General features: G+C 72.6%; 58 protein-coding genes (2 of these 58 cut by a window edge). 19 read left to right on the top strand and 39 right to left on the bottom strand.

Annotation, left to right across the window (positions count from 1 at the left end):
• Positions 1-131, bottom strand: partial view of a GGDEF domain-containing protein gene (locus ACZ7RU_RS30480; RefSeq protein ID WP_470344182.1) — the start only. The gene continues 1,663 nt to the left of window position 1, outside the view; 131 of the gene's 1,794 nt are visible here — the first part of the coding sequence; it begins with the start codon at positions 129-131; its stop codon lies beyond the left edge, outside the window.
• Positions 132-502: 371 nt separating this feature from the next.
• Here ACZ7RU_RS30480 and ACZ7RU_RS30485 point away from each other — a divergent pair, with 371 nt between their 5' ends.
• The gene (locus tag ACZ7RU_RS30485) at positions 503-1,030 is read left to right on the top strand and encodes a flavin reductase family protein (protein ID WP_470344183.1); all 528 of its coding nucleotides are present in this window, start codon (positions 503-505) and stop codon (positions 1,028-1,030) included.
• A gap of 18 nt (positions 1,031-1,048) precedes the next feature.
• Here ACZ7RU_RS30485 and arfB read toward each other — a convergent pair whose 3' ends face one another.
• On the bottom strand, positions 1,049-1,483 hold the full coding sequence (arfB, locus tag ACZ7RU_RS30490) for an alternative ribosome rescue aminoacyl-tRNA hydrolase ArfB (RefSeq protein WP_387760506.1): 435 nt from the start codon (positions 1,481-1,483) through the stop codon (positions 1,049-1,051).
• Between the two features lie 88 nt (positions 1,484-1,571).
• Here arfB and ACZ7RU_RS30495 point away from each other — a divergent pair, with 88 nt between their 5' ends.
• On the top strand, positions 1,572-2,069 hold the full coding sequence (locus ACZ7RU_RS30495) for a hypothetical protein (RefSeq protein WP_470344184.1): 498 nt from the start codon (positions 1,572-1,574) through the stop codon (positions 2,067-2,069).
• A 136-nt stretch (positions 2,070-2,205) separates the two neighbouring features.
• Positions 2,206-2,781 carry a TerD family protein gene (locus ACZ7RU_RS30500; protein WP_470344185.1) on the top strand — a complete coding sequence of 192 codons (576 nt, stop codon included), beginning with the start codon at positions 2,206-2,208 and terminating at the stop codon, positions 2,779-2,781.
• Between the two features lie 105 nt (positions 2,782-2,886).
• Here ACZ7RU_RS30500 and ACZ7RU_RS30505 read toward each other — a convergent pair whose 3' ends face one another.
• The 7 genes from ACZ7RU_RS30505 to ACZ7RU_RS30535 all read right to left on the bottom strand — a co-directional run bounded on the left by ACZ7RU_RS30505 (position 2,887) and on the right by ACZ7RU_RS30535 (position 9,425).
• Positions 2,887-3,987: a hypothetical protein gene (locus tag ACZ7RU_RS30505; protein WP_470344186.1), complete on the bottom strand. Its 1,101-nt coding sequence runs from the start codon at positions 3,985-3,987 to the stop codon at positions 2,887-2,889.
• Between the two features lie 190 nt (positions 3,988-4,177).
• Positions 4,178-4,666 (bottom strand): DUF3180 domain-containing protein, encoded by a 489-nt coding sequence (locus ACZ7RU_RS30510; protein ID WP_470344187.1) that lies wholly within the window; start codon positions 4,664-4,666, stop codon positions 4,178-4,180.
• 197 nt (positions 4,667-4,863) lie between these two features.
• The gene (gene folK, locus ACZ7RU_RS30515) at positions 4,864-5,463 is read right to left on the bottom strand and encodes a 2-amino-4-hydroxy-6-hydroxymethyldihydropteridine diphosphokinase (RefSeq protein WP_470344188.1); all 600 of its coding nucleotides are present in this window, start codon (positions 5,461-5,463) and stop codon (positions 4,864-4,866) included.
• A 43-nt stretch (positions 5,464-5,506) separates the two neighbouring features.
• Positions 5,507-5,866 carry a dihydroneopterin aldolase gene (folB, locus tag ACZ7RU_RS30520; RefSeq protein WP_360353719.1) on the bottom strand — a complete coding sequence of 120 codons (360 nt, stop codon included), beginning with the start codon at positions 5,864-5,866 and terminating at the stop codon, positions 5,507-5,509.
• Positions 5,867-6,113: 247 nt separating this feature from the next.
• Positions 6,114-6,593 (bottom strand): nuclear transport factor 2 family protein, encoded by a 480-nt coding sequence (locus tag ACZ7RU_RS30525; RefSeq protein WP_470344189.1) that lies wholly within the window; start codon positions 6,591-6,593, stop codon positions 6,114-6,116.
• Positions 6,594-6,621: 28 nt separating this feature from the next.
• Complete coding sequence (folP, locus tag ACZ7RU_RS30530) at positions 6,622-7,503, bottom strand: dihydropteroate synthase (RefSeq protein WP_470344190.1); 882 nt, start codon at positions 7,501-7,503, stop codon at positions 6,622-6,624.
• 80 nt (positions 7,504-7,583) lie between these two features.
• Positions 7,584-9,425, bottom strand: coding sequence for a phosphatidylglycerol lysyltransferase domain-containing protein (locus tag ACZ7RU_RS30535; protein WP_470344191.1), 1,842 nt, complete (start codon positions 9,423-9,425; stop codon positions 7,584-7,586).
• 377 nt (positions 9,426-9,802) lie between these two features.
• Here ACZ7RU_RS30535 and ACZ7RU_RS30540 point away from each other — a divergent pair, with 377 nt between their 5' ends.
• Complete coding sequence (locus ACZ7RU_RS30540) at positions 9,803-10,957, top strand: alpha/beta hydrolase (RefSeq protein ID WP_470344192.1); 1,155 nt, start codon at positions 9,803-9,805, stop codon at positions 10,955-10,957.
• A 115-nt stretch (positions 10,958-11,072) separates the two neighbouring features.
• Positions 11,073-11,861 (top strand): ferritin-like domain-containing protein, encoded by a 789-nt coding sequence (locus tag ACZ7RU_RS30545; protein WP_470344193.1) that lies wholly within the window; start codon positions 11,073-11,075, stop codon positions 11,859-11,861.
• 36 nt (positions 11,862-11,897) lie between these two features.
• Here ACZ7RU_RS30545 and folE read toward each other — a convergent pair whose 3' ends face one another.
• From folE to dacB, 6 genes are all read right to left on the bottom strand, one after another.
• Positions 11,898-12,503, bottom strand: coding sequence for a GTP cyclohydrolase I FolE (gene folE, locus ACZ7RU_RS30550; protein ID WP_470344194.1), 606 nt, complete (start codon positions 12,501-12,503; stop codon positions 11,898-11,900).
• Between the two features lie 107 nt (positions 12,504-12,610).
• On the bottom strand, positions 12,611-14,665 hold the full coding sequence (ftsH, locus tag ACZ7RU_RS30555) for an ATP-dependent zinc metalloprotease FtsH (protein ID WP_470344195.1): 2,055 nt from the start codon (positions 14,663-14,665) through the stop codon (positions 12,611-12,613).
• Between the two features lie 226 nt (positions 14,666-14,891).
• Positions 14,892-15,446 carry a hypoxanthine phosphoribosyltransferase gene (gene hpt / locus ACZ7RU_RS30560; protein ID WP_030059589.1) on the bottom strand — a complete coding sequence of 185 codons (555 nt, stop codon included), beginning with the start codon at positions 15,444-15,446 and terminating at the stop codon, positions 14,892-14,894.
• 72 nt (positions 15,447-15,518) lie between these two features.
• Positions 15,519-16,646, bottom strand: coding sequence for a tRNA lysidine(34) synthetase TilS (gene tilS / locus ACZ7RU_RS30565; RefSeq protein WP_470344196.1), 1,128 nt, complete (start codon positions 16,644-16,646; stop codon positions 15,519-15,521).
• Between the two features lie 281 nt (positions 16,647-16,927).
• Positions 16,928-18,100 carry a zinc-dependent metalloprotease gene (locus tag ACZ7RU_RS30570; protein WP_470344197.1) on the bottom strand — a complete coding sequence of 391 codons (1,173 nt, stop codon included), beginning with the start codon at positions 18,098-18,100 and terminating at the stop codon, positions 16,928-16,930.
• 178 nt (positions 18,101-18,278) lie between these two features.
• The gene (gene dacB / locus ACZ7RU_RS30575; protein WP_470344198.1) at positions 18,279-19,931 is read right to left on the bottom strand and encodes a D-alanyl-D-alanine carboxypeptidase/D-alanyl-D-alanine endopeptidase; all 1,653 of its coding nucleotides are present in this window, start codon (positions 19,929-19,931) and stop codon (positions 18,279-18,281) included.
• Between the two features lie 76 nt (positions 19,932-20,007).
• Here dacB and ACZ7RU_RS30580 point away from each other — a divergent pair, with 76 nt between their 5' ends.
• Complete coding sequence (locus ACZ7RU_RS30580; protein ID WP_470344242.1) at positions 20,008-20,499, top strand: inorganic diphosphatase; 492 nt, start codon at positions 20,008-20,010, stop codon at positions 20,497-20,499.
• 240 nt (positions 20,500-20,739) lie between these two features.
• On the opposite strand, the gene ACZ7RU_RS30585 is transcribed toward ACZ7RU_RS30580, so the two are convergent.
• From ACZ7RU_RS30585 to ACZ7RU_RS30595, 3 genes are all read right to left on the bottom strand, one after another.
• Positions 20,740-20,949 carry a dodecin gene (locus ACZ7RU_RS30585; RefSeq protein WP_470344199.1) on the bottom strand — a complete coding sequence of 70 codons (210 nt, stop codon included), beginning with the start codon at positions 20,947-20,949 and terminating at the stop codon, positions 20,740-20,742.
• Between the two features lie 119 nt (positions 20,950-21,068).
• Positions 21,069-22,028 (bottom strand): asparaginase, encoded by a 960-nt coding sequence (locus tag ACZ7RU_RS30590; RefSeq protein WP_470344200.1) that lies wholly within the window; start codon positions 22,026-22,028, stop codon positions 21,069-21,071.
• A gap of 75 nt (positions 22,029-22,103) precedes the next feature.
• Positions 22,104-22,742 (bottom strand): RsiG family protein, encoded by a 639-nt coding sequence (locus ACZ7RU_RS30595; RefSeq protein WP_470344201.1) that lies wholly within the window; start codon positions 22,740-22,742, stop codon positions 22,104-22,106.
• Positions 22,743-23,297: 555 nt separating this feature from the next.
• Between ACZ7RU_RS30595 and dtd the strand changes: the two genes are divergently transcribed.
• On the top strand, positions 23,298-23,738 hold the full coding sequence (dtd, locus tag ACZ7RU_RS30600; protein WP_470344202.1) for a D-aminoacyl-tRNA deacylase: 441 nt from the start codon (positions 23,298-23,300) through the stop codon (positions 23,736-23,738).
• Positions 23,739-23,760: 22 nt separating this feature from the next.
• Here the strand turns inward: dtd and ygfZ are convergent, their stop codons facing one another.
• From ygfZ to ACZ7RU_RS30615, 3 genes are all read right to left on the bottom strand, one after another.
• A complete protein-coding gene (gene ygfZ / locus ACZ7RU_RS30605) occupies positions 23,761-24,723 on the bottom strand; it encodes a CAF17-like 4Fe-4S cluster assembly/insertion protein YgfZ (RefSeq protein WP_470344243.1) in 963 nt (320 codons plus the stop codon).
• 19 nt (positions 24,724-24,742) lie between these two features.
• On the bottom strand, positions 24,743-25,207 hold the full coding sequence (locus tag ACZ7RU_RS30610) for a Fur family transcriptional regulator (RefSeq protein WP_470344203.1): 465 nt from the start codon (positions 25,205-25,207) through the stop codon (positions 24,743-24,745).
• 102 nt (positions 25,208-25,309) lie between these two features.
• On the bottom strand, positions 25,310-25,894 hold the full coding sequence (locus tag ACZ7RU_RS30615; RefSeq protein ID WP_470344204.1) for a heme-binding beta-barrel domain-containing protein: 585 nt from the start codon (positions 25,892-25,894) through the stop codon (positions 25,310-25,312).
• A gap of 349 nt (positions 25,895-26,243) precedes the next feature.
• Between ACZ7RU_RS30615 and ACZ7RU_RS30620 the strand changes: the two genes are divergently transcribed.
• Positions 26,244-26,606, top strand: coding sequence for a DsrE family protein (locus ACZ7RU_RS30620; RefSeq protein WP_470344205.1), 363 nt, complete (start codon positions 26,244-26,246; stop codon positions 26,604-26,606).
• On the opposite strand, the gene ACZ7RU_RS30625 is transcribed toward ACZ7RU_RS30620, so the two are convergent.
• From ACZ7RU_RS30625 to ACZ7RU_RS30655, 7 genes are all read right to left on the bottom strand, one after another.
• Entirely contained in the window at positions 26,603-26,881 is a 279-nt protein-coding gene (locus ACZ7RU_RS30625) for a DUF3099 domain-containing protein (RefSeq protein WP_470344206.1), read from the bottom strand. The two genes, ACZ7RU_RS30620 and ACZ7RU_RS30625, sit on opposite strands and share 4 nt — an antisense overlap.
• Before the next feature lie 73 nt (positions 26,882-26,954).
• On the bottom strand, positions 26,955-27,245 hold the full coding sequence (locus ACZ7RU_RS30630; RefSeq protein ID WP_045692289.1) for a DUF1416 domain-containing protein: 291 nt from the start codon (positions 27,243-27,245) through the stop codon (positions 26,955-26,957).
• 39 nt (positions 27,246-27,284) lie between these two features.
• Positions 27,285-28,121: a sulfurtransferase gene (locus ACZ7RU_RS30635; protein WP_470344207.1), complete on the bottom strand. Its 837-nt coding sequence runs from the start codon at positions 28,119-28,121 to the stop codon at positions 27,285-27,287.
• A 233-nt stretch (positions 28,122-28,354) separates the two neighbouring features.
• Positions 28,355-28,435, bottom strand: a complete 81-nt coding sequence (locus ACZ7RU_RS30640) for an Ms5788A family Cys-rich leader peptide (protein WP_353652343.1) — start codon at positions 28,433-28,435, stop codon at positions 28,355-28,357.
• A 258-nt stretch (positions 28,436-28,693) separates the two neighbouring features.
• Entirely contained in the window at positions 28,694-29,425 is a 732-nt protein-coding gene (locus ACZ7RU_RS30645; RefSeq protein ID WP_470344208.1) for an LmeA family phospholipid-binding protein, read from the bottom strand.
• A 213-nt stretch (positions 29,426-29,638) separates the two neighbouring features.
• Entirely contained in the window at positions 29,639-31,057 is a 1,419-nt protein-coding gene (locus tag ACZ7RU_RS30650; protein ID WP_470344244.1) for a hypothetical protein, read from the bottom strand.
• Positions 31,058-31,071: 14 nt separating this feature from the next.
• A complete protein-coding gene (locus ACZ7RU_RS30655; RefSeq protein WP_470344209.1) occupies positions 31,072-31,365 on the bottom strand; it encodes a MoaD/ThiS family protein in 294 nt (97 codons plus the stop codon).
• A 728-nt stretch (positions 31,366-32,093) separates the two neighbouring features.
• Here ACZ7RU_RS30655 and ACZ7RU_RS30660 point away from each other — a divergent pair.
• From ACZ7RU_RS30660 to ACZ7RU_RS30680, 5 genes are all read left to right on the top strand, one after another.
• The gene (locus ACZ7RU_RS30660; RefSeq protein ID WP_470344210.1) at positions 32,094-32,825 is read left to right on the top strand and encodes a response regulator transcription factor; all 732 of its coding nucleotides are present in this window, start codon (positions 32,094-32,096) and stop codon (positions 32,823-32,825) included.
• Between the two features lie 146 nt (positions 32,826-32,971).
• On the top strand, positions 32,972-34,030 hold the full coding sequence (locus ACZ7RU_RS30665; protein ID WP_470344211.1) for a LacI family DNA-binding transcriptional regulator: 1,059 nt from the start codon (positions 32,972-32,974) through the stop codon (positions 34,028-34,030).
• A 151-nt stretch (positions 34,031-34,181) separates the two neighbouring features.
• Positions 34,182-35,366, top strand: a complete 1,185-nt coding sequence (locus tag ACZ7RU_RS30670) for a S1C family serine protease (protein WP_470344212.1) — start codon at positions 34,182-34,184, stop codon at positions 35,364-35,366.
• Between the two features lie 68 nt (positions 35,367-35,434).
• Complete coding sequence (locus ACZ7RU_RS30675; protein WP_470344213.1) at positions 35,435-36,205, top strand: response regulator transcription factor; 771 nt, start codon at positions 35,435-35,437, stop codon at positions 36,203-36,205.
• Entirely contained in the window at positions 36,202-37,695 is a 1,494-nt protein-coding gene (locus ACZ7RU_RS30680; RefSeq protein WP_470344214.1) for a HAMP domain-containing sensor histidine kinase, read from the top strand. Before ACZ7RU_RS30675 ends, ACZ7RU_RS30680 begins: the two co-directional genes overlap by 4 nt.
• 64 nt (positions 37,696-37,759) lie before the next feature.
• Here the strand turns inward: ACZ7RU_RS30680 and ACZ7RU_RS30685 are convergent, their stop codons facing one another.
• From ACZ7RU_RS30685 to ACZ7RU_RS30710, 6 genes are all read right to left on the bottom strand, one after another.
• Positions 37,760-39,559, bottom strand: a complete 1,800-nt coding sequence (locus ACZ7RU_RS30685) for a bifunctional metallophosphatase/5'-nucleotidase (RefSeq protein WP_470344215.1) — start codon at positions 39,557-39,559, stop codon at positions 37,760-37,762.
• A 230-nt stretch (positions 39,560-39,789) separates the two neighbouring features.
• Entirely contained in the window at positions 39,790-41,139 is a 1,350-nt protein-coding gene (locus ACZ7RU_RS30690; RefSeq protein WP_470344216.1) for an ATP-binding protein, read from the bottom strand.
• A gap of 54 nt (positions 41,140-41,193) precedes the next feature.
• Positions 41,194-42,768, bottom strand: coding sequence for an SCO6880 family protein (locus ACZ7RU_RS30695; protein WP_470344217.1), 1,575 nt, complete (start codon positions 42,766-42,768; stop codon positions 41,194-41,196).
• 7 nt (positions 42,769-42,775) lie between these two features.
• The gene (locus ACZ7RU_RS30700) at positions 42,776-44,053 is read right to left on the bottom strand and encodes a hypothetical protein (RefSeq protein WP_470344218.1); all 1,278 of its coding nucleotides are present in this window, start codon (positions 44,051-44,053) and stop codon (positions 42,776-42,778) included.
• Positions 44,043-44,858: a hypothetical protein gene (locus ACZ7RU_RS30705; RefSeq protein WP_470344219.1), complete on the bottom strand. Its 816-nt coding sequence runs from the start codon at positions 44,856-44,858 to the stop codon at positions 44,043-44,045. Before ACZ7RU_RS30705 ends, ACZ7RU_RS30700 begins: the two co-directional genes overlap by 11 nt.
• Positions 44,859-45,023: 165 nt before the next feature.
• Complete coding sequence (locus ACZ7RU_RS30710; RefSeq protein WP_470344220.1) at positions 45,024-45,374, bottom strand: hypothetical protein; 351 nt, start codon at positions 45,372-45,374, stop codon at positions 45,024-45,026.
• Positions 45,375-45,622: 248 nt separating this feature from the next.
• Here ACZ7RU_RS30710 and ACZ7RU_RS30715 point away from each other — a divergent pair, with 248 nt between their 5' ends.
• Together ACZ7RU_RS30715 and ACZ7RU_RS30720 are read left to right on the top strand one after the other, a co-directional pair.
• Positions 45,623-46,777 (top strand): C40 family peptidase, encoded by a 1,155-nt coding sequence (locus tag ACZ7RU_RS30715; protein ID WP_470344221.1) that lies wholly within the window; start codon positions 45,623-45,625, stop codon positions 46,775-46,777.
• Between the two features lie 193 nt (positions 46,778-46,970).
• Complete coding sequence (locus tag ACZ7RU_RS30720) at positions 46,971-47,705, top strand: phosphatase PAP2 family protein (RefSeq protein WP_470344222.1); 735 nt, start codon at positions 46,971-46,973, stop codon at positions 47,703-47,705.
• 60 nt (positions 47,706-47,765) lie between these two features.
• Here ACZ7RU_RS30720 and ACZ7RU_RS30725 read toward each other — a convergent pair whose 3' ends face one another.
• Positions 47,766-47,957 (bottom strand): hypothetical protein, encoded by a 192-nt coding sequence (locus ACZ7RU_RS30725; RefSeq protein WP_470344223.1) that lies wholly within the window; start codon positions 47,955-47,957, stop codon positions 47,766-47,768.
• 162 nt (positions 47,958-48,119) lie between these two features.
• On the opposite strand from ACZ7RU_RS30725, the gene ACZ7RU_RS30730 reads away from it, so the two are divergent.
• Both ACZ7RU_RS30730 and ACZ7RU_RS30735 read left to right on the top strand, forming a co-directional pair.
• Positions 48,120-49,019 carry an SCO4651 family lipoprotein gene (locus tag ACZ7RU_RS30730; RefSeq protein ID WP_470344224.1) on the top strand — a complete coding sequence of 300 codons (900 nt, stop codon included), beginning with the start codon at positions 48,120-48,122 and terminating at the stop codon, positions 49,017-49,019.
• A 217-nt stretch (positions 49,020-49,236) separates the two neighbouring features.
• A complete protein-coding gene (locus ACZ7RU_RS30735) occupies positions 49,237-49,425 on the top strand; it encodes a hypothetical protein (RefSeq protein ID WP_470344225.1) in 189 nt (62 codons plus the stop codon).
• A gap of 61 nt (positions 49,426-49,486) precedes the next feature.
• Here ACZ7RU_RS30735 and ACZ7RU_RS30740 read toward each other — a convergent pair whose 3' ends face one another.
• Entirely contained in the window at positions 49,487-49,855 is a 369-nt protein-coding gene (locus ACZ7RU_RS30740; protein ID WP_355265357.1) for a metal-sensitive transcriptional regulator, read from the bottom strand.
• A gap of 360 nt (positions 49,856-50,215) precedes the next feature.
• Between ACZ7RU_RS30740 and ACZ7RU_RS30745 the strand changes: the two genes are divergently transcribed.
• On the top strand, positions 50,216-50,836 hold the full coding sequence (locus ACZ7RU_RS30745; protein ID WP_030059626.1) for a DUF47 domain-containing protein: 621 nt from the start codon (positions 50,216-50,218) through the stop codon (positions 50,834-50,836).
• 5 nt (positions 50,837-50,841) lie between these two features.
• A complete protein-coding gene (locus tag ACZ7RU_RS30750; protein WP_470344226.1) occupies positions 50,842-51,837 on the top strand; it encodes an inorganic phosphate transporter in 996 nt (331 codons plus the stop codon).
• A 161-nt stretch (positions 51,838-51,998) separates the two neighbouring features.
• Here ACZ7RU_RS30750 and pstB read toward each other — a convergent pair whose 3' ends face one another.
• The 3 genes in view from pstB to pstC are tightly spaced (at most 43 nt apart) and all read right to left on the bottom strand, a layout consistent with a single transcriptional unit that may run on beyond the window.
• Positions 51,999-52,775 carry a phosphate ABC transporter ATP-binding protein PstB gene (gene pstB / locus ACZ7RU_RS30755; RefSeq protein ID WP_470344227.1) on the bottom strand — a complete coding sequence of 259 codons (777 nt, stop codon included), beginning with the start codon at positions 52,773-52,775 and terminating at the stop codon, positions 51,999-52,001.
• 43 nt (positions 52,776-52,818) lie between these two features.
• Positions 52,819-53,889: a phosphate ABC transporter permease PstA gene (pstA, locus tag ACZ7RU_RS30760; RefSeq protein ID WP_470344228.1), complete on the bottom strand. Its 1,071-nt coding sequence runs from the start codon at positions 53,887-53,889 to the stop codon at positions 52,819-52,821.
• Positions 53,886-54,761: the 3' portion of a phosphate ABC transporter permease subunit PstC gene (gene pstC, locus ACZ7RU_RS30765; RefSeq protein WP_470344229.1), read on the bottom strand. Its footprint extends 102 nt past the window's final position; only the last 876 of its 978 coding nucleotides appear in the window; its start codon lies off the right edge, out of view; it ends in the stop codon at positions 53,886-53,888. The genes pstA and pstC overlap by 4 nt, the downstream gene beginning before the upstream one ends.

Consider the following 54,761-nt stretch of genomic DNA (forward strand, 5'->3'; position numbering starts at 1 on the left):
CCGTGCACCGCGCCTTCGACGACGGCCTGGAGCGTGCCAGCGAGGCTGCGGGCAGCGTTGAGGTCCGCCACGACCCGGTGCAAGGTGCGGAGGGTCGCGAGACGGACGTAAGGCTCCGACTCGGCTTCCATGCGGGGGCTCCCCGGCTGCTTCGGATAGTTCTTGATTGGTTATCGTCCGATTGCCAGAAGAACTGAATCACAGGGAGCACAGCGCTCGGCACGCTCGGTCAGCAATAGGTCATCACTTGTGACTTAAATCACACGACACTAATGCGTCCTTCATCAGTTCATCTGCCCCATAGCGGGACATAAAGAGCTATCGGTACATTTCTGGTGGTCGACCGCATCGGCCCCGGGCTGAAGCCGACTGCGCCCCCCAGTCCGGTCGCTTCACTCCTGAGGGTGAGTTCGGCCACCGGGGGCGACCCTTCGGCCGCACCGCCGGTCCTACGACCAAGGCCCGATGCCGTTTCCCCCGGGTGACGACTACCGTGCGGTACGTGTACCCGTCGCCGCAGCCCGAAGCTGCCTCCCACGCCACGCCCGACGAGTTCCGGGCTGCCCTCTCCCAGCTCGCCGCCGGCGTGAGCCTGGTGACCGTCCACGACCCGGAGGACGGCGAGGACGTCGGCATGACGGCCACGTCCTTCCTCTCGGTGTCGCTGGAGCCGCCGCTGGTGCTGATCTCGGTCCGCGAGGACTCCCGGATGGACGAGGTGCTCTCCCGGGTGGACACCTGGGCGGTCTCGGTGCTGGCGGAGGGGCAGAAGACGCTCGGCTCCCGGTTCGCCATGAAGGGCCGGCTCAGCGACCGGCTGCTGTTCGCGGACACCCCGCACCACCGCGGCCCGCGCACCGACGCCCCGCTGGTCGACGGCGCGCTGGCCACCGTCGAGTGCCGCACCGAGCAGCGGATACCCGCCGGTGACCACACCCTGCTGCTCGGCCGCGTCCTGGAGGCCGTGGTGCCCGACCCCGGCGGCCGCCCGCTGCTCTACTTCCGCGGCGGCTACCGCACCCTCGGCTAGCGCCTGGGGCGTGGCCGGCTACTCGCCGCCCCGCGGCGACCGGCGGCCCTGCTTCAGCTCGGAGCGGTGCCGCTTGTTGTACAGCCGCCGCTCGACCATCCCCCGGCTCGGCCTGGTCGCCCGACGGGACTTCGGCGGCGGTGCGCACGCCTCGGTCAGGATCGCCGACAGCCGGGCCGCGGCCGCCTCCCGGTTGCGCCACTGCGAGCGGAACTCCGAGGCCTGGACCACCAGCACCCGGCCGTCCACCAGTCGACCGGCCAGCCGCTCCAGCGCGCGCTCGCGCCACACCTCGGGCAGCGCCCTGGTCGAGGCCAGGTCGAAGCGCAGCTCGGCCTTGGAGTCGGAGGTGTTGACGTGCTGGCCGCCGGGGCCGGAGGAACGCGAGAAGCGCCAGACGAGCTCGGCGTCGGGGACGACCACCGACCCCCGTACGCGGATGGGCTCGGACATGCGTCCATCATCCCGCGCCCGCCCCGCCCGGTCACGCGGTTAATCGCCCGCTCCCACCGGTTACCCCCACGCGCCCCGAGCCCCGACAATGGCGTACGTGATCGAGCTCGGCTACTCCCTCTCCAACCGCTTCCCCGACCCCCCGCAGACGGACTACCGCACCGCGTCCGTGCACGCCCTGCGGTACGACCTGTTCTGCGGCGACGTCTACCTGGACGGCGAGGACGCGGGGCTGTCCACCGCCTGGGGCTGGGTACCGGTGCTCGACTTCGCCTGGGCGCTGTGCGACATCGCCGAGCTCCTGGACCGCGACCCGGACGGCGTCCGGGCCGCCCGGGTGCAGACCGCCGACCTCGACTTCACCCAGAACACCGAGCTGCTGCGCTTCGCCCGCCGCTTCAACTGGGTCGAGGTCACCGCGACCTGGCTGCCGGACGAGCCGCCGGTGGTGGTCCGCCACGGCGAACTGCGCCGCGAGGCCCGGGACTTCCTCCAGGACACGCTGGCCGACCTCTTCGACATGCACCCCGACCTGGCCGACAATCCGAACATCTGGACGCTACAGGGCCGATTCCGGCGGATCTGACACCTGCTTTGCCCGGGCTTTGCCCTCCGATCGGCGCCCACGAAGAAATTCACGGCCCCCTGCGGAACCAAGCCGCCGGAGTATCGCGTTGTCCCGGGAAAAAGCGCACGAAACGAACGAAGGGACTGCAAACGTCATGCCAGTGAGCCTCTCCAAGGGTGGCAACGTCTCGCTGACCAAGGAGGCCCCCGGCCTGTCCGCGGTCACCGTCGGCCTGGGCTGGGACGTCCGCACCACGACCGGCGCCGAGTTCGACCTCGACGCCAGCGCGATCGTCGTGAACGCGGACGGCAAGGTGCTGTCCAACGCCCACTTCGTCTTCTTCAACAACACCAGCACGCCGGACAGCACCGTCGTGCACACCGGTGACAACCGCACCGGCGAGGGCGCGGGCGACGACGAGGCGATCAACGTCAACCTGGCCGGCCTGCCGGCCGAGGCCGTCAAGATCACCTTCCCGGTCACCATCTACGACGGCGTCGCCCGCGGCCAGAACTTCGGCCAGGTCCGCAACGCCTACATCCGCGTGGTGAACGCGGCCGGCGGCGCCGAGATCGCCCGCTACGACCTCTCCGAGGACGCCGCCACCGAGACCGCGATGATCTTCGGCGAGCTCTACCGCAACGGCGCGGAGTGGAAGTTCCGCGCCGTCGGCCAGGGCTACGCCTCCGGCCTGGCCGGCATCGCCCAGGACTTCGGCGTCCAGATCTGACGCACCCGCGGAGAACACCGCGGCGCGGGAAGTCGGTCCGTCCGACTTCCCGCGCCGCGGTTCCTTCGTTTCCGGGCCCGTTTCCCGGGCCCCGATTCCGGGGGCTCAGCGCGAGGCGCGCAGCTCCGGCAGCTCGATCAGCTCGGTCTCGTCCTCCGGCGTCAGGTCCACCACGGTCGGCTCGCCCCGCTCCGACCGCTCGGCCGGCTCCGCCGCCCGGGCCTCGGCCTCGGCCTTCGCGGCCACCGCCTCGTCGCCCACCACGTCCGCCAGGTCGGCGCGCTCCCCCAGTTCGGCGACGCTGCCCACCGCCGGCGCCGGGGCCGCCGGGCGCACCGCGGCACCCGAGCCGCGGCCGAAGAAGCTGAAGCCCTGCCCGCGCGCCTGCCCGGACTGCGCCGGACGCGGCCGCTGCCGCTCCCCCGGCGCGGGCGCCGCGACGGGCGCCGCCGGCGTCCCGCCGAGCTGACCGACCGTCGCGGTCAGCGCCGGACGCACCGGCGCGGGCCGCACCGGCGACTGGGCCTCCGGAGCCTGCCCGGGGGTGGGCACCGAGGGCGCCACCGGGGCCGGCACGGCCACCGGCGCCGGTGCCGCAGCGGGCGCCGGAGCGGTGCGCGCCCGCAGCGCGACCTCCGCACCCGCCGTACGCGCCCACCGGTCCTCCTGCTCCGCCGCGCGGCGCTCCAGCTGCCGCAGCGCGGCCGCCGCCCGCACGTACGCGGCCGGGCTGGCCGGGTGCTTGGGACGGCTCGCGGCGAGCGCCCGCTGGGCCGCCTCGGCCTCCTTGAGCGCCTGCTCGGCCACCGCCACGGCCCGCTCGCGCAGCAGCCGGGCGATCTCGGTCTCGGCCTTCGCCAGCCGCGACTTCTCCGCCGTCAGCCGCCGCCCGAAGCGGGTGGCCCGCTCCTCGGCGACCTCCGCCGCGTACTCGGCCTCGGCCAGCTGCTCCTCGAACCGCTCCTCGGCGCGCAGCCGCTGCGCCGCGGACACCTCGGCGGCCGCGCGGGCCGCCTTGTCCCGCTGGCGCAGCAGCAGCGCGAAGCCGAGCGTCGCGATCACCGCCGCGACGCCCACCGAGCGCACCAGGACGGTGTCCTGACTGAAAAGCAGCGCGGCCAGTGCGGCGACCAGCAGTACGCCGGCGGCGGTGGGGGGAAAGACCCGGCCGAGGACGGAGGAATGACGGTGGCGTCCGCGAGACATGTCCAAGAAACTAGCGTGCGAATTGGGGCCGTGTCAGCCCAGGGTCCCCTTCCGCCCTTGACAGGGTGCGGTTTTTACCGCACGTGCCCGGATTCTCACGCAAGATCACGAAGACGCCCCTGCCCGGCGACGCGTCGGCGCCGCCTCAGCGACACCCCAGCGCCGCCTCAGTGCCGCCTTCGGCGGTGCCTCAGTGGTGCGAGGCCGCCTGGCCCCCCGGGTCGTCGTGGTTCTCCGGCAACTTGCACACGTGCTGGATCCAGAGCGCCGCCGCGATCACCGCGGCTCCCGCCAGCACCGCGAGGCCGGCCGTCACGGCCTGGTCCTTGCGGGCCGACACGTCCAGCTCGCCCAGCAGGTAGATCCCGGCCCCCGCGTAGACGCCGGTGACCACCGACGAGACCAGCGCGCTGGCCTGCCCCAGCACCACCGCCCGGGCCGCCAGCAGCGGATCGACGCCCTTCGCGCCGGGCTGCCGCTCGCGCACCGCCTTCAGCCGGGACCGCAGCGACAGCGCGGTCGCCAGCAGGATCACCGCCACCGCCGCCAGCACCACCGGCGCCGCGGCCGGAACGGCCGGCAGCGTGTCCACGGAGGCCCACAGCTTGGAGCCGGCCCAGGACAGCGCCGTCGTGGCGGCGGTGATGCCGATCAACAGACGGAGGCGAAGCAGCTTCACTCGGAGGAGGTCCTTCCCGGGTTCCAGAACCGGCCGGCCGCCCGGCGGCCCGGCGCGGCGACGCCAGGCCACCGTACCGGGCCCGGCCGGGCGGACACCCGCGCGAACGGCGGACACCTACTCGTACGGGCGGGCCCCCGGCCGAGTTCCCCGGGCGACAGCCCCGGTCGTCGGCCCCCGGGACCCGCCCCCAGGACCTACTCCGGCAGCGTCAGCCGGATGTCCTCGCGGCGCTTCACGCCCTGCGCGTCCGGGCCGCCCAGCGCGGTCAGCAGCGCGTCCACCCGCCCGTGCCCGGGCAGCTCGGCCTCCGGCTCGGCGTCCAGCCAGGGGGCGAGCACGAAGGCCCGCTCGTGCGAGCGCGGGTGCGGCAGCAGCAGCTGCGGGTCGTCGCTCAGCACGCCCTCGTAGGCCAGGATGTCGACGTCCAGGGTGCGCGGGCCCCAGTGGACGGTCCGCACCCGCCCGAAGGCGTCCTCGATGGCGTTGCCGCGCTCCAGCAGGTCCCGCGGGGGCAGCGAGGTGCGCAGCAGCACGACCGCGTTGTAGTAGTTCGGCTGCTCCTCGGGCCCGCCGACGGCCTCCGTCTCGTACACCGCGGAGACGGCCTTGATCCGCAGCCCCGGGGTGTCGGCGAGCGCGTCGACGGCGCCCTGGAGGGTGTCCAGCCGGTTGCCCAGGTTGCTGCCGAGCGCGATCACCGCATAGCGCTGGCCGTGCAGTGTGGTGTCGGCCGAGTCCACCCGGCTCTCCAGGTCGAACGCGTTCGGCGTGGCCGTCGGGTCGCTGGTGCTCATCGAAGATATCCCTCTGCATCGAATACCGGGCGCGCGGTGGGGGTCATGCGCGGCCCCGGTGGATGGTCACGGTCACGTCGTCGAACGGCACGGTGATCGGGGCGTCCGGCTTGTGCACGGTGACCTCGACCTCCTCGACCGCTTCGTGCTTGAGGCACTGGTCGGCGATGCGCTGGGCCAGCGTCTCGATCAGGTCGACCGGCTCCCCGGCGATGATCGCGGTGACCTCCTCCGCCACCAGACCGTAGTGCGCGGTGCGGGTGAGGTCGTCTCCGGCCGCGGCGGGGCGGGTGTCCAGGTACAGCACGAGGTCGACCACGAAGGTCTGCCCCTCGGCGCGCTCACGCTCGAAGACGCCGTGGTGGCCCCGGGCACGCAGCCCCCGCAGGGTGACGCGGTCCAGCAAACGAATCACTGCTCCCAGTCGGACGGGCCCCACCCGGGGAAAGGCGTGGACGGGCAGGGCGAAGGCGGGCAGCACGCCCGCCACTCCGTTTCGAATCTACCCGTGAGCACGGACAACGCCTGACCGTCCTACCCGGCACGAACCGACGCCACGCGCACCGGTACGGCGATTGACGTGAACGTTGGGTGACCACTCGGAAATTCCGGGCGACTTCTCCGCCCCGGTATTTCCACGATCCCCGGAATCAGCTCTCCTCGTCGTCGTCCCCGCTGGTCAGAACGGGTGAACCGTGATGCGACCAGAGTTTCCACCCGGCCGGGGTACGACGGAACAGATTCGTCGAGACGACCTTTCCGCCGACCAGTGGTCCGAGCTCCCCCTCCTCCTCCGACTCACCGCCGGAGAGGATGTTCTCGGTGCACGTGACAAGGGCCACATCACCGTGCACCTCGGCCTCGACATCGGTCAGGAAGAACTGGATGTACTCCGTGTTCATCATGATCAGCATGTACGAACGGGTCACCTGCGCCCGGCCCCGGAGCACCGGCCAGCCCGGGTGCACGCACACCACGCCGCTCTTGTCGTCGGCGTCCGCGGCTCCGAGCCAGGCGTCCTCGACCGCTTCCAGGTCTCCCCGTTCCAGCGCCTCGTAGAGCCCCCGGTTCGCCGCGAGCACGGCCTCCAGGTCCGCCTCGCGGGCCCGCCCGGCCGTACCGCCGCTCAACCTGCCGTCACCTGTCACAGACCCTCCCTCACCCCAACCGCGCCGCGTGCTGCCAGGCCGCGACCACCCGGACGGCGTCCGCCGTGCCGGACACGTCGTGCACCCGCACCGCCCAGGCTCCGGCCCGGGCCGACAGCACCGACACCGCGGCCGTCGCGTCGTCGCGCTCCCGGGCCGGGCGCAGTTCCCCGGTTGCCGGGTCGGCGAGCAGCGTACCCAGGAACCGCTTGCGCGAAGCCGCCACGAGCACGGGACGGCCGAGCGCGGTGAGCGCGTCCAGCCGGCCGAGCAGCGCCCAGTTGTGCTCGGAGGTCTTGGCGAAGCCGAGCCCCGGGTCGAGGATCAGCTGGTCCTCCTTGACCCCGGCGGCGAGCAGCGCGTCCACCCGGTCGCCCAGCTCGGCGACCACGTCCCGCACCACGTCGTCGTAGACGGCCAGCCGGTCCATGTCGGCGGACTGCCCGCGCCAGTGCATCACCACGAAGGGCGCGCCGGTCTCGGCGACCACCCGGGCCATCGCCGGGTCGGCGAGCCCGCCGGAGACGTCGTTGACGATCACGGCGCCGGCCTCCACGGCCCGCTCGGCGACCGAGGCGCGCATGGTGTCCACGGAGACCGTCACCCCGGCGTCGGCCAGCTCCCGCACCACCGGGATCACCCGGCGCAGTTCCTCCGCCTCGGGCACCCGCTGGGAGCCCGGCCGGGTGGACTCGCCGCCGACGTCCACCAGGTCCGCGCCGCGGGCCCGCAGCGCGAGGCCGTGCGCGATCGCCTTGGCGGGGTCGTGCCACATCCCGCCGTCCGAGAAGGAGTCGGGCGTGACGTTGACCACGCCCATCACGGCGCAACGCTCCAGCCGCGGCAGGCCGGGCGGCAGGGAGAAGGACGGCGAATCGTTCATGCTTCCCATTATCGAACGGGGCCCCCGCCGAGGACTCTCGGCGGGGGCCCCGTTCCGTGCCGGCGCGCCCCGGAGGGCGTCCACGGGCCTCAGGCGGCCTCGGTGACCTCGCGGGTCGACGGGACCGGCATCAGTCCCTCGCGCTGGCGCCGGCGGCCGAAGCGCGGCATGCCGAGCGTGATGAAGGCTTCCGCCTGCATCGCGGCGAAGCCGATCCGCGGCAGGTCCCGGGTGCTCGGGAAGACCAGGAAGCGCGGCTCCCACTCGGGCTGGAACTTGGCGTTGAACTTGTACAGCGACTCGATCTGGAACCAGCGCGACAGGAACACCAGCAGCCCGCGCCAGGCGCGCAGCACCGGGCCGGCGCCGATCCGCTCGCCGCGGGCCAGCGCCGAGCGGAACATCGCGAAGTTGAGCGACACCCGGCGCACGCCCATCGCGGGCACCGCCTGGAGCGCGGCGACGATCAGCAGCTCGTTCAGGCCCGGGTCGGCGGCGCGGTCGCGGCGCATCAGCTCCAGCGAGATGCCGTCCGGCCCCCAGGGCACGAAGTGCAGCACGGCCTTCAGGTCGTCGCCGCCCTCGCCCTCCTCCGGGGCCTTGTGGGCGGTGACCACCACGCAGTCGTCGTCCAGCGGGTCGCCGAAGCGGCCGAGGGCCATCGAGAAGCCGCGCTCGGTGTCGGTGCCGCGCCAGCGGGCGGCGGCGTCGGCGATCCGGTACTTCTCCTCCGCGGTGAGCTCGGAGACCCGGCGCACCCGGCAGGAGTAGCCGTTGCGTTCGATCCGCTTGACCATCTGGCGCACGTTGCGCATGGCCCGCCCGGAGAGCGAGAAGGAGGCGGTGTCGACGATCGCCTCGTCGCCCAGCTCCAGCGCGTCCAGGCCCGCCTCACGGGTCCAGACCTCGCCGCCGACCTCGCTGCAGCCCATCACGGCCGGCACCCAGGCGTGCTCGCGGGCCTCGGCCATGAACACCTTGATCGCGCCCGGCCAGGCCTCGACGTCGCCGACCGGGTCGCCCGAGGCCAGCATCACGCCGGAGACCACCCGGTAGGAGATCGCGGCCTTGCCGGTGGGCGAGAACAGCACGCTCTTGTCGCGGCGCAGCGCGAAGTAGCCGAGCGAGTCGCGCTCGCCGTGCCGCTTGAGCAGCTCGCGGACCTTCTCCTCGTCCTCCGCCGTCAGCTCGGGCTTCGGCTTGCCCGGGCGCAGCGCCAGGTACGCGGTGGTGAAGGCGGTCAGCAGGCCGAGCCCGCCGAGCAGGTAGGCGACCAGGTCGGACATCCGGACGTTGTTGTACCGGATCGGGCCCTCGAAGCCGAACAGTCCGTACCCGACGTGCTGCAGGCGCGAGACCAGGCCCGGGTGGCCGATCTCGTACTTGGTCCGGGTGCTCACGATCAGCAGACCGAGCAGCACGCTGAGGACGCCCATGACGACCAGGTTGACAACCGCCCGCCAGCGGGTGCGCGGGTCGGCCTTGGCGTAGAACTCGCGCTGGTGGACCAGCATCACGGCGAGGAGCACCAGCGAGACGACGGCCGGGCCGATCTGGTGCCAGCGCACGATGTGCAGTCCGGCGCTGACCGGCAGCAGCACGCAGACCGCCCGCCAGGCCCGCCGCTTGCGCCGGCGCAGCGCGTGCGCCAGCGGCACCAGCAGGATGCCGACCATCAGCGCGCCGACCGCCGCCAGGCTGGTGGTGCCGCCCGGCAGCTGCCCCGCGAAGTTGTGCACCTTGGTGTGCCGGAGCTTGGGGAACACCGCGCTGGCGATGTCCACGAGCCCGATCAGCAGACAGGCGTAGCCGACCGCCCCGGGGAGCCAGGCCCTCGGGACGGCGGACGCCTGGGTGCGCAGCGTCTGCAGGCCGCGGCGACGGCGCGACGGCTGCTCGGGGCTCGGATCAACGGACACGGGACTGCTCATGGGTGCTCAGCGTAGAGGCTGCGGTGCGGTGTCCGGTCACTCCGGGGGAGGACGCGTGATGGACCTTCATGCCTATTCCTTCATCAGGCAATGCGCATACCAAGGACCCGGAAACGGCAGGTAAACCGGGACCGTGGTCGCGCTGCGGGTTGAGCCGGCGGTGGGAGCCGGGGGCCTGCCGCCGCGTGGCGCGGCAGGGCCCTCCGGGACGCGTTACGTACGGTGGACGCCGCATTCTAGGGCGCCGGTTGCCTGCGGCTCTCCCCGCCCTTCCAGCCCACCCGGGCGTCCGGACAGCCTAGCCACGGTGGCCCGGCCTGACGGGCCGCCAGACGATGAAGCCTGCACCGCCAGTGTCCCACCGGAAGGCCGACGGCATGGAACTGACCAGCGACGCGCTGGTGAACTCGCTGCTCGCACTCGGCGTCGCGGCAATCGTCACGACCCTGTGGATCTGGCCGCGGCTGGCGCCGCAGCGCGCGCTGCCGGTGCTCGGCCGGATCGGGCTGCTGACCGTCGTTCAAATCTCCGTCCTGGCCGTGCTCGCGCTGTCGGTGAACAACTCCTTCGGGTTCTACACCTCCTGGGACGACCTGCTCAGCCCGGGCGGCGCCAAGCTCGCCCTGACCAGCAACGAGAACCACAAGGGCGGCACCCCGGTCTCCGACGCGCTGGTCCAGCCCACCACCGAGGGCGGCCTGGAGACCATCACCAACCTGCCGAAGGGCCCGCCCGAGGAGGTCGGCAGGGTCGAGTCGGTCCGGGTCAGCGGCAAGGAGACGGGCTTCTCCGACCAGATGTTCGTCTACCTGCCCGCCGCGTACTTCGACCCGAAGCTCGCCCTGGTCCGCTTCCCCGTCCTGGTGGCCATCGCCGGCTTCCCCGGCACCACGCTGAACCTGCTGCACGAGATCCCCCTCGCCCAGACCGCGATCGAGCTCCAGCGCTCCGGCAAGATGCCGCCGACCGTCCTGGTGATGGCCCGCCCGGCGGTCGACCCGTCCCGGGACACCGAGTGCGTGGACGTCCCCGGCGGGCCGCGCACCGAGACCTGGTTCGTCAAGGACGTCCCCGAGGCCATCCGCAGCGGCTACCGGGTGGGCCGCACGGCCGCCTCCTGGGGCACCCTCGGCTACTCCACCGGCGGCAGCTGCGCGCTGCGCCTGGCGATGCGCTTCCCGAACGTCTACGGCAACGCGGCGAGCCTGCACGGCGACTTCACCGTCCGCCAGGACAACTACACCGGCGGCGACCTCTTCAACGGCGACAAGGCGCTGGCCCAGCAGCACGACCTCGGCTGGCGGCTGCAGAACCTGCCGGTCCCGGCGCTCAACCTGCTGGCGGTCTCCACCCGCACGGAGGGGGACTACCCGCAGACCGTCCAGTTCGTCGACCAGGCCACCCGGGCCGCGGCGGCCAACCCCCAGTTCACCGTCGACTCGCTCTACCTGGACGACGGCGGGCACAACTTCGACAGCTGGACCAGGGAGATGCCGGCCACGCTCGAATGGCTGGGCTCGCACCTCGGCTAGCGCAGGTGAGTGATTACCCGCCGGTCGGCCCGGACGGCGGGCGCCCCGGGGGGAACGTATCGCGACCGCCCGTCGGCCCCCGTCGGGCACCGCCCCGGACCCCGCAGGAGGCACCGTGCTGAGCACCCGCTCGCTCTTCGACGAGATCTACCGGAACGACCAGGCCTACCAGCTGTTCTGCAGCATCGCGGCCGGCGGCGAGGACCAGGGCGGCTGGGAGAACGAGCGGATCACCGCGCTCACCCGGGATCCGGTCCTCGCCCCGAAGGTCGCCCGGCACGGTGCCGACGAGCGCAAGCACGGCCGGATCTTCGCCCAGCTGCTGAACAAGCGCGGCCTGCCCAAGGTGCCCGTCCCGGACGAGGCCGACTACTGCATGCTGCTGGAGCGCCAGGGCGTCGGCCTCTCGCACGAGCGGCTGAACAGCGACGTCCCGCTGACCGACCGCGAGATCATCACCTACCTCGCGCACAGCCGGGTCACCGAGCAGCGCGCCGCCGAGCAGATGCGCCAGCTGGTCAGGGTGTACGGGGACAACCCCGCCCTCGGCCGGGCGATGCGGATGATCTCCGCCGACGAGGACAACCACCTCGCCTACTGCCACGAGGAGCTGCTGCGGCTGATCGCCGAGGGCCACGGACCGTACGTCCGGCACGTCCTGGAGGCCAGCGCCCGCGGCGAGATCCGCACCCACCGGGACGTCGGCCTCGCCGTCACCGCCCGGATGGCCCGGATCCTGCGCTGGCCGCGCTGGCAGCTCGTCCTGGTCACCCTCGGGGTGCACGCGCTCTACCTGTACGACCGCGTCTACGGCTGGCGCCGGATGGTCACGCTGCGGATGCCCGAGCGCCGCAACGCCCTGGGCACCCCGGCTCCGCCGCACGCGGAGCGCGAGGTGTTCTGAGCGTCCCGCCGGCCGCCCGCCGCTGCCGGCCGGGCCCTACCGCCCGATGATGAGGCTCATCGCCTCGGCCCGGGTGGCCGGGTCGCGCAGCTGGCCGCGCACGCAGGAGGTGATGGTCTTGGCGCCGGGCTTGCGGATGCCGCGCATCGACATGCACATGTGCTCGCACTCGACCACGACGATCGCCCCGCGCGGCTCCAGGATCCGCATCAGCGCGTCGGCCACCTGGCTGGTCAGCCGCTCCTGCACCTGCGGCCGGCGGGCGTAGACGTCGACCAGCCGGGCGAGCTTGGACAGCCCGGTGATCTTGCCGCTGGTGGACGGGATGTACCCGACGTGGGCCACGCCGCGGAACGGCACCAGGTGGTGCTCGCAGACCGAGGTCAGCTCGATGTCCTTGACCAGCACCATCTCGTCGTGGCCGAGGTCGAAGGTGGTGGTGAGGACCTCCTCGGGCTCCTGCCACAGGCCCGCGAATATCTCCTTGTAGGCACGCGCTACCCGGGCCGGGGTTTCCAGCAGGCCCTCGCGGTCCGGGTCCTCCCCCACGGCGAGCAGCAGCTCGCGGATGGCGTTCTCGGCCCGCTTCTGGTCGAAGGTACCGACGGCGGGCGGACCGTCGAACGTCACCGGGTCGATCATGCGGGCCTCGCTTAGGTATCGGAAGACTCTGGCTGAACAGCACGGATGCCGCGCCTCCAGGGTACAAACCCTGGTGACGCGGCATCCATTCCCCACGGAGCGCGGGGTCAGCCCTCGGTCCGCGGCTCGGTGGCCGGCATCGGCGGGAGCTTCACGACGTCCACCGCGGCGCCCTCGCCGGAGGCGGCGCCGTTGGTGAGCGCCAGCTCCTTCGGGGACTGCACCGGCGGCCGGGTGGACGGCGTGCGGCGGGCGGAGCCCGTCCAGGCCGGCCGGGCCGGGCGCTTGACGATCGGCGCGAAGACCTCGGCGATCTGCTCCTTGTTCAGGGTCTCCTTCTCCAGGAGTTCCAGGACCAGGTTGTCGAGCACGTCGCGGTTCTCGACCAGGATCTCCCAGGCCTCGTTGTGCGCGGTGTCGATGAGCTTCTTGACCTCTTCGTCGACCAGCCCGGCGACCTCTTCCGAGTAGTCGCGCTGGTGGCCCATCTCACGGCCCAGGAACGGCTCGGAGTTGTCGCTGCCGAACTTGATCGCGCCGAGGCGCTCGGTCATGCCGTACTGGGTGACCATGGCCCGGGCCGTCGCGGTGGCCTTCTCGATGTCGTTCGAGGCACCGGTGGTCGGGTCGTGGAAGACCAGCTCCTCGGCCGCGCGCCCGCCCATCATGTAGGCGAGCTGGTCGAGCATCTCGTTGCGGGTGGTGGAGTACTTGTCCTCGTCCGGCAGCACCATGGTGTAGCCGAGGGCCCGGCCGCGGGACAGGATGGTGATCTTGTGCACCGGGTCGCTGTACTGGCAGGCCGCCGCGACCAGGGCGTGGCCGCCCTCGTGGTACGCGGTGATCTTCTTCTCCTTGTCGGACATGATCCGCGTGCGCTTCTGCGGACCGGCCACGACGCGGTCGATCGCCTCGTCCAGGATGCCGTTGTCGATCAGCTTCTTGTCCGAGCGGGCGGTCAGCAGCGCCGCCTCGTTGAGGACGTTCGACAGGTCGGCACCGGTGAAGCCGGGGGTGCGCTTGGCGACGGCCGACAGGTCGACGTCGGGCGCGATCGGCTTGCCCTTCTGGTGCACCTTGAGGATGTCCAGCCGGCCCTGGAGGTCGGGGCGCTCCACCGCGATCTGGCGGTCGAAGCGGCCCGGGCGCAGCAGCGCCGGGTCCAGGATGTCGGGGCGGTTGGTCGCGGCGATCAGGATCACGCCGCCCTTGACGTCGAAGCCGTCCATCTCGACCAGCAGCTGGTTGAGGGTCTGCTCGCGCTCGTCGTGGCCGCCGCCGAGGCCCGCGCCGCGGTGCCGGCCGACGGCGTCGATCTCGTCGACGAAGACGATCGCCGGGGCGTTCGCCTTGGCCTGCTCGAAGAGGTCGCGGACGCGGCTGGCGCCGACACCGACGAACATCTCGACGAAGTCCGAGCCGGAGATGGAGTAGAAGGGCACCCCGGCCTCGCCCGCGACGGCGCGCGCCAGCAGGGTCTTGCCGGTACCGGGCGGACCGTAGAGCAGCACACCCTTGGGGATCTTGGCGCCGACGGCCTGGAACTTGGCCGGCTCCTGGAGGAACTCCTTGATCTCGTGGAGCTCCTCGACCGCCTCGTCCGCGCCGGCGACGTCGGCGAAGGTGGTCTTCGGGGTGTCCTTGGTGAGCAGCTTGGCCTTGGACTTGCCGAACTGCATGACCCGGGAGCCGCCGCCCTGCATCTGGTTCATCAGGAACAGGAAGACCAGGACGATGATCACGATGGGCAGCATCGACAGCAGCAGGCTGACGAAGGTGCTCTGCTTCTCCGGGCTGACAGTGTAGCCCTCGGCGAGCGTGCTCTGGTCCTTGTCGTTGACCTGGGCCTGGAGCTTGTCGGCGATGGCGACGCCCTGGTCGCCGATGTACGAGGCCTGGAACTTGGTACCGGACGGGGCCTTGCCCGTACCGGCGCTGGGCAGTGTGGCGCCGTCCCTCAGCTGGATCTTGATCGTGTTCGAGTCACCGGTGGTGATCTGCGCCGACTTGACGTTGTGCGCGTCGATCGCCGAGACGACCTGACCGGTGTCCACCGTCTTGTAGCCGTTGGAGTCCGAAACGACCTGCATCAGCACGATGACGGCGAGGACGGCCAGCACGATCCACATGATCGGCGCACGGAAGTATCGCTTGACGTCCATCCATGCGGGGCGTTGCCGCCCCGTCCCTCCTGCCACTCAACGGCGCCGGGAGGCTGTTGGGCCGCGGCGCATCCGGTTGGTGCTCATGTGAAGAGCGGTTTATTGGACCGTACCGCAGTCGGACCCGCCCATGGCGGGAGCACAGCGAGACGGCTTTGGTTCTTAGTCTCCCGGGTGCAACGGGCGGGAACGGCCTACTGTTCCCGCCCGTAGCCCGAACGGGCCCTCAGCCGCCGTAGACGTGCGGGGCGAGGGTGCCGATGAAGGGGAGGTTGCGCAGCTTCTCCGCGTAGTCCAGGCCGTAGCCGACCACGAACTCGTTGGGGATGTCGAACCCGACGTACTTCACGTCGATCTCGACCTTCGCCGCGTCCGGCTTGCGGAGCAGGGTGCAGACCTCGAGCGACGCCGGGCCGCGCGAGCCCAGGTTGCCCAGCAGCCAGGACAGCGTCAGACCGGAGTCGATGATGTCCTCGACGATCAGGACGTCACGGCCGGCGATGTCGGTGTCCAGGTCCTTCAGGATCCGCACCACGCCCGAGGACTTGGTCCCCATACCGTACGAGGAGACGGCCATCCAGTCCATGGTGACCTGCGAGTGCAGGGCCCGGGCGAGGTCGGCCATGACCATCACAGCCCCCTTGAGGACGCCGACGATCAGCAGGTCCTTGCCTGCGTAGTCCCGGTCGATGCGCTCGGCCAGCTCCAGGAGCTTGGCGTCGATCTCGTCCTTGCTGATGAGCACCTTCGCGAGGTCAGCGCCCATGTCGTTCTGGTCCACCGGGGATACGTCCTCAAACGTTCGGGGTCTGTGTGGCCGGCGGCCGGCTTCCCCCGGGGCATGCCTAGCCCGTCAGTCGCCCTGCCGCCGAAAGACCAGCGTGCCACACCTGCGGGTGGCCTCGACGCCCCCGGGTAGGTGCAGCGGGCCCTGTCCGCGCCATCCGGTGACCAGCAGGTCGATCGTCTCCAGGTGCCGGGCGAACAGGTCCCCGGCCGGGCAGCCCGCCCGCAGCGCGGCCCGGCGCAGCACCCGGCGGCGCACCGCGGGCGGCAGCTCGGCCAGTTTCCCGGCGTCCAGGGCGCCGTCGCCCGTACGGAGGTCGCGTTCGGCCAGAGCGGCCCACTGGTCGAGGGCGTCGGCGTCGTCCCGGAACAGCCGGGCGGTACGGGCCAGCGCCTCGACCACTCCGCCGCCCAGGTGCTTCTCCAGGACCGGCAGCACCTCGTGGCGGACCCGGGAGCGGGTGTAGGCGGGATCACAGTTGTGCGGGTCGTCCCAGACCGGGATCGACTGGGCGGCGCAGGCCTGCCGGGTGGCGGCCCGGTCCAGCTCCAGCAGCGGGCGGCGGTAGCGGCCCTTCTGGGCGGGCATCCCGGCCAGCGAGCGGGAGCCGGAGCCGCGGGCCAGGCCCAGCAGCACGGTCTCGGCCTGGTCGTCCCGGGTGTGGCCGAGGAGCACCGCGATCGCGCCGAGGCGCTCGGCGGCCTCGTCCAGCGCGGCGTAGCGGGCGTCCCGGGCGGCGGCCTCCGGGCCCCCGGCGCGGCCGACCCGCACCGGGACCGCCTCCACCGGGTCGAGGCCGAGCGTGCGCAGCCGGTCGGCCACCTGGTCGGCGCGCTCGGCGGAGCCGGCCTGGAGGCCGTGGTCGACGGTGACGGCGCCGACCCGCAGGCCGATCTTGGGGGCCTCGAAGGCGGCGGCGATGGCCAGCGCCATCGAGTCCGCGCCGCCACTGACGGCCACCAGGACCAGCGGCGAGCCGGGCGCGGCCGGCGTGCGGGGCAGCCCGGAGGGGTGGCGCGCGGCGTTGCCGATCAGGGTGGTGCCGACCGCGGCACCCACCAGCGGCACCCCGGCCGGGCGCTCCCGGGGCTCGCGCACGGGCGCGGTGAAGGTGGAACCGGCCTCGGCGGCGAGGTCGGCGAGGGTACGGCGAACGGCCAGGCGTATCGCGGCGACGGCGGGGTGAGGGCCCACGGCGGAAGACTCCTCGGGGAGGGGACAGGACTCGCGGCGGACGCGGCGGGGGCCGCGCACCGGCGGGAACGCCCGGTTACCGGGCGCTCACAGATGGTGGCAGATAGTGGCCACCCGCTACGCCACCCGCGCCCCCGGTACGACCACCGTCCCACGTTCGGGTGAATGAAGAAACGCTTCTTCACTCATGGTCTGGCCGATTGGACCACTCGTACGAGCGGGATTGACCGTCGCGCGCCGCTTGCCGCCCGGCTCACGGCGCGCCGACGTCACGTCCGCCCTCAGCGCGCCACCCGGGCCACCCAGGCGGCCGGATCGTGGATCTCGTCCTTGGTCGGCAGGGTGTTCGGGGAGGTCCACACCCGGTTGAACCCCTCCATGCCGACCTGCTCCACCACGCCGCGGACGAACACCGCGCCGTCCTGGTACTGGCGCAGCTTCGCGTCCATGCCGAGCAGCCGGCGCAGCAGCAGGTCGAGCCGGTTGGCGCCGCGGTCCCGGCGCTGCTGGAACTTCTCCCGGATCTCGGCGACGGTCGGCACCACGGCCGGCCCGACGCCGTCCATCACCACGTCCGCGTGGCCCTCCAGCAGCGACATCACGGCCGTCAGCCGGCCGAGGATCTCGCGCTGCGCGGGCGACTGGACGATCTCCAGCAGGTTCCCGGACGAGGCGCCCTCCCGGTTGCCGCCGCCCGGCAGGCCGCCGAGCGAACCCGCCGCGTCCCGCAGCCGCTCCAGCAGGGCGCCCGGGTCGACGTCCGTCTCGGCGAGGAAGGACTGCACCTCGGACTGGATGTGGTCGCGCAGCCACGGCACCGCGGTGAACTGCGTCCGGTGCGTCTCCTCGTGCAGGCAGACCCAGAGCCGGAAGTCGGACGGGTCGACGTCCAGCTCCCGCTCGACGTGCACGATGTTCGGCGCCACCAGCAGCAGCCGGCCCGGCCCGGGGCCGTCCGGCCCCAGCCGCGGCTTGTCGAACAGCGCGGCCGGACTGTCCGGGGCCTCCAGCGGGGGCTCGGCCGGAGCGAATGTCTCGTACTGGCCCAGCACCTTGGTGGCCAGGAACGCCAGCAGCGCCCCGACCTCGATCCCGGTGGCCTTCTCGCCCACCGCACCGAACATCCCGGCCGCCGCGCTGTTCGCCCGACGTGCCTGGAGCTTCTCCACCAGCGGCTGGACGACCGTGCGGAAGCCCGCCACGTTGGCCCGGACCCACCCGGGACGGTCCACCACCAGCACCGGCGTCGCCGTGGCCTGGGACAGGCTGGACGAGCGCATGCCGGTGAACGCCCGCACGTGCTCCTCCGCCTCCAGGGCGTGTCGGCGCAACTCGGCGACCACCGCCGCCGCTTCCGCCCGGCTCACTTCCGGCCCCGGCCGCACCAACCTGGTCGCGGTTGCGACCGCGAGGTTCCAGTCGACCATGTCTGCACCGCCACTCGCGCTCGTCATGCCCTCACCGTACGTGCTCCCCACCACCAACGGCAGCCACCCGCCGCCAACACCTCTCCCCCACCCGTCCGCACCGCGCGGGACGCCGAGGGCGGGCGGCCGCCGGGGCGCGGCCGGCCGGGAAGCCGTGCGGCGCCCGACTGTTCACGGGCTGCGGGGCGCAGGAGCCGGGGCCGGGTCAGTGGCAGCCGCAGGTGGTGAGGCGGGCGGCGACGCGGTCCATGGCGGCGCGGGCGGTGTCGGCGGGGGCGGGGGTGCGGGTCATGACGGCGAACGCGAGCAGCCGGCCGTCGGCGTCGACGACGGTGCCCGCGAGGGTGTTGACGCCGCTGAGGGTGCCGGTCTTGGCGCGGATCAGCCCGGCCGCGTCGGCGGCGCCGGACCCGGAGCCGTAGCGCCTGTTGAGGGTGCCGGTGAAGCCGGCGACCGGGAGGCCGGTGAGCACCGGGCGCAGGACGGGGTGCTGCTCGGAGGCGGCCAGCGCGAGGAGTCGGACCAGGACGGCGGGCGGGATCGCGTTGTCCGGGTGCAGCCCGCTGCCGTCGTTGAGCCGCACGCCGCCCATCGGCACGCCGAGCCGGGTGAGCTGCTGGGTGACGGCGGCCGCGGCGCCCTCGAAGCTCGCCGGCTGGTGGGCGGCGACGGCGACCTGACGGGCGATCGCCTCGGCGAGCTGGTTGTCGGAGGTGGTCAGCAGCCGTTCGACCAACCGGGCGACGGTCGGCGAGAAGACGTCGCCGAGAGGGGCCTGGCCGGTGGCGGCCGGGGTGGGGGCGGGTGCGGCGGCGGGCCTGGCCTTGCCGGTCACGGTGATGCCGCGGGCCCTGAGCATCCCGGCGAAGGTCTCCGCGGCCGCGGCCGCCGGGTCGGCGACCCGGTCCGGCGCCTCCTCCCGGCTCTTCGGGTCCGCCCTGCCCTCGTCCACCATCAGCGGGACCACCAGGGCGATGTTCTGCCCGTCGTGGTTCCTGTGCTGCGGGTCGCCCGCGTACAGCGACAGGTCGTAGTCCAGCTGGACCGTCGTGGCGCCGAGGGCCTTGAGGGTCTCGGCGGTCTGCTGGGCGAGGAGGTCCAGCGAGGCGGGGGCGGTGTCGGCGTCGGCCGGCTGGCCGCCGATCTGCACCTGGTCGGCGGGCAGCGCGGTGAGCGTCGGGTCGCCGCCGCCGACCAGGACGATCGTGCCCGGGTCCGCGCCCCGGACCACCCGGGTGTGCAGCCGGGTGTCGCCCGGGATGAGGGACAGCGCCGCGACCGCGGTGGCCAGCTTGGTGGTGGAGGCCGGGGTGGCCGCGGTGTTCTCCCCGGAGCCGTACAGGAGTTGGCCGGTGCCGGCGTCCCCGACGGCGAAGGTGACCTCGCCGAGGCTGCGGTCGGCGAGCGCGGCGGCGAGCGCCCGCTGGAGGCCCTGCGCGGTGGGGACGGCGGCGCCCGTACCGGCGTCGACGGCGGCCAGGACGGCGCCCGGCGCGGGAGCCGGGCGTGCGTCGGGCGCGGGAGCCGGGGCGCCGGGCGCGTCGCTGCCCCCGACGGCGGGCGCGGTCGATCCGGCGGCGGCCGGCGCGGCCCGACGGCCGGGCGGGGCGCCCGGGCTGTCGCCCGGCCGGGGCCCGGCGGCGCCCCTACCGTGGTCGCCCTTGCGCCCGTCGTGGCCACCCTGGCCGTCGTGGTCCTCGTCCTCGCCCGGCGCGGCGCTGTGTCCGCCCGGCGGCGGGGAGGGCTGCGCATACGCACCGCCCGAGGTCAGGACCGTACCGACGACCAGCAGCGCCGCCCCGAACAGCCCCGCGGCCGTCCCCCCGCGGCGGCGAGCCGCCCCTCCCCCTGCTCCCACCGACCGGCCCCTTTCCCGAGCACTCACTCCCGTAGGAGACACTTGGATTCTGTCAGTCCCTACCTTGGAGGAACCGTTGGAGTTCGACGTCCTTATCGAAATCCCGAAGGGCTCTCGTAACAAGTACGAGGTCGACCACGAGAGCGGCCGTCTGCGGCTCGACCGGATGCTCTTCACCTCGACCCGCTACCCGGCCGACTACGGCTACGTCGAGGGCACGCTCGGCGAGGACGGCGACCCGCTGGACGCCCTGGTCATCCTGGACGAGCCGACCTTCCCGGGCTGCCTGATCAAGTGCCGCGCCATCGGCATGTTCCACATGACCGACGAGGCCGGCGGCGACGACAAGCTGCTCTGCGTCCCGGCGACCGACCCGCGCTGGGAGCACCTGCGCGACATCCACCACGTGTCGGAGTTCGACCGCCTGGAGATCCAGCACTTCTTCGAGGTCTACAAGGACCTGGAGCCCGGCAAGTCCGTCGAGGGCGCCAACTGGGTCGGCCGCGCCGAGGCCGAGGCCGAGGTCACCGCTTCGATCAAGCGTCTGGCGGAGCAGGGCGGTCACTGAGCCGTCGTTCCGGTCTCCTTCGATCGAGGGCGTTCGAGGCAGGTCGGGGCAGCCCGGGGCCGGGGTTCGCGGATTCGTCCGCGAGCCCCGGCCTCCGTCGTGTCCGGGGGCGGGACGCCTTGCCGACAGCCCGTCGGCATGCGGCCGGTCCCGACCCCTGGAGGCCGCGGGCCCGCGCCCGTCCCGTTCTCCACCGTGCTCCGCACCGCCGGCAGCGCGGAGCACGAGGCGGCCGTCCGGTCAGTCCTCCAGCCGGAAGCCCACCTTGATGCACACCTGGTAGTGCTTGATCCGGCCGTCCTCCAGGTGGCCCCGGACCTGCGAGACCTCGAACCAGTCGAGGTTGCGCAACGTCCGGGAGGCCCGCTCCACCCCGTTGCGGATCGCGGCGTCGACGCTCTCGCTCGACGACCCGACGATCTCGGTCACCCGGTACACATGGTCGGTCATGGCGGACTCCTCAGCTGTGCGACGGCCCCCGGTCCACCGTGCACCGGCCCGGGTCCGCCCGCACCCCGACGGACGGCCGCCGGCCTGCGTACCGCGCTCCGAGGCGAGTCCCACAGGCCCTAGAAGGCGGCCCGCACCTCGCCGACCGCCACGCCGCCGCCGAGCAGCGGGGCCGCGCCGATCCGCTCGACGGTCCCGTCCGCCCCGGCCACCCCGAGCCGGCGCAGCGCGGCCGCCAGGACCGGGCCGCGGGCCCGCTCGCCGCCGTCCTCGATCTTGAAGGCCAGCGCCCGCCCGTCCGGCAGCGCGACCACCTGGACGGCCTCGGCGCCCATCTTGGACAGCGCGCCCGGCACCGCCCGCATCAGCCAGGTGTCGGCCCGGCGGGTGCCGGCCACGTACTCGGGGTGGGCGCGCATCGCGTCGGCCACGCGGCGCGGCGCGGTGCCCTCGGCGGCCAGCACCAGGCCGCGGTAGCCGCGGGCCAGGCCGGTCAGCGACACGGCCAGCAGCGGCGCGCCGCAGCCGTCCACCCCGGCGTACGCGGCGGTCTCGCCGGTGGCCTCCTCCAGGGCCTCGCGGGCCAGCCGCTGGATCGGGTGGGCCGGGTCGAGGTAGCTCGCGGTGTCCCAGCCGTTGGCGGTGCAGGCGGCCAGCCAGCCGGCGTGCTTGCCGGAGCAGTCCATCAGGATCGGGGCGCGCTCGCCGCCGGCGGCGAGCAGCAGCTCCGCCTCGGTCTCGTCCAGCGGCAGGTCGGCCGGGGTGCGCAGGGCCGACTCGTCGAGCCCGGCGGAGCCGAGGATGCTCCGCACCCCGTCGAGGTGAAACGATTCTGCGGAGTGGCTGGAGGCCGCCAGCGCCAGTAGCTCGCCCTCGATCGCCAGCCCGGCCCGCAGGGTGGCCACCGCCTGGAACGGCTTGGCGGTCGACCGCGGGAAGACCGGGGCGTCCGGGTCGCCGAGCGCGAACTCGACCGAGCCGTCGGCCGCGAGCAGCACCAGCGAGCCGTGGTGGCGGCCCTCGACGAAACCGGAGCGCACGACCTCGGCGAGAACGGGCGCGGTGGCGGGCAGGGACATGGCGGAGGAGCCTTCCGGGGCAAGGGTGGTGGACCGGGAGCGAGCCGGGTCCACCGCCCGCGGCGACTCACCCGGTCAGAGCGGCCCTCCTGCGAGCAGGTCGTCGACCCGTGCTTCCCCATCACGGTACCTGCGGGTGATCTCGGCATTGCAACCGTCGGCCGTGCGCAGCAGCCGCTGGCGCCGTCCGGACACCTCGCGCTCGTGCGCCCGCAGCCGCTCCAGGGCTGCCAGCAGCTCCTCCGCCGGGTGCGCCGCCAGGTCGGCGAGCTGGACGTCGCCCATCAGCGCGTCCGCCTCCAGCCGGGACTCCCGGGTACGAGGCGGGCCGAGGGTGACGTGCCGGGCCGAGCGCCGCACGGTGGAGGGCGTGTCGGTCAGGATGGCCGGCAGCCGGTCCAGCAGGTCGCCGGGGACCAGGTCGGGGCCGGACGGGCCATCGGGGTCGGACGGGCCGGACGTGCGGGCCGGGCCCACGCCTGGCCGCCGGTCGAGTTCGGCGCGCAGGATGTCCATCCGCCCGTGCAGCAGCCGCCGCAGGTAGGACAGGTCGGCCTCCTGCTCCAGGGTCTCCCGGCGCAGCACCCGCAGCTGTTCCAGGCCCAGCCGTTCCAGGTCGGGCTCGTCCTCCGCGTCCACCGCCGGACCGTACGGGTCCACGGGGTCCCGCACCACCGGCCCGGACCGGTCCCGCGCCGCGCTGCTCGCGTCCATCACCCAACCACCTGACGTCGTCCGATCCCGCCCGCTCGCGGCACCCCGTCCCTGCCGCCGGTCCGGCCCGTCCCCCGACGGGCCGCGCGTCCCGTCCACCGGCACGCCCGGATCTCCCGGAGGTGCCGGTCCCCGGCCGCGACCACCCCACCGGGACGGTACGGCCGGACGCCCGACCTATCGGCTCGACCGCCCGGTCGAACCCCGGCCCGGCGCGGCGGACCTCCTGGCGCCCCGGACCCTTCGTACGGTCCCCCAGCGTGCCACCCCGCCCGGCGCGCGCGCACCGCCCGTGCACCCGAACGGCCCCCTGGCGAACGGGGGTGGCTGATATGACCAGCCCTTTCCGCAGGAAGAATGGCGCCCGATTCGGCGCAGGCGCGCACGCTACGGCGTGCACGGCCTTCGCGCGCGCCCCTGGTGTGCGCCCTGAGGAGGCCGCCGGGGTGTACGGGAAAGACGCGGGAAGGGTGCGGCGCCGTCCGGGCGGGCGGGTCCGCGCGGAGGGCTCCGGGGCCCTCCGGGGGCCGTACGGCGCTCCGGCACAATGGCGGCATGCGAGCAGTGGTGCAGCGAGTGAGCGAGGCTCGGGTGACCGTGGCCGGTGAGACCGTCGGCGCGATCGAGGGGCCCGGGCTCTGCGTCCTGGTCGGCGTCACCCACGACGACACCCCCGCCAAGGCCGCCCAACTGGCCCGCAAGCTCTGGACGCTGCGGCTGCTGCCGGCCAACGCCGAGGGGGTCGAGCAGAGCTGCTCGGACCTCGGCGCCCCGCTGCTGGTGATCAGCCAGTTCACGCTCTACGGCGACGCCCGCAAGGGCCGCCGCCCCACCTGGAACGCCGCCGCCCCCGGCCCGGTCGCCGAGCCGCTGGTGGACGAGGTGGTGGCGCGGCTGCGCGCGCTGGGCGCCAAGGTGGAGACGGGCCGGTTCGGCGCCGACATGCAGGTGGCGCTGGTGAACGACGGCCCGTTCACCGTCCTCGTCGAGGTCTGAGCGGCCCCCGCCGCAGGGCGGTCTACTGCGGGACGATCACGTCCTGGGTGCCCGGGACCGTCCCGGCCAGCAGCACGGCGTCCACCGGGACGTTCCGCTTGACGATCGCCAGCGCGATCGGCCCCAGCTCGTGGTGCCGGGCCGAGGAGGTCACGAAGCCCAGCGCCCGCCCGTCCGGGTCGGCGGCCAGCCGCACCTCGGTGCCGTGCGGGGGCAGCGTCTCCTCGGTGCCGTCCAGGTGCAGGAAGACCAGCCGGCGCGGCGGGCGGCCCAGGTTGTGCACCCGGGCGACGGTCTCCTGGCCCCGGTAGCAGCCCTTCTGGAGGTGGACGGCGGTGCGCAGCCAGTCCACCTCGTGCGGGATCGTCCGGTGGTCGGTCTCGAAGCCGAGCCGCGGCCGGTGGTCCTCGATCCGCAGCGCCTCGTAGGCCCAGACCCCGGCCGCCGGGCCGTACCCGGCGGTGAGCCGCTCCAGCTCGCCGCGCGGCACGAACAGGTCGCGCCCGTACGGGAGTTCGCGGACGGCGGCGGCGCCCTCGACGGCCGCGGTGGAGCCGGCCGGCAGGTGGACCACGGCGTACTCGGCGGTCGCGTCGGCGACCTCCACCCGGTAGAAGAACCGCATGCCGTCCAGGTAGGCCACCAGCGCCTCCTGGGTGCCCGGCTCGACGTGCGCCCAGGTGGTGGTGCCGTCGTCCACCAGGTAGAGCGCGTGCTCGACGTGCCCGTTCGGGGAGAGCACCAGCGCCTCGGCGGCCTGCTGCGGCGGCAGCTCGCTGACGTGCTGGGTGAGCAGCAGGTGCAGCCAGGAGAGCCGGTCCGGGCCGGTCACGGTGACCACGCCGCGGTGCGAGAGGTCGACGAAACCGGCGCCCTGCGACAGATTGCGTTGCTCGCGGAAGATGTCGCCGTAGTGGGCGGCGACACCGTCGTCGGCCCCCTCGGCGGGGACGGCTCCGGGCAGGGAAAGCAGCGGGCTCTTCACACCGGTCATACCGGCCAGCTTACGACCGGTCCCCGGCGAGCTTGGCGGTGCAGTCGGCGCAGCGGCCGAAGATGGCGAAGTGCTTGAGGTCGGTGTCGAAGCCGTGCCGCTCGCGCAGGCTGTCGATCAGCGGCTGGGCGATCTCGGTGCCGGTCTCGGTGACCTTCTCGCAGTCCCGGCAGACCAGGTGCAGGTGGTGGTGACGGCCGGCCAGGTGGTAGGTCGGGGCGCCGTGGCCGAGGTGGGCGTGCGAGACCAGGCCCAGCTCCTCCAGCAGCTCCAGGGTCCGGTAGACGGTGGAGATGTTGATGCCGCTGGCGGTCCGGCGGACGTGGCAGAGGATGTCGTCGGGGGTGGCGTGGTCGAGCTCGTCGACGGCCTCCAGCACGAGCTGCCGCTGCGGGGTGAGCCGGTACCCGCGTTCGCGCAGGTCCGCCTTCCAGTCGCCGGAGAGCTGCCAGTCGGTGGTGCCGGTGTCCGCCACGGTACTGTCCCTGCCAATGGTCGGGGGTCCTGGTGCAAGTGTAGGGACCGGCCACGGGCCGGTCCCTACCTCGTACACCGAACCGCCGGTCGGGCGACGGGCCTACTTGAAGAAGGCGATGCCGTCGTCCGGCAGGTCGTTGATGTCCTTGATCAGCTGGGCCGGGCTGAGCACCTTCTTCAGCTGCGCGGACATGTACGGGCGCAGCGGCACGTTCGGGGCGGCCTTCTCGCCGACCCAGAGCAGCTCGCCGTTGACGAAGCCGTACAGCCGCTTGCCGCCCGAGTACTCCGGCGAGCCCTCGATCCGGGCCACCGCGTCGGTGGAGACGTCGACCTGCGGCTTGCCGTCGGCCAGCTCGCCGTACCAGATCTCGACCGTGCCGTCGTCGCGGACGGAGGAGATCTCGATGCCCCGGGCACCGCTGGTGCCGTCGGTGTTGCTGGTGATGCGCCAGAACGCGTGCTCGTTCTCCAGCGGACGGACCTTCTCGCCCTCGGCGTTCAGCACCCAGGTGCGGGAGCGGAACTCCAGGAAGGGGCGGCCGTCGTGGCGGATCACGATCTCCTGGCCGAAGTTGCACTTCTCCGCGCCCGGGAAGTCGTAGACGCCCGCGCCCTCCCAGGTGCCGAGGAGGAAGGCGAGCGGGACGACGTCCTTGTGGAGGTCAGAGGGGATCTCGATCATGTTCCTGGTCGCTGTTCTCGTCGGTGTGGGACTGCCTCAACCGTACGGCAGTACTCAGCGCTGGCCCTGGTACAGCTTCATCACCGAGAAGATGGCGAACCAGGTGATCAGCACGGCCATGAGGGCCAGCAGACCGTCGAAGAACATTTCCAGACCGGACACGGGGGGCTCCCAGGCGGCGACAGTGTGGTGGATTTTGCTCCGCTCACTCTATCCGCCGGGCTCCGGCCGGTCGCGGTGAGCCCCACCACGTCGCGGTTCGCGCCGTCGTCCCGTAGCTGCCCAAGCTTTGCCCAAGGGTTCCGGCGATGCCGGACGGCGGGGGCGACGGGCGCTCTAAGGTGGCGCCATGTCGAAGAAACTGGTCATCAAGGTCACCGCAGGGGCGGACGCGCCGGAGCGGTGCTCGCAGGCGTTCACGGTGGCGGCGGTGGCCGTCGCCAGCGGGATCGAGGTCTCGCTCTGGCTGACCGGGGAGTCCTCCTGGTTCGCGCTGCCGGGCCGGGCGGCGGAGTTCGAACTGCCGCACGCGGCGCCGCTGCCGGACCTGCTGGAGTCGATCCTGGCGGCCGGCTCGGTGACGCTGTGCACCCAGTGCGCGGCCCGGCGCGGGATCGAGCAGAAGGACACCGTCGACGGTGTCCGCATCGCGGGCGCCCAGGTCTTCGTCAGCGAGATCATGGCGGACGGCATCCAGGCGCTCGTGTACTAGCCCCTGTCCCGCGGTTCGTGGTCGGGCCGGTCCCGGTCGTGGCCGGGGTCGTCCCACCTCGGGTCGTCCCAGCGCGGGTCGTCCCACCAGTCGTCGTCCGGGTCCCGTTTGTTGGCGAACACCGCGGCGGCGGGCGGGATGACCATCGCGACCACGCACATGCCGATCGCGGCGCCGACCGAGAAGAACCGCACCACGCCCCAGGCCATGACGAACAGGCCCACGCACACGCCCATCATGGCGAAGTAGTAGCGACGCCGCCGCCTTGCCCGCATCCCTCCACGGTACGACCGAGGGCCCCTGCACGGCAGGGGCCCTCGGGGTGATCCGGGTTCGCTCCGGCTCCGGTCAGACCGCGATCGCGACCTCGACGGCGGCGCCCTGGGAGGCCACCACCTGACGGTCCACGGTCTGGCCCGGTACCAGCGCCCGCAGGGTCCACTTGCCCGGGCGGGCGAAGAACCGGAACTGTCCGGTCGCCGAGGTGGGCACCTCGGCCGTGAACTCGTTGTTCTCGTCCAGCAGTCGGACGTAGCCGTTGACCGGCTCACCGTCGCGGGTCACCGAACCCTGGATGATCGTCTCGTTCGCCACGTCAACTCCTGCCAGGTCCGGGCCGCCGGCCTTCGCACCGCACATGTCTGTGTTCCCTTCTGACTTACGGGTCGAGCCGGAGGCTCAGTTTCCGCCGAGCTCGATCGGCACGCCGACCAGGCTGCCGTACTCGGTCCACGAGCCGTCGTAGTTCTTGACGTTCTGCTGGCCGAGCAGCTCGTGCAGCACGAACCAGGTGAGCGCGGAGCGCTCGCCGATGCGGCAGTAGGCGATGGTGTCCTTCGCCAGGTCGATGCCCTCGGCCTCGTACAGCGCCTTGAGCTCGTCGTCGCTCTTGAAGGTGCCGTCGTCGTTGGCGTTCTTGGCCCACGGGATGTTGCGGGCGCTCGGCACGTGGCCGGGGCGCTGCGACTGCTCCTGCGGGAGGTGGGCCGGGGCGAGCAGCTTGCCGGAGAACTCGTCGGGCGAGCGCACGTCGACCAGGTTCAGGGTGCCGATGGCGGCGATCACGTCGTCGCGGAAGGCGCGGATCGAGGAGTCGGCGGCCTGCGCCTTGTACTCGGTGGCCGGGCGGGCCGGCACCTCGGCGACCAGGTCGCGGGAGTCCAGCTCCCACTTCTTGCGGCCGCCGTCCAGCAGGCGGACGTCACCGTGGCCGTACAGCTTGAAGTACCAGTAGGCGTACGAGGCGAACCAGTTGTTGTTGCCGCCGTACAGGACGACCGTGTCGTCGTTGGCGATGCCCTTGGCGCTGAGCAGCGCCTCGAAGCCGGCCTGGTCGATGAAGTCGCGGCGGACCGGGTCCTGGAGGTCCTGCTTCCAGTCGATCCGGACGGCGTTGCGGATGTGGTTCTTGTCGTACGCGGAGGTGTCCTCGTCGACCTCGACGATGACGACCTTCGGGTCGTCCAGGTGGGCCTGGACCCAGTCGGCGTCGACCAGGACGTCGCTGCGGCTCATGGTGGTGTCTCCATCCGAGGGCGGTTGTGCGGAAGGTGCTGCTCAGGAGGGGTGCTGAGGGGTGCCCGGGTGGGTGTGGTCCGAAATTCCGTCCGAATACCGGGACGGGGGCGCGGACCGGTGCGGCCGGGCAGGGAACTGCGGAGTACATCGGCGACCGCCCGCTCGGAGAGCCGGGCGCGGTCACCGGGAAGATCGGCGGCGGGCGTCAACTGCCCAGCCGGGGCGCCGAGTCAGCGCATTCGACACAGACAGGCGGACACGCGGCACAGGTCTACCGCCCGCCGCTTCGTGAGGTCCGTCTGTCGCTTCATGCCGACGATGCTAGGGACACCGGAGGCCCGCTGTCATCAGCGTATCGAATAGTGGGATCGAAACGACCGGATGGTGGGATTTGACCCGAACGGGGCCCGCCGGGGGCTGCCCGGGGCCCTCCGGGCGGCGTGCGCGGGGCGTGCGTGGGGCGGAAACGACACCGCTCCGCGGTCCGCGCTGGACAGCGCGTCTCGCGGAGCGGAACGATTCGGCGGGACCGGGACCGGGAACGCCCGGCGGCCGGAGCGGGCCGGGAATCAGCCCAGGAGCTTGAAGCCCTTGCCGTCGAAGGTCAGCTGGAGGCCCTCCGCCAACGGCGTCACGCCGCTCCCGCCCTCCTTGTCGGCCAGCTTCAGCCCGGCCGGCAGCGAGTCCAGGGTGAAGCTCATCGGCTCGAGCTGCTGGCCGGTGGCGCCGGCCACCATCCCCGCCAGCGAGCTCAGCCGGAAGCCGTCGACCGTGACGGTGTTCCCCGTGTTGTGCACGGTGCCCTCGCCGATCGCGATCGGCCCCAGCGAGGCCTTGACCTTGCCCGGACCGGCGTACGACAGGCTCAGCCGGGAGTTGCCGCCCACGGGCAGCTTGGCCCCGCGCAGCAGCTGGGAGGCGGGCGGCAGCAGCTGTGCGAGGTCCGGGTAGGAGATCACCCCGCTGCCGGTGCCGCTGTCCACCGTGGCGCTGCTCATGCTGTCGGTGACCTTGACGCCGGACAGCTGCGCCTTGAACGAGTGGAGCGCCACCTGGTGGCCGCCGTCGCCGACGGTCAGGCCGTCGGAGGCGATCCGGACGTCGTCCAGCTTCATCGAGAGCACCTGGGTGAGGAACGGGAAGCCCTCGATCGAGACCTCCGGGCGCTGGCTCATCCGGCCGCTCTTCACGATCCGGTCGGCGGCCTCGTCCTCGGCCACGCCCACCGCGATCCGGTCGGCGCCCAGCAGCAGGCCGGAGAGCACCGCCAGGCCGATCGTGGCCTTCAGCCATCCGCGCATCGTGTCCCCCGTCGTCGCCGGTCGCAGTGGTCGTTCGTCGCTGAGTTCGTTCGCAGTGGATCTTTCCCGGAGGGTCGTTCCCGGTGGGTCGTGCACCGTTCCGTGGCGGACGCAGGACACGTCCGCCCTCGCACGACCGTACGACGTCCGGCCCCGGAACATGGTTCCGGAGCCGGAATTCGGCCGAAGCGGACCGCGGGCCGGGCGGAAGGGTCAGGCCAGCAGGTCGGTGGCGATCCAGATCAACGGCGCGGCCACCGCCAGCGGCAGCGCCACGCCCGCCGTCATGTGCACGAAGCGGGACGGGAAGTCGTACGCCGCGACCCGGCGGCCGACCAGGGCGCCCAGCCCGGCCAGCGCGCCGAGCGCCACCGGCGCCCCGACCAGCAGGCCCAGCACCACCGCCGCGGCCAGGCCCAGCACCGGGCCCAGCTGCTTCGGCCCGGGCAGCGGAGCCGCGGCCAGCAGGGTGGCCAGCGCCACCGCGCCCACCGCGGCCGGCACCCAGTCGGCCACCAGCAGCGCGGTGCACAGCACCGTCACCACGGTGGCCGAGCCGAGCACGGTCAGCGCGTAGAACCGCTCCTTCGGGTCCGACGGACGGAACGTCTGCAGCACCAGGACGAGCAGGAAGAACCCGCCCAGGGTGCCCACCACGGCCGCCACGCCGCCGCCGGAGCCCGCCAGCAGCACCGCCGCGTCCGCCGTGAAACCGGCCAGCGCGGCGAGCAGGATGCCCTGCCGGGCCGGCCACATGCCGTTCAGCCGGAACCAGCCGGCCGCCGTCAGCAGCTGGAGCAGCGCGACCACCAGGGCCAGCGCGATCTGCCCGAGCGCGGCACCGCCGGCCAGCAGCGCGGCCGCGCCGGCGGTGATCAGGGCCGGTTGCAGGCCCGGGTCGATGATCGGCGAGCCGGTCCGGCGCGGTCCGGCGGGCGGCGCGGCCTGCGGCGGGACGGCCGCGTACGGCGCTGCGGCGGGGGCGCCCAGCGGGCCGGGGGCGCCGACCTGGCCCAGCGGGCCGGGGGCGGTCGGGCGCTTGAGCGTCATGGTCGGCGGATCGAAGGCCTCCGCCGTCGGCTGCCCGGGGGCGGGCTGCGGCGCCGCGGCGGGAGCCGCGTGCCGGGCCCGCGGCCTCGACGGCTGCTGGAGCCGGATCGTCGGGTCCGGCTGGGGCTGCACCGGCTGCTCCGGCTGCTGCTGCCGCCGTCGCTGCTGCCGCGACGGCTGGGCCTCGGGCTGCTGCTGAGGATGCGGCTGCTGGGACTGCTGCTGCCGCTGGCGCGGGGACTGCTCGTACTGAGGCTGCTGGTGCGGGTGCTGCGGCTGCTGGTACCGCGGCGGCGCGACCGGCATGGAACCGGACACCACCACCGGCGGCAGCAGCGCCGTCGCCTCGGCGTCGTCCGCCGCCGGCACCGGCGGCAGCAGGGTGGTCGCGGCCGCGTCGTCGAACGCGGGCACCGGCGGCATCACCGTGGTCGCCGCCGCGTCGTCCACCGGGTACCCGTACGGCGACTGGTGGCCCGGCTGCTGCTGCCGCGCCTGCGGCGGGTACGGCTGCTGCGGCTGGTGGGGCTGCTGCGGCCACTCGCCGTAGCCGCCGCGGTTCGGATGGTTCGGGTTGTTCATGTCCGTCACGCCGCTCAGCCTCCCGCGAACGGGGGAAGGACCTCCACCGTCCCGCCCTCGGTCAGGGAGACGGCCGCGTGGTCGCGGCCGCCCACCTGGGCCCCGTCGACCAGGTACGAGCAGTGCCCGAGCAGCTGGACGAACTTCGGCCGGTCGGCGTGCCGCTCCCTGGCCGCCGCCAGCGCCTCCGCCAGGGTCGCCGCCTCGTACGGCTCCTCGGCCAGGCCGGCCTCGGACTTCGCCGCCGCCCAGTAGCGGATCGTCCCGCGCACCCGGGCGCCGCTCGCGGGCTCGGTGGTCGCGCCCATCGGGCCACCCCTTCTCGTCGTCCTCGCCCGGCCCCGGTGACCCGGTCCGGCTCGCCACCGCGACGGCTGCCCGACCACCCGAACGGTGGACCCGAACAGCGCCTTCGATGTGCGTCCCATGATGGCGTGTCCGCCACCACGAGCGGCAATCGCCCTCGCCGGACGGACCCGGAACGGGCACCGGCCCCCCACCGGACCGCCACCGGCCGGCGCCCGACCGGCGCTCGAAGCTGTGTCCAGCCTCACCCGGCGCACGCCCGAATTGGGTGAACCGCCGGATTCCCGCACTCCCGGCGGAGGGGGCGGTCGGCTATCCTCGACCACCAAGAGGGATCCGGGCAGAGTCGCCCCCGGGTCCTTTCGTGCTTTCAGGACGCCAGTACGGACGTTCTTGCGATTCGTCGGCCCACCCCCGGCGCGCAGCAGAACCGTCCCGCCTGACGCGGCACAACGACGTGCCCCGGCCGGCCGGGGCACCGCCACCCGGCACCGGGCCGCCACCCGCCGCCGGACCAGACCGGAGGGTTCGCGGTGACGAACAGGGCAGAAACGGTGCGCCAGGGGTTGCGGGACCCCCGGCCGACCCGCCGTCGCGCCCTGCACGCCGTCCGCTCCCCCGGTTCGCCGCCGGCCGCCGTCGTCCTTCCCTCCCCCTCAGCACGTGCGCCATCCGGCTGTGGCGGCAGCCGTCATGCGACCGCGACGACCCGGAAAGGGGACCACCGGGTATGAGTTCTCTCCTCCTCCTCACCAATGCGCTGCAGCCTTCAGCCGAGGTACTGCCCGCCCTCGGACTGCTGCTGCACAACGTCCGGGTGGCTCCCGCCGAGGGCGCGGCCCTGGTGGACACCCCCAGTGCGGACGTCATCCTGGTGGACGGCCGGCGCGACCTGCCGCAGATCCGCAGCCTCTGCCAGCTGCTGCGCTCCACCGGCATCGGCTGCCCGCTGATCCTGGTGGTCACCGAGGGCGGCCTGGCCGCCGTCACCGCCGAGTGGGGCATCGACGACGTCCTGCTGGACACCGCCGGCCCGGCCGAGGTCGAGGCCCGGCTGCGGCTCGCGCTCGGCCGCCTCCAGGTCGTCACCGACGACAGCCCGATGGAGATCCGCAACGGCGACCTCTCGGTCGACGAGGCCACCTACTCCGCCAAGCTCAAGGGCCGGGCGCTCGACCTCACCTTCAAGGAGTTCGAGCTGCTCAAGTACCTCGCGCAGCACCCCGGCCGGGTCTTCACCCGGGCGCAGCTGCTCCAGGAGGTCTGGGGCTACGACTACTTCGGCGGCACCCGGACGGTCGACGTGCACGTCCGGCGGCTGCGCGCCAAGCTCGGCGTCGAGCACGAACAGCTGATCGGCACCGTACGCAACGTCGGCTACCGCTTCGTCGTCCCGGAGAAGCCCGAGAAGGGCGAACGGCCGGAGCTCGCCCAGCGCCCCGCCGCCCCCCTGGAGGCCTGAAGCCGGGCCCGTCCGGACTCCGGCGCGGAGCCGGGCGGGCCGCCCCGCCCGGCTTGTCCGGTTCCTCCCGGAGCCGCCGGCCGGCCTGCCGAACGGGGCCCCGGCTCCCACTGCCACCCCGGAGACCACACGCGTAGACTCCCCCCGTGGCCAAAGTGACGCGCGACGATGTAGCCCGACTGGCTGGTACCTCGACCGCGGTCGTCAGCTACGTCATCAACAACGGGCCGCGCCCGGTCGCGCCCGCGACCCGCGAGAAGGTCCTCGCGGCGATCGAGCAGCTCGGCTACCGGCCGAACAGCGTCGCCCAGGCGATGGCCTCCCGGCGCACCAACCTGATCGGCATGGTCGTCCCGGACGCCCGCCAGCCCTTCTTCGCCGAGATGGCGCACGCCGTGGAACGGGCCGCCTCCGAGCGCGGCAAGCTCGTGCTGATCGGCAACTCCGACTACGTGGACGACCGCGAGGTGCACTACGTCCGCGCCTTCCTCGGGATGCGCGTCTCCGGCCTGATCCTGGTCAGCCAGGGCCCCTCGCAGCGCGCCGCCGAGGAGTTCGCCGCGATGGAGGGCGCCAAGGTGGTGCTGCTGCACCGCCGGCCCGAGGCGATCGACGACGTCGCGGTGGTCACCGACGACGTGGCGGGCGCCGAGGCGGTTGTGCGCCACCTGCTGGAGGTGCACGGGCACCCGTACGTGGCCTGCTTCGGCGGCCCGGTCGAGTCCCCCGCCCCCGGCGACCCGGTCATCGACCACGTCGAGGGCTGGCAGCGCGCCATGGACGCGCACGGCGTCCCCACCGAGCCGCACCTGATCGACGCGCCCTTCCACCGCTACGGCGCCTACGACGTCGCGCTCGGCGTGCTGCGCTCGCCGGACCGGCCGCGGGCGATCTTCTGCTCCACCGACGACCAGGCGATCGGCGTGCTGCGGGCCGCCCGCGAGGTCGGTCTGCGGGTCCCGGAGGACCTCGCGGTGGCCGGCTTCGACGACGTGCCGGAGGCCGCGCTCGCCGACCCGCCGCTGACCACCGTCGCCTCCGACCGCGACGCGATGGCCCGGGCCGCCGTGGACCTGGTGCTGGACGACTCGCTGATGGTGCCCGGCTCGGACACCGAGCGGGTCCGCACCTTCCCGTCCCGGCTGGTCATCCGCCGCTCCTGCGGCTGCTCCGGCGGCGCCCCCGGCCGGTCCGTGCCGCAGTAGCCGGCCGTACCGGAGCTGCCACCCGTACCGGAGCGGCCGGCTCCGCCCGGCAGACGGCCTGACCAGGCTTTATGAGAACCCAACGGGCTTCTCTCCCCGTTCTGAGCCGGTTCTCATGCACTCTTCATGCGGCGGGCCGAGCTTGGTCGGCATGACCGAACAGCAGCGCCACCCCAGCGAGCAGTACGGGCCGTACGAGCCCCAGCAGCAGCACGGCCCGGACCCGGTCCACCGGCCCCGGGTGATCGAGGGCACCGTCCTCGGCAGCGGCCCGGCCCTCGGCGGCCCCGGCGCCACCGGCCCGGACGGGTACGGCTACCGCGAGGACCACTCCGGCGGCGCCTTCGACGGACCGCCGCCGCCCCCGCCGGTCCCGCCCGAGCCGCCCACGCTCCTCGGGCCGGGCTCCCCCGAGGGCCCCGGCGACCGCGGCGGCCGCGCCCGGCGCGGACTGCTGCGCGGCCGGCTCGCCCTGGTCACCGCCGTCGCCGCGGTCGCCGCCGTCCTCGGCGGGGTCACCGGCGGACTGGTCGCCACCGACCGGCAGAACTCCGACAACCGCGTCGGCACCGTCGCCAGCCCGGTCTCCGCCCGCTCCGACGGCAGCGCCGACGTGGCCGCCGTCGCCGCCGCCGTCTCGCCCAGCACCGTCCAGATCACCGTCAGGACCGGCAACGGCACCTCCACCGGCACCGGCGTCGTCCTGGACACCGACGGACGGATCCTCACCAACTACCACGTGATCGACACCGCCGCCGCCGGCGGCCGGATCACCGTCACCTTCAAGGACGGCTCCACCGCCCAGGCCACCGTCACCGGCACCGACAAGGCCCTCGACGTCGCCGTCATCACCGCGGCCGGCGCGAAGAACCTCGTCCCCGCCGTCCTCGGCGACTCCTCCACCGTGGCCATCGGCGACCCGGTCGTCGCCATCGGCAACCCCGACGGCCTCACCGGCACCGTCACCTCCGGCATCATCAGCGCCGAGAACCGCGACGTCACCGTCCAGCTCGACGAGGGCACCACCAGCGGCAACGGCGGCTTCGGCCTCCCCTACCTGCCCGGCCAGCGCGGCACCGCCCCGCAGTCCGGCACCGGCGGCACCACCACCTACAAGGCCTTCCAGACCGACGCCGCACTCAACCCCGGCAACTCCGGCGGCCCGCTGATCAACGCCGGCGGCCAGGTCATCGCCGTCAACTCGGCGATGTACGCACCCGGCGGCTCCGGCTCCTCCGCCAGCGGCTCGGCCGGCAGCGTCGGCCTCGGCTTCGCCATCCCGATCAACGACGTCAAGCAGGTCCTGCCGGAACTCGAAGCCGGCCAGAACCTGTGAGCCGCACTCCCTGAGACGGACAATTGCTCCCAGCAGGCCCTCCACCCGACGAGAAAGGGCACCCGCCCATGACCCCGTCCGCCGACGACCGCACCATCGCCGAGGCCGGCCACCCCTCCGCCCGGCTCCTCGTGGTCGACGACGAACCCGCCCTCCGGGACGCCCTGGAGAGCAGCCTCGCCTTCGAGGGGTACGAGGTCGCCACCGCCACCGACGGCTACGAAGCCCTGGAGTCCGTCGAACGCGACCGGCCCGACCTCGTCCTGCTGGACATCATGATGCCCCGGATGGACGGCCTCACCGCCGTCCGCCGGATGCGCTCGCGCGGCGACACCGTCCCGGTGCTGATGCTGACCGCCCGCGACGCCGTCGGCGACCGCGTCACCGGCCTCGACGTCGGCGCCGACGACTACCTCGCCAAGCCCTTCGAGCTCGACGAACTCCTCGCCCGCGTCCGCGCCCTGCTGCGCCGCAACGCCCTCGCCGCCGAGGCCGCCGCCCGCGCCGCCGTCGAGGACGAGAGCGAGGTGCTCGCCTTCGCCGACCTGCGGATGAACACCGCCACCCGCGAGGTCACCCGGGCCGGCAAGCCGATCGAACTCACCCGCACCGAGTTCATGCTGCTGGAGATGTTCCTCGCCCACCCCCGCCAGGTCCTCACCCGCGAACAGATCCTCAAGGCGGTCTGGGGCTTCGACTTCGAGCCCTCCTCCAACTCCCTGGACGTCTACGTGATGTACCTGCGCCGCAAGACCGAGCAGGGCGGCCTGCCCCGGCTGATCCAGACCGTGCGCGGCGTCGGCTACGCCCTGCGCCCGGCCGCCGGCACGAACGCGTGAACAACGTTCCGCCCCCTCCGCTGGCCCCTCCGCTGCTCCCGTCCCGCACCTCCGGCCGGCGGCGCCTCCTCCACTGGTACCGCTCCCGCTCGCTGCGCAGCCGCCTCACCTTCCTGAGCGCGGCGGCGGTGGCGGTGGCGATCGCGCTGTCGGCGCTGGCGTGCTGGTTCATCGTGGAGAAGCAGCTGTACGACCAGGTCCGCACGGACCTCGCCGGCGCGCCCCCGGCCCCGGTCGGCAGGGGGGACCTCGCCTGCTACGACACCCCGGAACACGCGCTGGAGCGCCAGCCCGGCGGCAACCTCCAGGGGATCAGCGCGGCCGCCCCCCGGGACACCCAGTTCCTCGCGCTCGGCAACGGGGTCTGCCTGCCCCCCGGGGCGACCAAGGCGATCGTGACCGTGCCGGAGGACGCGGCCGTCTTCCGGCTCAGGCCCGGCCAGTCGGTCATCCGGGAGGGCCGGTACACCAACGGGGAGCCCGCCCTGGTCCGGTTGACCGAGGACCCCCGGTACACGGTGCCGGTGGTCGTCATGGTCGCCACCTCCACCCAGCCCGTCGAGGAGTCCCTCCAGGGCCTCGCCGTCCTGCTCGGCGCCGTCTCCGCCGGCGGCATCCTGCTCGCCGCCGTCGCCGGCCGCCTGGTCTCCCACTCCGCCCTCAAGCCCGTCGACCGGCTCACCGACGCCGTGGAGCACATCGCCCGGACCGAGGAGGTCGGCACCACCATCCCGGTCCACGGGCACGACGAGATCGCCCGGCTCTCCACCTCCTTCAACTCCATGAGCACCGCCCTCGCCAACTCCCGCGAGCGGCAGACCCGGCTGATCGCCGACGCCGGGCACGAGCTCCGCACGCCCCTGACCTCCCTGCGCACCAACGTCGACCTGCTGATCCGCAGCGACCGGACCGGCCGACCGCTGCCCGCCGCGACCAGGACCAAACTGCTCGGCAACATGAAGGCGCAGATGCAGGAGCTCACCGTGCTGATCGGCGACCTGCTCCAGCTCTCCCGCCCCGACACCCCGAAGAGCGGCCCCGCCCCCACCGTGGTCGCCCTGCACGAGATCGCCGGCCGGGCCGTCGAGCGGGCCGAACTGCGCGGCCCGGGGCTGGTCTTCGAAACCGACACCGAGCCCTGGTACGTGCACGGCGACGCGGCCGGGCTGGAACGGGCCGTGATCAACCTGCTGGACAACGCGGTCAAGTACAGCCCGCCCGGCGGCACCATCGAAGTCCGTTTGCGCCAGGGTGTGTTGACGGTCCGGGACCACGGACCCGGCATCCCGCCGGAGGAGCTCCAGTACGTCTTCGACCGGTTCTGGCGCTCGCCCTCCTCGCGCCAGCTGCCGGGCTCCGGCCTCGGGCTGTCGATCGTCGCGCAGAGCGTCCGGGAGGCGGGCGGCGAGGTCACCCTCGGCCCGGCCGCGGACGGCGGTCCGGGCGCACTGGCCACCGTCCGGCTGCCCGGCGGCCCCGCCCCGGAATGACGGAAGGGGCGGGTGGGGCGCCCCGACAGCGCCCCACCCGCCCCTGCCCAGGGCCGGCTCACGGTCAGTCGATGTCGCTGCCCGGGCCGATGATCTTGATCCGGTCCTGCGCCGGGGCCTGCAGCGGCGCGCCCGCCGAGCTGTGGGCACCCAGGTAGGCCGTGAAGACGTCCAGGTCCGAGGCGCCGACCAGCTTGTCGGTGCCGGCCGCGAAGGCCGGGAAGCCGTCGCCGCCGCCGGCCAGGAACTCGTTGGCCGCGACCCGGTAGGCGGCGGCCGGGTCGACCGGGGCGCCGTTCAGCCGGACCGAGTCCAGGACCACCCGGTCCGCGCCGGTCTTGCGCATGTCCAGGGTGTAGTGCAGGTTCGAGGACACCTGGAGGATCTTCGGCGCGGCGGCGTTGGAGCCGCTCACCTGCTGCTGGAGCAGCTGGATCAGCTGGGCGCCGGTCAGCGTCTTGACCTGCATCATGTTGGTGAACGGCTGGACGGTGAACGCCTCGCCGTAGGTCACCACGCCGTCGCCCTCGCCGCCCGAGGCCTTGTGGACCAGGTCGGAGCGGATGCCGCCGGGGTTCATGAAGGCGATCTGCGCGCCGCCCTTGCCGGCGGGGGCGAGGCCTTCCAGCTGGGCGTCGGCGATCACGTCACCGAGCGGCTTCTCCAGGTCGCTGCTGCCGCGGCCGTTGATGTCCGAGGCGATGTAGCCGACCGGGCGGTTGGCGATCGGGGCGGCCAGCTTGGAGTAGTGGTCGACCAGCGCCGTCATGTCGGGCGCCTTCTCGACCGTGCGGCGCACCACGTGGTTCTCGGCCTTGACCGAGGGGCGCACGATCTCGCCCGTGGTCTTGTCCAGCTTCATGTCGATCTCGGTGAAGAGTCGGCCGAAGGAGGCGGCGCTGGTCACCGAGCGCGGGACGCCGTTGGGGTCGGGGATGCTGCAGGCGTACGCGTTGTGGGTGTGGCCGGTGACGATGGCGCCGACCGCCGGGTCGATCTTCTGCGCGATGTCGACGATCGGGCCGGAGATGCCCTGGCCGGCCGCGCCGCAGTCGTAGTTGTAGACGGAGCTGGCCGGGTAGCCGCCCTCGTGGATCAGCGCGACGATCGAGTTGACGCCCTTGGCCTTGAGCTCGGCGGCGTACTTGTTGATCGTGGTGACCTCGTTGGTGAACTTCAGGCCCTTGACGCCCTCGGCGGTCACGATGTTCGGCGTGCCCTCCAGGGTGACGCCGATGAAGCCGACCTTCACGCCCTGGGACTTGGTGATCCAGTACGGGGCCAGCAGCGGCTTGCCGGTCTTCTCGTCGGTGACGTTGGCCGACAGGTAGTTGAAGTTGGCGCCCTTGAAGGTGCGGCCGGCCTCGTAGCAGCCGTCGGTCGGGTGGCAGCCGCCCTCCTGCATGCGCAGCAGCTCCTGGGCGCCCTCGTCGAACTCGTGGTTGCCCACGGAGGTGACGTCCAGGCCGAGCTTGTCCATCGCCTCGATGGTCGGCTCGTCGTGGAAGAGCGCCGAGGTGAGCGGGCTGGCACCGATGATGTCGCCGGCCGCGACGGTGATCGAGTCGTCGGCCGGGATCCGCGCCTTGCGCAGTTCGGTGGCCAGGTACTCGATGCCGCCGGCCGGGGTGGCGACCTCCTTGCCGGTGGCCGGGTCGATCTCCTTGATCGTGCCGGAGTTGCCGACCGGGGGTTCCAGGTTTCCGTGGAAGTCGTTGATCGCCAGCAACTGGAGGTTGACGGTCTTGTGGCGCTTGGCGTCGGCGCCGGCGGCCTGGGCGGCCGTCGGCACGGCCACCGTGCCGAACAGACCTGCGGCGGCGACGACGGCGAGCGCCGTCCGTCGGGATCTGACGGTGAGCATGAAGGGTTCCCCTGCACCTTGGAAGGAGCACCGGCTGTGGACAGCGTCGGCGTTCGAGCATGTGTTGCGACTGCGAAGCCTAGGGTCAACGCGCGTAGCTGTCAGGACGTCGAACGTAACGAGAGGATTACCTGCTGCCGAACCATCGCCGTCCGCGGGGTGCGGAGCCTGCGGAGGGCACCCCCTCGGCCTCCGGCCCGGCGGACGGCCACCAGGCCGCACGCGCCGCCTCAGACCCCCGGCTCGGCCGCCAACTGCCGTTCCGCGCGCACCCGTTCGGCCACCGCGTCCTCGGTCATCGCGCGGTCGGTGTACACCAGCGGGCGCTCGGCCTCGGTGATGATGTGCTTGACCACCTGGACGTTGCCGTTGACGTCCCAGACCGCGATGCCCGGCGAAAGTGTGGGGATGATCTCCACCGCCCAGCGCGGCAGGCCCAGCACCCGGCCGGTGGCCCGCGCCTCCTCGGCCTTCTGCATGTAGATCGTCCGGGTGGAGGCCATCTTCAGGATCGCCGACGCCTCCTTGGCCGCCGCACCGTCCACCACGTCGGACAGGTGGTGCACCACCGCCACGAAGGACAGACCGAGCCGACGGCCGAACTTCAGCAGCCGCTGGAACAGTTGGGCCACGAACGGGCTGTTGATGATGTGCCAGGCCTCCTCGACCAGGAAGATGCGCTTCTTCCGGTCCGGCCTGATCCAGGTGTGCTCCAGCCACACCCCGACGATCGCCATCAGGATCGGCATCGCGATCGAGTTGCGGTCGATGTGCGAGAGGTCGAAGACGATCAGCGGCGCGTCCAGGTCGATGCCGTCGGTGGTCGACCCGTCGAACATGCCGCGCAGGTCACCGTCGACCAGCCGGTCCAGCACCAGCGCCACGTCCAGGCCCCAGGCCTGCACCTCGTCCACCGCCACGCCCAGCGACTCCACCGAGGCCAGGTGGGGGCTGCGCAGCGTGTCGATGATGTCGTCCAGCACCGGCTGGCGGTCCGTCACCGACGCCACCACATGGGCGTGCGCGGCCTTCAGCGCGAAGCCGGCCCGCTCCTCCAACCCGCGCCCCATCGCCACCTCGACGATGGTGCGCAGCAGCGACAGCTGGCCGGTCTGGGTAATCGCCGGGTCCAGCGGGTTGAGCTTCACCCCGCCGTCCCGGGCCGCCATCGGGTCCAACCGGATCGACTTTATGCCCAGCGCGTTGGCGATCAGGTTCCACTCGCCCACGCCGTCCTCGCCCTGCGCGTCCAGCACCACGACCTGGCGGTCGCGGAACCTCAGCTGCCGCAGCACGTACGTCTTCTCCAGCGCCGACTTGCCGTTGCCGGACTCGCCGAGCACCAGCCAGTGCGGGGCGGGCAGCTGCTGCCCGTACAGCTGGAAGGGGTCGTACACGTACCCCTTGCCGCTGTACACCTCGCGGCCGATGATCACGCCGGAGTCGCCCAGCCCCGGCGCGGCGGTCGGCAGGTAGACGGCCTGCGCCTGGCCGGTGGAGGTGCGCACCGGCAGGCGGGCGGTCTCCACCTTGCCGAACATCAGGCTGGTGAACGCCTCGGTGAGGTTGCCGAGGGCCATGGACGGCCTCCTGACGGGTCAGCGGGGGACGGGGGTTCGGACGGACGGCGGTGCTCAGCGGCGGATGCCGGTGGCGAACGGGAGGGTGTTCACGAAGGCCCGGTGGTGCTCGCGGTCGCACCACTCCAGCTTGAGGTAGCTCTTGCCGGCCGAGGCCCGGATGGTCCGCTTGTCGCGGGCCAGCGCGTCGGGGTTGCGCGAGGAGACCGTGATGTAACCGACCAGGTTCACCCCGGCCGCGCCGGAGGCCAGGTCGTCACCGCGCTGGTCCACCCGGCCGGTGTGGGCCAGGTCGCGCGGGTCGACCGTGCGGTTCATCTTCGCCGCGCGGCTGGCCTCGGCCTCGTCGTTGGTCTTCTCGGTCAGCATCCGCTCGATCGCGACATCGGTGGGCTCCAGGTCCATCGTCACCGCGACCGTCCGGATCACGTCCGGGGTGTGCACCAGCAGCGGCGCCAGGAAGTTGACGCCCACCGGAGTGAGCGGCCACTCCTTGATCCACGCGGTGGCGTGGCACCACGGCTCCCGGGTCGCCGACTCCCGGGTCTTCGCCTGCAGGTACTGCGGGTGGGTCGCGTCCAGCTCGGCCGGCCAGGCGTTGCGCCGGGACATCGCCTGGATGTGGTCGATCGGGTGGTCCGGGTCGTACATCGAGTGCAGCAGCGAGGAGAGCCGGGCCTGGCCCAGCGGCTGGCGCACCCGGATGTCCGCCTCGGCCAGCCGGGCGCAGATGTCGGTCAGCTCGCGCGCCATCACGGCCGCCAGCCCCTCGTCGTCCCGCGCCCGCCGCCCGGTGGCCGTCCGGCCCATCGCGTGCGCCTCGGCCGCCAGGTCACGGGTGTAGTGCATGCAGGCCACCAGGTACGCCCGGTGCTGCTCCGAGGAGGTCGACACCATCGACTGGAGCTGGTCGTACGACTCCTGCAGCCAGCGCGGCGAGGACGGGTCGCCGCGCCGCTCGACGTCCTTGGCGTGCGCGTCCGGGTCGGCCGGCAGGGTCCGGGCCAGGATCTGCAGCCGGGTCACGAAGCCGTCCCCGTTGGCGACGTGCTTCAGCAGCGTCCCGAACCGGTCGACCAGGGCCTCCTGGTCCTCCGAGTCGCGCAGCCCGACGCCCGGGCCCTCGATCTCGATCGCGGCCGTCACCGTGCGCCGCTCCAGGTGCATCAGCACCCCGACCTCGTCCGGCCCGAACGGCGCCGTCAGCCAGCGCAGCCGCCCCACCCCGGGCGGCGGACCGACCTCCACCTCCCGGCCGTCCAGCCGGGTGCCGGCGTCCATCACGTCCGAGCGCCACACCGCCCGCCCGCTGCGGACCGTCCGGCGGTAGGTGCGGTTGATCTCCACCCACTTGTAGAACGTCCGCTTGCGGTACGGCACGTACACCGCCGCGATGGCGAGCGCCGGCAGACCGACCAGACCGCCGATCCGCAACGGCAGGACCGGCATCAGCAGGCCCCAGAGCATGCCGAGGAAGGCCCCGAAGATGATCAGCATGATCTCGCCGGACTCCCGGTTCCGGCCGATCGGCGCGTTCGGGCGGGCCTTGCCGATCAGGTAGGTGCGGCGCTGGTGCACGTACGGCTGGGCGTACTGGGCACCGTACTGGCCGAGCGGTTCGCTGCTCACTTACCCGTCACCCCCCCTTCGCTGGATTGCTGTCGCGGATCGGAACCGGGGCCGGCGGCGGCCCGCCCTGCGGCGGCGGGGCCGGCGTCCGACCGGCGTGGGCGGCGATGCCCGGCGCGACCGAACCGCCGCCCGCACCCCCGCCGCCACCCGTGCCGGCCGCCTGCGGACCGCGGTCGCCGTGGGTGCTGATGCCCTGCTTCATCAGGTTCGCGGTGCCGTTGATCATCGCCGAACCGGCCTGTACGGCGTTCGCCCGGGCCCCGCGCAGGTTCAGCATCTCGTCGCCGAAGCCCGGCACGAAGCGGTAGACCGAGGCGCTCGCGAAGATCGACAGGAACAGGATCGCCAGCCCGGACAGCACCCGGGCGAAGTCGTCGTCGGCCCCGGCCCCGGTCGCCACCGCGCCCGCCAAACCCAGGATGACCACGATGATCGGCTTCGCCAGGTCCACCGCCAGCATCACCCCCGCCCAGCGCCGCACGTGCTTCCACAGCTGCCGGTCCACCAGCCCCGCGTACACCGCCGTACCCAGCAGCGCGCCCACGTACAGCATCGCCGCCCGGATCAGCAGCTCGACCCAGAGCACCGCCGCCGCCAGCACCGCCACCAGCGACACGATCACCAGGATCAGCGGACCACCGCCCACGTCACCCTTCTCCAACGTGTCGGCGAACCCTCCCAGGTACGACCCGGTGTCCGTCTTCGTCCCGACCGCTATCGCCTTGGTCAGCCCGTCCGTCACGCTCACCACGGTGTACAGGATCAACGGCGTGAACGCGGACGCCACCACTGTCAACCACAGGAACCCGATCGCCTCCGAGAACGCCGTCGCCAACGGCGCCCCCCGCACCGCCCGCTTCGACACCGCCAGCAGCCACAGCACCAGCGTGATCACCGTCGACACCGCGAACACCACGGCATACTGCTGCAGGAACGACGCATTGGTGAAGTCCACCTGCGTCGTCCCGTCGATCGCCCCCGACAGCTTCCGCACCACCCACGCCGCGGCCTGCGCACAACTCTTGGCCAACGAACCCAGGGGGTCGGTCACGGTACCGACGGTGCCGCCACCGGGAATCGAACCACCCGGCTTGGAAGCGCAGTAGACGTCACTGCCGGGCAAGGGAAGAACGTCGCAGTTGTTGCTGGCCGAAGGGCTCGGACTCGGCTCCGCGACGGCCCGCGACGCCAGACCGATGGCGAAGGCCTGGAGCAGGGCGAATGCCGTGACAACCCGGCCGACCCGGGGAATCCGCTTCCCGATCGCACCGTCAACGCGCATAGCGGAACCCTCCGAACTGCTCTGCTGATCCGGCGATCTCATCCGCTGTGGCCGCCTGCTGGTCGCCCGGCAGGGGGGCCGGGCCTGACTTTCGAGTGAAGTCGGTGAGCTTCCAGTCGCTGCCCGTCCAGTGCAGCGAGAGCGTGAGGGTGAACCAGTTGGTGGTCACCGGCTGGACGGAGCGCTCGCCGGCGAGGCCGGTGAGGCCGGTGCACCACACCTCGACCTTGGCGTCGCCGTCGCTGTAGCCCGTCGACTTGGTGCCGACCGGGACCGTGCGGCTGACGAAGGTGAGGCCCTTGGGCGCGTGGCCCTGGGCGTCGAGGCCGTAGCGGGTGGCGGTGTCGCCGCCGAAGCCCTGGTCCAGCCGGCTCTGCAGCCCCGCCAGGGCGCCCGGGTCGGCGATGGTGGTGACGATGCCGTGCCGGCTGTCGGTACGGAACATGTCCGCGGAGCCGATCGCCACCGCGTAGTTGGTGGCCGCCGACTGGGCGCCCGGCTCGGTATGCGGGTAGCCGGTCGGGATGCCGTTGACGGTGGTGCCGACGGGCTGGTCGCCGCTGGGGGCCGGGCCGGCGCCGGAGGCGGCGCGGTCGGCGGAGGCGCCACCGCCGCCGCTTCCGCCGCCCGTGCCGGGCGTGACGCGGTTGGCGATGGCGATGGCCACCACGAGCAGGGTGACGACGACGAGGACGGCCAGCAGGGCGCGCAGCGGGCGCGACTGACGGTGGTTCGGCTGGGTGGAGGACTGTTCGCCGACCGGCAGGCGCGTACGGGTGCGCGGCTGGTCGTCGGACAACGGCACGGCGGCCCTCCTGGTGCGGGGAGCCGGGGCGGCTCCGGGGGCCCTCCGCCCGGGGGCGGGCGCGGACGGAGGGTGGGACGGGGGTGGACTCCTGGCGAGCCTGCCCCGGAGGGGGTCCGGACGGGGACCCGGTCGCGGGCAGGCCGGACTACTACTGGTCGATCGTCAGATCGCCATACCGTAGACAATGGTGAACAGAGTGCCGAGTGATCCGATGATGAACACGCCGGTCAGCCCGGCGACGATCAGCCCCTTGCCCTGCTCGGCGCCGAAGCTGTCGCGCATCGCGGTCGCCCCGATCCGCTGCTTGGCCGCGCCCCAGACCGCGATGCCGAGGCAGATGAGGATGGCGACGGCCATGACCACCTCGACCATCACCCGCGCCTCGGACCCGAGGGTCGCGAACGGGCCCCAGTCCGGGGCGATTCCGCCGATGATGGTGTCGATGTTCGGCTTCTTGGGGGGGTCCTCGGCCAGGTAGCCGACCGCATTGGTGTGCACGCTGCTCAGGTTCATTTCCATCTCACCGCCCGATCAGGCAAATTCAAGGGCCCGGACCCGGCCCGCGCGAAGGGTCGGTACCTATTCTTGGCCAGATCTGATGTCGACTTGGCTACTTCTCGCGGATTGGTCGTGAGGCATCGGACACGTACGCGAGGATGTACACCGTACGAAGGATAGCGCTCACTGTTCGTATCTCTGATGATTGCGGTGAGCAACGCCTTCCGGGACACTTCGACTGACGATTCGTCGGGATGGTGCTGATGGTACTCCGGAAGGCCGGGACGGCCGCCGCCGCTGCGGGAGTTGTCGCGTTCGGGTTCATCGGGCTGGTGACGCTGGGGACTTATGCGGCGAGTGGGACGCCGCAGCAGGCGGCGAATCGTTCCGCCCTCTCCCCCGGAACGGTCCCCGCTGCCTACCAGGAACCGATCCAGCGGTGGGGCGCGCTCTGCCCCGAGATCTCCGCGCCGATGCTCGCGGCGCAGCTGTACCAGGAGAGCGGTTTCGACCCCAGGGCGCGCTCCGGGGTAGGGGCGCAGGGGATGGCGCAGTTCATGCCGGGCACCTGGCCCTCCTACGCCACCGACGGCAGCGGGGACGGCAGGGCGGACGTCTGGGACCCGCTGGACGCCATCGCCTCGGCGGCGACCTACGACTGCGCCCTCGCCAAGGCGGTCTCGTCGGTCCCGGGCGACCAGCAGGCCAACATGCTGGCCGCCTACAACGCCGGCGAGGGCGCGGTGAAGCAGTACAGAGGCGTACCGCCGTACAAGGAGACCCAGGGCTACGTCCGGAACATCCAGGCGATGGCCCGCAGCTTCACCGCGCCGACCGCGCCGGTGGAGGCGTCCGCGCAGGCGGCGGCCGCGATCTACTTCGCGCAGACCAAGCTCGGCACCCCGTACCTGTGGGGCGGCGAGGGCCTGCCCTCGCAGAACGGGCGGTTCGACTGCTCGGGCCTGACCCAGGCCGCGTTCGCCAGCGTGGGCATCACCCTGCCCCGGGTGGCCAACGACCAGTGGTACGCCGGGCCGCACCCGTCGCGCGATCAGCTGCGGCCGGGCGACCTGGTGTTCTGGGCGACGGACCTCGGTGATCCACGGAGCATCCACCACGTCGGGATCTACGTCGGCGGCGGCTACATGATCAACGCGCCGCACACCGGCGCGGTGATCCGCTACGACAAGATCGACACCAGGGAGTACATCGGCGCGACCCGGGTCACCTCGGACGGCGCCCAGGCGCTGCCGACCCGCAACAACGACGGCGCGGTCAACGCCCCGAGCCGTCCGGGCGGGACGCAGCCCACCACTCCCGCGGCGGGCCAGGGCGGCGCACCGGCGACCCCCGCCCGGGCGGCCGCCGCCGCCCCGCCCGCGCCGGCCGGTCCGGGCCCCGCCGGCCCGGGACGGTAGGCCCGGTGCGGCCGGGACGGCCGGGACCTGTGTGCGCACTGTGGACGCTGAGTCAAGTTTCGATAACCGCGCGTTTCCGTGGAACGCTGTGCCCCGGAAATGACGTTTCCTCCGGTGGCCCCTCGTCAGCTACCCGCACCGGGCGGGCCCCGGCCACGACGATCAGCTGCAGCGGACCAGAAGGAGGTGCGGCGTGTCGACGCCGCTTGCCGACACGACCAACCCCGACCTCGACCTGCTCTACGCCGTCAACGGCCTGGCCAAGCGCTCCCCGCAGTGGCTGGACCACATGGTCTCGTGGATCGGCGAGTACGGCATCCTGATCGGCCTGGCGATGCTCGGTCTGGTCGCCTGGCTCCAGGCCAGACGCCGTCCGGACGCACCGGTGGCGATGGCCGGGCTGCTCTGGGTACCGCTCTCGGTGGCCGTCGCCGAGCTGGCCAACCTGCCGATCGCCGCGATCGTGAACCGCCCGCGCCCCTTCGTCGACCATCCCGGGCTGCTGGTGCTGGTGGACGGCAAGGCCGGCACCCACTCCTTCGTCAGTGACCACTCGACCATGACCATGGGCGTCGCGGTGGCACTGTTCCTGGTGAACCGCAGGCTGGGCTGGATCGCCGGCGGGCTGGCGGTGCTCCAGGGCTTCTGCCGGATGTTCATGGGCGTCCACTACCCGACCGACGTGATCGGCGGCTTCGCGCTCGCCGTCGCCGTGGTGCTGCTGCTGGCGCCGATCGCGATGGCGGTGCTGGTGCCGTTCTGCCACGCGCTGAGCCGGACGGCGGTCGCCCCGCTGATCCGGGCGTCCGAGCGCGGCGGCGCGGCCCGCGGCGGGGCCGGGGCCGGGTCCGGTCCGCGCGGCCGTCGGCGCGGGCGCGGCGCGGTGCGGGCCGGGGAGCAGCCGCCGGAGTCCGACCTCGCGGCCTGACCTCCCGGCGGCCCGGCAGCCCGGCGGACCGGAAGGAGCCGTCCGAAGACCCCGGCCGGATCAGTCCGGCTCGGCGCCGTTCTCGGTGAGGTGGTCGGCCCCCTCACGGCGGGCCAGGTCGCGCGAGCGGCGGGCCGGGGCGTACCAGCCGCAGCTACAGGTCGCGAAGGCGAAGGAGCCGCGTTCGGTGATCACGAGGCGGTGTTCGGGCATCCGGGTGGTGCCGGGTGCGACCGGCAGCTCACTGTGCACGTGGTTCACCGTAACGCGCCGGACGCCCGCTGCGCGACGCTCCCGGAGCGCCGGTCCCGCGTAACCCCTGGCGCCCCAACTCGTTTGCCCGGAAAGAGCTCTGCCCACCCGGTGGTGGTCGGCGGGGCAGTCGGGCCCGAGGGGGTTCTCGCGAGGATGAAGATGACCGACCAGCAGCGCACCGGACGGCCGGCACGCCGTCCGGGTCCGCACCTGCGTTCGGCGGCCGGGGCCGCCCTGCTCGCCGCCGCCCTGGCGGCGGGGGCCGCCGGCTGCTCCGGCGGCGCCGGCGGCGGTTCCTCCGACCAGCAGTCGGGCGCCCCCGACCAGCTCGCCGCGGATCCGCTGACGGCGGTGCGCAACGCCGCCGACATCACCGGCCGCACCGGCTCCGCGCGCACCGCGACCGAGCTGGTCACCGAGTCCGCCGAGAAGAAGGCCTCGTTCAGCGGCACCGGCGGCTACGACTACGTCAAGCGGATCGGCCGGCTGGAGATCCAGGTGCCGCCGGGCGCGGCGACCACCGGGAAGATCGTCGAGGTGGTCCTGCCGGGCACCGTCTACCTCCAGAACAGCGGCGCCAAGGTCCCCGAGGGCAAGTGGGTCAAGCTGGACGTGCGCCAGCTGCCGGACGGCAACCTGGTCAGCAGCGGCGCCACCGACCCGGCCTCGGCGGCGGGGGCACTGCGCGGGGCGCAGAAGGCGGAGGCGGTGGGCACCGAGACCGTCGACGGGGTCGCGCTGCACCACTACCGGGGCACCCTGGACCTGGCGAAGGCGGCCGACGCGACGGGCGGCCGGGGCGGGGACGGCCTGCGGATGGGCGGGCAGACCTTCACCGTCAAGGAGGTCCCGTACGACGCCTGGCTGGACGACCAGGGCCGGCTGCACAAGGTGGTCGAGGTGTTCACCTTCGCCGGGGTCGCCGGCTCGAAGGAGCCCAAGGACCAGGTGAAGGTGACGTCGACGACCTCGCTGCGGGACTTCGGCAAGCCGGTGGAGGCGGCCGAGCCCGCGGCCTCGGACATCTACCAGATGAAGCCCACGGAGAGCCCGAAGTAGGGCGGTCCGACAGGCCCTGGGGCGGCCGGGGCAGCGCTCCGGCGCCGGGGCGAGACGGGGTGCGGCCGGAGCGGGTGGCCGTCGGGGGAGCGACGGCCACCCGTTTCGGCGGCGCCGAGATGGCCCGTCCGTGCCATGTGGACGGGCCCCGAAGTGCCTAGGCTGGACTCCGGGTGGCTGCCGCCCGGGCTGGCGAGGCACTGAAGGGGTGGTGCAGGTGGTGTCGTCCACGGGCGGCCGCAGCGGCGGCCACGACGACGCGGCCCTCGACGAGATCGATCTGGCCGGCGAGCTGATGATCGCCGCGACGGCCAGCTCCGGCGACCGGCTGCCGACCGAGCGGATCGACGAGGTGCTGCTGGACCGGACCGAACCCGGGCGGGCCGACCGGCAGGCCGACGGCTAGCCGGCCCCCGCGGCGACGGCTCCGGCGGCGACGGCCCCGGAGCGGCGGACGGCCCGTCGGCTCAGCTGCGCAGCAGCCGGCTGATCGCGGCGGTGGCCTCCGCCACCTTGGCGTCCAGCTCGGCGCCGCCCTCCTCGGCGGCCGCGGCGACGCAGTGCCGCAGGTGCTCCTCCAGCAGGGAGAGCGCGAAGGACTGCAGCGCCTTGGTGCTGGCCGAGACCTGGGTGAGCACGTCGATGCAGTAGACGTCCTCGTCGACCATCCGCTGGAGCCCGCGGATCTGGCCCTCGATCCGGCGCAGCCGCTTGAGGTGGGCGTCCTTCTGCGCGCTGTAGCCGTGCGGGCCGTGGTGCCCCGCCGGAGCGTGGCCGGCGTGCGGGTCGGTCCCCTGCGCGTGCTCCGGCTCGGTGCGCGCTTGCGTCGTGGTCATCGGCCCCGCCTTCGTCTCAGTGCCTGGTGGCTGCGTCGGCCACCAGTGTCCAACACCGGGGCCTTCCGTGGTGTTCCGACGGCCGACCCGGCATGTGCCACGACGCCCGGTGGACGGGTGCCCGTCGGTTGAGCCGTCTGAGCGGCGCCTCGCTCTTCCGTGCGCACGACGGGGACAATCCGGGCGAGGTTCCGTCAGACTGAGGTCTCGCGCCCCCACGTGGTGGTGCGCCCGGATCAGCCGGTGCGGCAGCCGAACGGAAGGGGAGGTTCCGGCTCCTTCCCCGACACCCCGTTTGCGTGATTGCGCTTGGTTGCACCTAGCATCGTTCAGTCCCTACCCCGCACATCGGAGATTTCCGTGCGTTTTAGCCTGACCCCGAAGGAGACGAGCTTCTACGACATGTTCGCCGCCGCGGCGGAGAACCTCGTCGTCGGATCGAAGCTCCTTTTGGAGCTGCTGGGATCAGACGTGTCGGCCCGTGCGGAGATCGTCGAGCGCATGCGCGCCGCCGAGCACGCCGGGGACGACACCACCCACGCCGTCTTCCACCAGCTGAACTCGTCCTTCATCACGCCCTTCGACCGCGAGGACATCTACAGCCTCGCCTCGTCGCTGGACGACATCATGGACTTCATGGAGGAGGCCGTCGACCTGGTCGTCCTCTACGACATCCAGACCCTGCCGAAGGGCATCGAGCAGCAGATCGAGGTACTGGCGCGCGCCGCGGAACTCACCGCCGAGGCGATGCCCAACCTGCGCAGCATGTCCAACCTCACCGAGTACTGGATCGAGGTCAACCGGCTGGAGAACCAGGCCGACCAGATCCACCGCAAGCTGCTCGCCCACCTGTTCTCCGGTCAGTACGACGCCATCGAGGTCCTCAAGCTGAAGCAGGTCGTGGACGTCCTTGAGGAGGCGGCGGACGCTTTCGAGCACGTCGCCAACACGGTGGAGACCATCGCCGTCAAGGAGTCCTGACCCTCGTGGACATGGCAGCACTCATCGCCGTCATCGGCGTTGCGTTCTTCTTCACGTACACCAACGGCTTCCACGACTCGGCGAACGCGATCGCCACCTCGGTGTCCACCCGGGCGCTCACCCCCCGGGCGGCGCTGGCGATGGCCGCGGTGATGAACCTGGCCGGCGCGTTCCTCGGCAGCGGCGTGGCGCACACCGTCTCCAAGGGGATCATCGAGACGCCGACCGGCAACCAGGGGATGGCGATCCTGTTCGCCGCCCTGGTCGGGGCGATCGCCTGGAACCTGGTCACCTGGTACTTCGGCCTCCCGTCCTCCTCCTCGCACGCGCTGTTCGGCGGCATGGTGGGCGCGGCGCTGGCCGGCGGCGTCGACGTGATCTGGAGCGGGGTCCTCGAGAAGATCGTCATCCCGATGATCGTCTCGCCGGTGGTCGGCCTGGTCGGCGGCTTCGTGGTGATGCTGGCGATCCTGTGGATCTTCCGGCGGGCCAACCCGCACCGGGCCAAGCGCAACTTCCGGGTCGCCCAGACCGCCTCGGCCGCCGCGATGGCCCTGGCGCACGGCCTCCAGGACGCGCAGAAGACCATGGGCATCGTCGTCATGGCACTGACGATCTCCGGCCACCAGTCCGGCAACGGGATCCCGGTCTGGGTGAAGATCGCCTGCGCGACCATGCTCTCGTTGGGCACCTACGCGGGCGGCTGGCGGATCATGCGGACACTCGGCCGCAAGATCATCGAGCTGGACCCGCCGCAGGGCTTCGCCGCCGAGGCGACCTCCGCCGCGATCATGTACATCACGTCGTTCGTCTTCAAGGCGCCGATCTCCACCACCCACGTGATCACCGCGGCGATCATGGGCGCGGGGGCCACCAAGCGGATCCGCGCGGTGCGCTGGGGCGTCGCGAAGAACATCGTGCTCGGCTGGTTCATCACGATGCCGGCGGCCGCCCTCGTCGCAGCGCTGATGTACTGGTTCGTCCACCTGTTCTGGGGCTGACGGCCCCGCAGGACACGCGAACGGACAGGGCCCGCCCCCACATCTCGGGGGCGGGCCCTTTTCCATGTCCCGCGGCGGCACCGCCATGCAGCACCACGGGACAGCTCGCGGTCCGTCACGCTCCCCGGCGCCCGGGGCGCCGCCCGTGGCGGAGGCCCGGTCTAGCCGAAGCGGCCGGAGATGTAGTCCTCGGTCGCCTGGACCTGCGGGTTGGAGAAGATCCGCTGGGTGTCGTCCAGCTCGACCAGCTTGCCCGGCTGGCCGACGCCGGCCAGGTTGAAGAAGGCCGTGCGGTCGCTGACGCGGGCCGCCTGCTGCATGTTGTGGGTCACGATGACGATGGTGAACTGCTCCTTCAGCTCGCCGATCAGGTCCTCGATGGCGAGGGTGGAGATCGGGTCGAGCGCGGAGCAGGGCTCGTCCATCAGCAGGACCTGGGGCTCGACCGCGATGGCGCGGGCGATGCACAGGCGCTGCTGCTGACCGCCGGAGAGGCCGGCGCCGGGCTTGTTCAGCCGGGTGTGGACCTCCTTCCAGAGGTTGGCGCCCTTCAGCGAGCGCTCCACCACCTCGTCCAGCACCGACTTCTTCTTCACGCCGGCGAGCCGCAGACCCGCGATCACGTTGTCGTAGATCGACATGGTCGGGAACGGGTTCGGGCGCTGGAAGACCATGCCGACCGAGCGGCGCACGGCGACCGGGTCGACGTTGGAGGCGTACAGGTTCTCGTCGTCCAGGAGGACCTTGCCCTCGACCCGGGCGCCCGGGATCACCTCGTGCATCCGGTTGAGGGTCCGCAGGAAGGTGGACTTGCCGCAGCCGGAGGGGCCGATGAAGGCCGTGACCGAACGGGGCTCGATGCTCATCGAGATGTCCTCGATGGCCTTGGTGGTGCCGTAGAAGGCCGACAGTCCGCTGACGTCGATGCGCTTGGCCATGATCGTTTGCTTCTCTCGTCTGTCTCGTACGTCAGTCGGTCGCTCAGTGTCCGCCCTTGGGCGAGCGCCAGCGCGCGATCCCCCGGGCGACGAGGTTGAGCCCCATCACGAAGGCGATCAGCACCAGCGCCGCACCCCAGGCACGGGCGTAGCCGAAGTCGTTGTTGACCTGCGAGTACTGCGTCCAGATGTACATCGGCAGGGACTGCTGCGGTCCGTCGAACGGGTTGTTGTTGATGTAGTCGGCGCCGAACACCAGCATCATCACCGGGGCGGTCTCGCCCGTGATGCGGGCGACCGCGAGCATCACACCGGTGGTGATGCCGCCGATCGCGGTGGGGAGGACGATCCGCAGGATGGTCTTCCACTTCGGCACGCCGAGCGCGTACGACGCCTCGCGCAGCTCGTTCGGGACGAGCTTCAGCATCTCCTCGGTGGACCGGACCACGACCGGCATCATCAGGATGGCCAGCGCGAGGCTGCCCGAGAAGCCGGAGTAGCCGAAGCCCAGGGCGAGGTTCCAGAGCGAGAGGACGAACAGACCGGCGACGATCGACGGGATGCCCGTCATGACGTCGACGAAGAAGGTGACCGCCTTGGCGAGCTTGCCCCGGCCGTACTCCACCAGGTAGACGGCGGTCAGCAGACCGATCGGGGCGGCCATCGCGGTGGCCAGGCCGACCTGCTCCAGGGTGCCGATCAGCGCGTGGTAGATGCCGCCGCCGGGCCCGGACTGGATCACGCCCTTCATGGAGTGGCCCAGGAAGTTCCCGTCGACCACGTGGATGCCCTGCTGGACGGTGTAGAACGACAGGGCGACCAGCGGGACGACGGCCAGGATGAACGCGACCCAGACCACCGAGGTGGCGAGCCGGTCCTTGGCCTGTCGGCGGCCCTCGATCCGGGCCGAGACGGCGTAGCTGATCAGGAGGAAGAGCAGGGCCGAGATCAGGCCCCACTGGAGGTGGCTGGCCAGCCCGCCGGCCAGGCCGATCCCGCAGCCGAGCGCGATCGAGCCGGCGGCGACGGCGGCCGGGGCCCACTTGGGCAGGCGGTTGGCGGTCAGCGGACGGCCGACGGGCCGGGCGTCCTCGACGACGGCGGTGACGGTCATGCGTTGGCCCCCGAGTACTCCTTGCGGCGGGCGATGATCATTCGCGCGGCACCGTTCACCAGCAGGGTGATGACGAACAGGACGAGGCCGGAGGCCATCAGCGCGTCGCGGCCGTTGTCACCGGCCTCGTTGAACTTCAGCGCGATGTTCTGCGCGAAGGTGCCGCCGCCGGCGTCCAGGATGTGCAGCGACAGGACGTTGCTGGCGGACAGCACCACCGCGACCGCGATGGTCTCGCCGAGCGCGCGGCCGAGGCCGAGCATCGAGGCCGAGATGATGCCGGGACGGCCGAACGGCAGCACCGCGGTGCGGATCATCTCCCAGCGGGTCGCGCCGAGCGCGAGCGCCGCCTCCTCGTGCATCCGCGGCACCTGGCGGAACACCTCGCGGGAGACCGCGGTGATGATCGGCAGGACCATGATCGCCAGCAGGATGCCGACGGTGAACAGGTTGCGCGGGGTCCCGGTCCTGGTCTGGTCGAAGATGTACGTCCAGCCCAGGTAGTCGTTGAGCCAGCTGTTCAGGCCGTCCAGGTGCGGCACCAGGAAGAGCGCGCCCCAGAGGCCGTAGACGATGCTGGGGACGGCGGCGAGCAGGTCGACCAGGTAGGCGAAGGGCTGGGCGATCCGGCGCGGCGCGTAGTGGGAGATGAACAGCGCGATCCCGATGGCCACCGGGACGGCGATCGCCATCGCGATGACCGCGCTGACGACGGTGCCGAAGGCCAGGACGGCGATGCCGAACACGGGCTTCGGGGCGTCCGGCGTCCACTCGAAGCTGGTGAGGAAGTTGCCCTCGTTGGTGCTCAGGGCGAGGACCGACCGCCAGGTCAGGAACGCCGCGATGGCGGCCATGATGACCAGCAGCAGGAT

The sequence above is a fragment of the Kitasatospora sp. NPDC114501 genome (genome assembly GCF_055633695.1).

What these genes read in the sequence shown, in the direction of transcription:
- arfB (WP_387760506.1), bottom strand. Translation starts at nt 1,483, where the DNA reads ATGTCCGAGCCCATCCGCGTACGGGGGTCGGTGGTCGTCCCCGACGCC.
- ACZ7RU_RS30495 (WP_470344184.1), top strand. Translation starts at nt 1,572, where the DNA reads ATGGCGTACGTGATCGAGCTCGGCTACTCCCTCTCCAACCGCTTCCCC.
- ACZ7RU_RS30500 (WP_470344185.1), top strand. Translation starts at nt 2,206, where the DNA reads ATGCCAGTGAGCCTCTCCAAGGGTGGCAACGTCTCGCTGACCAAGGAG.
- ACZ7RU_RS30505 (WP_470344186.1), bottom strand. Translation starts at nt 3,987, where the DNA reads ATGTCTCGCGGACGCCACCGTCATTCCTCCGTCCTCGGCCGGGTCTTT.
- folK (WP_470344188.1), bottom strand. Translation starts at nt 5,463, where the DNA reads ATGAGCACCAGCGACCCGACGGCCACGCCGAACGCGTTCGACCTGGAG.
- folP (WP_470344190.1), bottom strand. Translation starts at nt 7,503, where the DNA reads ATGGGAAGCATGAACGATTCGCCGTCCTTCTCCCTGCCGCCCGGCCTG.
- ACZ7RU_RS30535 (WP_470344191.1), bottom strand. Translation starts at nt 9,425, where the DNA reads ATGAGCAGTCCCGTGTCCGTTGATCCGAGCCCCGAGCAGCCGTCGCGC.
- ACZ7RU_RS30540 (WP_470344192.1), top strand. Translation starts at nt 9,803, where the DNA reads ATGGAACTGACCAGCGACGCGCTGGTGAACTCGCTGCTCGCACTCGGC.
- folE (WP_470344194.1), bottom strand. Translation starts at nt 12,503, where the DNA reads ATGATCGACCCGGTGACGTTCGACGGTCCGCCCGCCGTCGGTACCTTC.
- ftsH (WP_470344195.1), bottom strand. Translation starts at nt 14,665, where the DNA reads ATGGACGTCAAGCGATACTTCCGTGCGCCGATCATGTGGATCGTGCTG.
- ACZ7RU_RS30570 (WP_470344197.1), bottom strand. Translation starts at nt 18,100, where the DNA reads ATGACGAGCGCGAGTGGCGGTGCAGACATGGTCGACTGGAACCTCGCG.
- ACZ7RU_RS30585 (WP_470344199.1), bottom strand. Translation starts at nt 20,949, where the DNA reads ATGACCGACCATGTGTACCGGGTGACCGAGATCGTCGGGTCGTCGAGC.
- ACZ7RU_RS30590 (WP_470344200.1), bottom strand. Translation starts at nt 22,028, where the DNA reads ATGTCCCTGCCCGCCACCGCGCCCGTTCTCGCCGAGGTCGTGCGCTCC.
- ACZ7RU_RS30595 (WP_470344201.1), bottom strand. Translation starts at nt 22,742, where the DNA reads ATGGACGCGAGCAGCGCGGCGCGGGACCGGTCCGGGCCGGTGGTGCGG.
- dtd (WP_470344202.1), top strand. Translation starts at nt 23,298, where the DNA reads ATGCGAGCAGTGGTGCAGCGAGTGAGCGAGGCTCGGGTGACCGTGGCC.
- ACZ7RU_RS30615 (WP_470344204.1), bottom strand. Translation starts at nt 25,894, where the DNA reads ATGATCGAGATCCCCTCTGACCTCCACAAGGACGTCGTCCCGCTCGCC.
- ACZ7RU_RS30620 (WP_470344205.1), top strand. Translation starts at nt 26,244, where the DNA reads ATGTCGAAGAAACTGGTCATCAAGGTCACCGCAGGGGCGGACGCGCCG.
- ACZ7RU_RS30625 (WP_470344206.1), bottom strand. Translation starts at nt 26,881, where the DNA reads ATGCGGGCAAGGCGGCGGCGTCGCTACTACTTCGCCATGATGGGCGTG.
- ACZ7RU_RS30630 (WP_045692289.1), bottom strand. Translation starts at nt 27,245, where the DNA reads ATGTGCGGTGCGAAGGCCGGCGGCCCGGACCTGGCAGGAGTTGACGTG.
- ACZ7RU_RS30635 (WP_470344207.1), bottom strand. Translation starts at nt 28,121, where the DNA reads ATGAGCCGCAGCGACGTCCTGGTCGACGCCGACTGGGTCCAGGCCCAC.
- ACZ7RU_RS30640 (WP_353652343.1), bottom strand. Translation starts at nt 28,435, where the DNA reads ATGAAGCGACAGACGGACCTCACGAAGCGGCGGGCGGTAGACCTGTGC.
- ACZ7RU_RS30645 (WP_470344208.1), bottom strand. Translation starts at nt 29,425, where the DNA reads ATGCGCGGATGGCTGAAGGCCACGATCGGCCTGGCGGTGCTCTCCGGC.
- ACZ7RU_RS30650 (WP_470344244.1), bottom strand. Translation starts at nt 31,057, where the DNA reads ATGAACAACCCGAACCATCCGAACCGCGGCGGCTACGGCGAGTGGCCG.
- ACZ7RU_RS30655 (WP_470344209.1), bottom strand. Translation starts at nt 31,365, where the DNA reads ATGGGCGCGACCACCGAGCCCGCGAGCGGCGCCCGGGTGCGCGGGACG.
- ACZ7RU_RS30660 (WP_470344210.1), top strand. Translation starts at nt 32,094, where the DNA reads ATGAGTTCTCTCCTCCTCCTCACCAATGCGCTGCAGCCTTCAGCCGAG.
- ACZ7RU_RS30670 (WP_470344212.1), top strand. Translation starts at nt 34,182, where the DNA reads ATGACCGAACAGCAGCGCCACCCCAGCGAGCAGTACGGGCCGTACGAG.
- ACZ7RU_RS30675 (WP_470344213.1), top strand. Translation starts at nt 35,435, where the DNA reads ATGACCCCGTCCGCCGACGACCGCACCATCGCCGAGGCCGGCCACCCC.
- ACZ7RU_RS30685 (WP_470344215.1), bottom strand. Translation starts at nt 39,559, where the DNA reads ATGCTCACCGTCAGATCCCGACGGACGGCGCTCGCCGTCGTCGCCGCC.
- ACZ7RU_RS30690 (WP_470344216.1), bottom strand. Translation starts at nt 41,139, where the DNA reads ATGGCCCTCGGCAACCTCACCGAGGCGTTCACCAGCCTGATGTTCGGC.
- ACZ7RU_RS30700 (WP_470344218.1), bottom strand. Translation starts at nt 44,053, where the DNA reads ATGCGCGTTGACGGTGCGATCGGGAAGCGGATTCCCCGGGTCGGCCGG.
- ACZ7RU_RS30710 (WP_470344220.1), bottom strand. Translation starts at nt 45,374, where the DNA reads ATGAACCTGAGCAGCGTGCACACCAATGCGGTCGGCTACCTGGCCGAG.
- ACZ7RU_RS30715 (WP_470344221.1), top strand. Translation starts at nt 45,623, where the DNA reads ATGGTACTCCGGAAGGCCGGGACGGCCGCCGCCGCTGCGGGAGTTGTC.
- ACZ7RU_RS30730 (WP_470344224.1), top strand. Translation starts at nt 48,120, where the DNA reads ATGACCGACCAGCAGCGCACCGGACGGCCGGCACGCCGTCCGGGTCCG.
- ACZ7RU_RS30740 (WP_355265357.1), bottom strand. Translation starts at nt 49,855, where the DNA reads ATGACCACGACGCAAGCGCGCACCGAGCCGGAGCACGCGCAGGGGACC.
- pstB (WP_470344227.1), bottom strand. Translation starts at nt 52,775, where the DNA reads ATGGCCAAGCGCATCGACGTCAGCGGACTGTCGGCCTTCTACGGCACC.
- pstA (WP_470344228.1), bottom strand. Translation starts at nt 53,889, where the DNA reads ATGACCGTCACCGCCGTCGTCGAGGACGCCCGGCCCGTCGGCCGTCCG.